This window comes from Streptomyces sp. NPDC058691 (assembly GCF_042714775.1).
Taxonomy (GTDB): domain Bacteria; phylum Actinomycetota; class Actinomycetes; order Streptomycetales; family Streptomycetaceae; genus Actinacidiphila.
In genome coordinates, this window is sequence record NZ_JBHXSO010000032.1 from 1 (window position 1) to 57,460 (window position 57,460).

The window sequence follows — 57,460 nt, forward strand, 5'->3', positions numbered from 1 at the left end:
CCGTCAGCGCTCGCCGGTGAGCGTGGAGAAGGTGAACGAGAAGGACGCGGCGGTGGCGTCCAGCCGGTGCCGGGGGAGCACGCCGGGGCCGCAGGACTGACTGCCGATGCCCTGCTGGCCGTGGTCGAGGTTGACCCACAGGGTGTCGCCCGGCACGAGGTCGGTCGTGTGCGCGGCGGCGTCCAGCTGCTCGGTCGTCCAGTGCCGGGCGGTGAACCAGAAGGGCGGTGCGCCCTCGACGGCCACCCCCGTTCCGTCCTCGCGGCGCAGCCGCACCCACCGCACGTCGGCGCGGGCGCCGTTCTCCTGCGGGCGGACGTAGGGCGTCTGCAGCGCCTCGACCGACGCCGTGTGGCGGCCGATGCGGGACGCGGCGCGGGTGTCCGGGTACGCCTCGCCCGGGCCGCCGCCGTACCACTCGGCCGACGTCAGGGTGCCGCACAGGCCGAGGCGGACGCCGAGCCGGGGCAGCGGCAGCGTCCATGTGCCCTCGGGAGTGACGTCGACCCGCAGGCGCAGCCGGTCGCCGTCGGCGGTCCAGCGGTAGACGGTGCGCAGCGCGAACGTCTTGGCGGCCGGGGCGACCCGGGTCCGCACGGTCAGGCCGCCGTCCTCCACCACGACCTCGTCGACGCGGTGCCGCATGCGGTGCAGGCCGGCCTCCCGCCACAACTGCCCGTAGCGCTCGTCGGGCTGCCAGGGGGCGCCCTCGTCGTTGTCGGTCGGGGCCCGCCACACGTCCAGCCGGGGACCGTGGACCGCGTAGCCGTCGATGAGCCGCAGCTCCCCGCCGGCCGCGTCGAAGGTGCCGGGACCGAGCAGCACGACACCGCCCTCGGCGGCCCGCGGGGTGTGCGGCGTGGAACGTCCCGGGGCGGCGGGCGCGGTGGAGGGGACGAGCGCGGGCCACTGGCCCCAGGCCACCTCGTGCCCGGCCGGCGCCCACGGCATATCCCGCTCCAGGACCGCCCGTACCTGCCAGAACGCCTCCCCGGCCAGGTCGGACGCGGCGGGCTCGGGCAGCTTCAGCTCGGTCGACTCGCCGGGCGCCAGCGGCGGCACGGCCAGGCAGTCCTGCGCGGCGGTGACCCCGTCGACCTCGTACGCCCAGGTGAAGCGCAGATGCGAAAGGTCCGCGACGTCATGGGTGTTGGTGACGCGCACGGTGCCGGCGGCGGCGTCGCCCTCGATACGGACCGGCTCGATCACCTTCTTGTACTCGACGAGGCCGGGGGAGGGTGTGCGGTCGGGGAAGAGCAGCCCGTCGCACACGAAGTTGCCGTCGTGCATCTCCTCGCCGAAGTCGCCCCCGTACGCGTACCACCGGCGGCCGTCGGGGGCGCGGCGGGCGATGCCGTGGTCGATCCACTCCCACACGAAGCCGCCCTGCAGGCGCTCGTGGGCCTCGAACAGCCGCTGGTACTCGGCGAGGCCGCCCGGCCCGTTGCCCATGGCGTGCGCGTACTCGCACAGGACGAAGGGCATCGCCCGGCGCCTGGCGTCCAGTTCCGGGTCGCCCCAGGGGAGTTCCTCGCGGTGGCCGATCAGTTCGACCTCGGCGTGGTCGGCGTACATCCGCGAGTACAGGTCGGTGTCGGCGCAGGACAGATCGCCCTCGTAGTGGATCGGCCGGCCGGGGTCGCGCTCGCGGATGCGGCGAGCCATGGCGGACAGGCCGCGGCCGGTGCCGCACTCGTTGCCGAGCGACCAGATCACCACCGAGGGGTGGTTCTTGTCGCGCTCCACCATGCGGTCGGCGCGGTCGAGCAGTGCCGGGGTCCAGCGGTCGTCGTCCACGGGGTTGCCGGCCCAGCCGACCTCGCCGAAGCCGTGGGTCTCCAGGTCGCACTCGTCGACGACCCACAGGCCGAGTTCGTCGCACACCTCCAGGAAGGCGGGGTGCGGCGGGTAGTGGCTGGTACGGACGGCGTTGATGTTGTGACGCTTCATCAGGAGCACGTCCTCGCGCATCGTCGCGAGGTCCAGGGCCCGCCCCTGCGCGGGGTGGAACTCGTGCCGGTTGACGCCCCGGAAGAGCACGCGCCGGCCGTTCACCGTGAGGACGCCGTCCTCGACGGCGACGGTCCGGAAGCCGATCCGGAACGGGACGCGCTCGCCCTCACCGGCCAGTTCGGCCGCGTACAGGCGCGGGACCTCCGCGCTCCACGGTTCTACGGGGAGCGTGACGGACTGGCCGGCGGCGATGTCGACGCCGAGTTCGGGCACGGTGACCCGGCCCCCGGACGGGGCGTCGACGCGCAGCGTGCCCGCGCCGCGGGTGTGGTCGTACGCGGCGTGCACGAAGAAGTCGGGCACGCAGCCGGCCGGCCGGTGGAGCAGCGTGACGTCGCGGAAGACGCCCGGCAGCCACCACATGTCCTGGTCCTCCAGGTAACTGCCGGAGGACCACTGGTGGACGCGGACGGCCAGCACATTGCCGACCGGGCGCAGCAGATGCCCCACCGCGTACTCGGCGGGCAGCCGGCTGCCCTTGAAGACGCCCAGCTCCTCGCCGTTGAGCCAGATCCGCGCGCAGGACTCGATGCCCTCGAAGCGCAGGACGCACTCACCGCCGGCGGGCCAGGTGTCCGGCAGCGCGAAGGCGAGGCGGTGGTCGCCGGTCGGGTTCTCGGTGGGGACGTGCGGCGGGTCGACGGGGAAGGGGTAGCGGGCGTTGGTGTACCAGGGCTCGCCGTGACCGTGCAGCGGCCAGTGGGAGGGCACCGGCAGCACGTCCCAGCGCGAGGCGTCGAAGTCCCGGCGGGTGAAGGCGGTGTCCTCCGCTTCCGCGGCCGGGGAGAGCCGGAAGCGCCACATGCCGTTCAGGCTCAGCCGCGCCGCGTCGGAGGCGGGGGTCCAGGCGCGCGGCGGCAGGGCGCCGCGGCCGGGGGAGAAGTCCTCGTAGTAAGGGAGTTCCGGCGCCCCGGGCGTTCGGACGGACGCCTGCCGGGGCTGGGACATGCTCATACGGCTCCTCGGTCGGCCCGGTGCGCCGGCCGGCGCACCGGACTCGTGGACGGTGAGGGTGCGGGCCACCCGCTGACGAAGGTGATCATGGGGAGGCGGGCGGCGCCAGGAGGCGCTCCGGTGTGCCGGGAGGGGCGACGCCGGACGCCGTACGCTCGCGGCGCGCGGTCCTCGCGGCGTGGCGGGGTGCGCGGTGCGGGCGGGAACCGGTCCGGTGTGCGTCCCGCGGACGCACTTGACGTCCGCGACGGCACGGGGGAATCCCGGAAGCAGTGGTGTGCGGCGGGTGCCGGCGGCCCGCCGTGCGGATGTCCCGGGACGTGCGCCTCATCGCGGCCCCCTGCGCCCCCTCGCGGAACGGCCTTCGCACGGGAAGGCTACGGCGGCGCGCGGCGCTCGCGCAGCCCCTTGCCTCAACCCGCCCGGAAAGCCCGGCGGGCGCCCGCGGACCTCACGCCCGGGTGATCGCGCGGGCCAGCGCGGCCACGTCCACCGCACGGGTCGTGTCCACCCGGTGCACCGTGCCCAGGGCCAGCGGCTCGGCCCTGTCCACCCACAACTGCCACTCCTCCTCGGGGAACCGCGTCCCCTCGGTGTGCACCGGATGCCGCAGCGAAGCCCGTTCGAGGAAGCGGCGCCGCGCGGTCTCCTCGGGCACCGCGCACCACACCTCGTGCACCTCGTCGGCCCCGGCGCGCGCCAGTCCCGCGGCCACCAACGGCCGTGTGTGCGCGAGCCACGGGCTCTCCAGCACCGCGCCCACCGGTGCGTCCGCCAGCAGCGTCCACAGCGTCTCGCCCGCCGCGGCCCCCAGCGACCGGCTCCACTCCCGCGCGGGCCGGTCCGCCGGGCGCAGCGCTCCCAAGTGGTCGGCCAGGGTCTCCTTCACGGAGTCCTTGCTCAGCAGGGGGAGCCCCAGCTCGCGGGCGAGCGCCCGCGCGAGCGTCGTCTTCCCCGCACCGGGCAGCCCGTTGACCAACACCGCCAGCATGCCGCCACCTTAGCCGCGGGCAGCGGCCCCGTCGGTGCGACGGGCGGGCCCCGCACGGTCTTTGTGCCGTGGTGGTCCGCCGCTCGGTCCCTCCGGCGGAGCCGTCCCTCTCCTGATTTGGTGTCACGTCCATTGACACCAAATCGTGTCGGTGGTCCACTGGAACCCGCATGGACGACAAACGGACCTATGAGATGAAGGCTCGTGCGGAGACCACGGCGCAGACGCGCCGCCGGATCATGCAGTCGGCCTTCGAGTTGTCGAACGAGACCAAGTCGCTGGAGATCGTCGTCGCCGACGTCGCGGCCCGCGCGGGCGTCAGCGTGCGGACCGTGCTGCGGCACTTCGGCAGCCGGGACGGGCTCTTCGAGGCCGTCACCGCGTACGTCAGCGACGAGGTCCGTGAGGAACGGGCCGCGCCCGTGGGCGACATCGCGACCGCGGTCGAGGTGCTCTTCGACCACTACGAACTGCGCGGCGAGATGGTGCTGCGGCTGCTCGGCGAGGAACCGGGCGATCCACGGGTGCGCTCGGTGACCGAACAGGGCCGCCGACTGCACCGCGACTGGGTGGAGCGGGTCTTCGCCCCTCAGCTGTCCGGTCGCACCGGCGCGGATCGCGAACTGGTGACCGACCTGCTGGTCGTCGCCACCGATGTCTACACATGGAAGCTGCTGTGCCGCGACCGGGAACTGGACCGGCGCCAGGCGCAACAGCGGGTCAGGTTCATGATCGACGCGGTCCTGGGGGCCGTGGGGGAGGAGCGTTGAGATGGCCCGCATCCTGTTCGTCACGTGGGACGGCGGAGGCAATGTGCCGCCGGCCCTCGGCATCGCCGCCGAGCTCGCCCGGCGCGGCGACTCCGTCCGGTTCCTGGGGCACCCGCAGCAGCGGCGGCAGATCGAGGCCGCGGGGTTCCGCTTCGAGCCCTGCAGCACGGCCCGGCCCTGGTCGGCCACGGCGCGCACGGGCCCCGCGGGGTACCTGCGCATGTTCACCGACCCCGGGCCCGGCCGGGACCTGGCCGCCGCCGTGGCACGCGAGCCGGCCGACCTGGTGGTGATCGACTGCCTGAGTTTTGCCGCGCTGCGGACCGCCCAGGAGATGGGGCTGCGCCACGTGGTGCTGGCGCACACCTTCCACGGGTACCTGACCAGAAGCTGGAGCCGAGGACCACTCGCCCTGGTCGCCGGGCTCAAGGGGTATCACCCGCCGCGGCTCTGGGCGTCGGCCGAGGAGGTGCTGGTGACCTCCCTTCCGGAGCTGGACCCGGGCCGGGAACGCCCGCAGCCGCCCAACGTCCACTACACCGGCCCGGTCCTCCCCGCCGCGGCGCGGCCCGCCTCGCCCGAGGGGCAGCGGATCCTGGTGAGCCTGAGCACCATCCACTACCCCGCGCAGGCCCGTGCCCTCCAGGCGATCCTGGACGCCGTGGCCGACCTGCCCGTACACGCCGTGGTGGCCACCGGCCACGCCGTCGAGCCGGAGACGCTGCGCCCCCCGCGCAACGCCGAACTCCACCGCTACCGGCCGCACGCCGAAGTGATGCCCGGGGTCTCGCTCGTCGTCGGCCACGGCGGCCACGGCACCACCATGCAGGCGCTCGCGCACGACCTGCCGCTGGTGGTCATGCCGATGCACCCCATGCTCGACCAGCCCGTGATCGGCAGGGTGGTCGAGGAGCACGGCGCCGCCCGCGTCGTCCGGCGGAACGCGTCTCCCGAGCGGATCAGGACCGCCATCGGCGAACTGCTCACCTCCGAATCCCATCGGCGGGCCGCCGCCGGGCTCGGCAGCCGGATCCGGGCCGGCAGCGGTGCCGCGGCCGCCGCCGACCGGATCGGAGCGCTTGCCGCGGCTCCGGTCTGACCGTCCGTCACCGCTGCCCGGACCACGGCGTCGCTGCCCGGGCGGCGTCGCCGGCGGTCCGGCTAGGCCGGCGGTGCCACCAACGTCGCCGACTGCCCCGCGTCGCGCAGCGCCGTGGCGACAAAGCCGCCGGCCTTCAGCTCCTCCACCACATCGCGCAGGAACGCCACCGTCTCCGGCCGCCGGGATCTGGTCGTGCCGACCGCCTGCCGGATCTCCATGAAGCGCTCCTCGACCAGCCGTATCCCGGGACGGTCCGCGGCGAAGGCGGTCATCGGCTGCCGGATGCCCGCCGCGACCTCCAACTCCTCGGCGAGGAAGACCTCCACACCCTCGTCCCCGCGCACGATGGTCGCGTGGCGCAGGGTGCGGGTGAGGAACAGGTCGTAGGCCGAGCCGCGCTTCACGCCGACGCGCACGCCCGGGCGGTCCACGTCGGAGGGCGTCGCGATCGCGGAGTCCCGGGGCACGGCGTAGACGCCCTCGATCACCACGTACGGCGCGGTGAAGGCCACGTCCGCCTCGCGGGCGGGCTCGACGGCCAGGAAGCAGAGGTCGGCGCGGCCCGTGGCCATCGCCTCGTACGACTTGCGGGCCGCGTCGAAGCACACGAGCTCCACCGGCACGCCCAGCCGCGCGCCGACCTCCCGCGCGATGTCCACGGTGACGCCGCCCGGCTCCCGCTCGGTGCCGTGCGCCAGCACGGGATTGCCCAGGTTGATCGAGGCCCGCAGCACTCCGGTGGGGGCCAGGTCCTCGACGACGGTGTCGGTTGCGATGGTCATGGGACGGATTCTAGGTACCGCCGCCGACAACGTCCCCGGCGCCTGCACGCCGCTCGGCACACCGCGGCGAGGAGCGGCCCTGCCTGCCCGTACGACCGCCCGCGCGGGCATGGTTCCCGCTCTCCACAGGCCTGGGGCCGCGTTGTCAGTGCCCCCGCCTAATGTTCGGGTCACTTGATCAACCCGGTGCAGGGAGGCACGCGATGGGGTGGGTGACGGTGGGCGACTACGAGGTCTCCCTCGACGAGGACGGGAAGGTCGTGTGCCGCAACGCGGCCGGCCGCCTGCTGAAGTCCGTACCGGGCAAAGTGGCCGACGACCCGACGGTGGTGGGGCTGCGTCAGCTCGCCGAATGGCTGGAGCGGCACGACCGGCAGTGCCTGGCCGACGTGGAGCGGTGGATGGTGCGCTCGCTGCCGGTGCCGATCGACGTCGTCGCGGCGGTGTGGCCCGACCCGGCGTGGCAAGCGGCCCTGCGGGACGTCGTCGTGACCGGCCCCGACGGCGAGGTCGCCGGCTTCCTGCGGGACGCCGGGACGGAGCGCGGGCTCGGCCTGGTGGACCTGGACGGCGACACCGTGCGCATCGCCCCCGAACTCGTCCGCATCCCGCACCCCGTCCTGCTGGACGACCTCGAGGACCTGCGCGAGTTCGCGGTCGAACTGGGCGTGGAGCAGCGGGCGCAGCAGCTCTTCCGCGAGGTCTGGCACCGCCCCTCGGATCTGGACCCCGAGGGCACCGCCGTCGAGGACTACGCGGGCGGCACGTTCAAGGAGCTGCGCTTCCTGCACGGCCGGGCCACCTCGCTCGGCTACCGCGTGCGCGGAGGGCACGCCGTCTGCCCCGTCCTCGAGGACGGCCGGCCCGTCGAGGCCCGCATCTGGATCGGCGACTACGACGGCTGGAGCGAGACCGAGACCGGCCCCCTGTCCTGGACCGACGGCGCGGGACGCGCCCTGAAGCTCGGTCAGGTCGGCGCCGTCGCCTGGTCGGAGGGCATGCGCATGGCGGCCGCCCTGTACGCGGGCCGCGACATCGAGGACGAGGAGCAGGCGGCATGAGCGCCCACGACCGGAACACCGTCACCGCGCTGCTGGACGCCGGCGCGATCCTGCCCCCGGGCACCACCGCCGGCGAGGACGCCGACATCCTCACCGTGCGCGGCTACACGCACCCCGTGCTCGACGGCCGCCGCGTCGTCCGCCTCGTCCCGGGCACCCTCGGCGAGGCGGAGGACCTGGCGCTGGACTTCCTCGGCCTGACCCGCGAGCCGGAGACGCCCGAGGTCGGCCAAGTGCGCCGTGAAACCCTCGGGTTCCCCGCCTGGGCCCTGGTCAACGACCCGGCCAACGGCCACCACGCGCTCGCCCTGGTCAAGGACATCGAACGGCTCGCGCGGACGGCCAAGTCCCGTGCCGGAGCGGCGAAGGACGGCTTCGAGGCGCTGGCCGAACGCCTCGGCCGCGCCGTGCCGCACTTCCTGCCCACCTTCCACGAGCAGGCCGCCCGGGTCTTCCTCCAGCACGAGAACACCACCTACGCCGCGGCCTTCTTCGGCAAGGCCCGCGCCGCCGAGCGCGTCCACGGCCTCGCCGTCGACGAGGACCGCCAGCGGGCCGTGTTCCTGGAGTTCGCCTTCGCGGGCGCCCTCACCGTCAAGGCGCTCAAGGAGCACGTCAAGGACCTCGCCCGGCGCCTCGACCCGGCCGAGGCATGGCGGCAGTTCCGCCAACTCACCGTGGAGCGCTGCGCGGCGGGGATGCCGCCGTACGCCTCGCTGCCGCAGGACGCCCGTGGGCTGATCAAGGCCGCAGGGCTGAACCGGGTCACCGAGGAATGCGCCTTCGTCGCCGACCTGCTGGCCTCGCCCGCCGTCGTGCGCGCGCCCGGCTCCTTCTGGACCGCCTACCGGCCCACCCTCGTCGTCCTCGCAGAGCGGCAACCGTCCGTGCGGGCGCGGCTGCTGGAGTTCATGCCGACCGGACTGGGCCGCGACCCCGAGCACGACGAGTTCTGGCTCGCGCTGCTCGCCGAGACCGGCGCCGACGCCCTGCTGACCGGGGAGGCGGGCGAGAGCGCGGCGGCCGTCGACGCGGCGGACTGGCTGACCCGCTGGGCCACGCACCGCAAGCACGGCTCGCCCAGCTCCGAACGTTCCGCGTCCACACTCGCCCTGGTCTCCCGGATGGCACCCAGGCTGCGCGCCGAAGGACGTCCCGTCGACCTCTTCGCGGCCCGCTGGCGCGCCGGCGCCGAACTCGACCTGCTCGACCTGTGCGTGGCGGAGGGCGTCCCGCTGACCGTTCCCGTGGACGCGGCGAGCGTCCACCTGCCGATCGCCCCGTGGTTGCTCGACCGCGGCACCGGACGGCGCGACCTCGTGGCCACCGGCGCCGACCCGCGCATGCGGCGCCTGCTGCATCATGCGATCGGCCAACTGGGCGACCAGCGCACGCAGACAGCGGCCATGGAGGCCCTGGCCACGCACCCGGTGCTCAGCACCGTTCTGCACGCCTGGCTGGACGAGGCGGCGGAGCAGTTCACCCGTGCCGGCGGCCTGCCCTCCTCCCGCACCGCCCTGAGCCGCATGCGGCCCTTCCGGTCCGTCGTGGCGCGCGTCAACCCCGGCGCCGTCGCCCGCGTCGCCGGCCACGACATCGCGCCGCTGCTCGGCCGTACCCTGCGCGAGGGCATCCTCGACGAACTGGGCTGGCCGGCGCTGGAGGAGGCCATGGAACTCCTTGACGCCGCTGTCGTCACGTCCGCCGGCGAGCACGCGCTCGGGATCACCGAGGCCTGGCCCGCCCTCATCCTCGCCCGCAAGCACAAGGTCGTGGTGGTCGGCCCCGAGAAGGTGCTCCTCGAACACGACCTGCGCATCCCTGTCGTACTCGACCGCTGGCACCAGCCGTACTTCCGCTACACCGACGGTGAACTCCTCGTGATGTGGCGGGAGGGCGACAAACAGCGCGGCTACTGGTCCGCTAGGCCCGCCGACGTCTTCACCCTCGGCGGAGAGACCCTTCCGACGTGGTGGCACGCGCCTGTCGGGCCGCCCTCGATCCCCCTGCCCGGCGGCGGCCGCGCCACCGGCGGCCGCACCCTGCACGCCGGTGACACGGTGGTGCCTCCCGGCCGCCCCGTCCTCGGCGACGGCACCTCCTTCTGGCGCCAGGGAAAGCACGGCCGCGAGCAGGTCTGGATGGAGTACGACCCGGTCAGCGGCACCCACGGCCGCGCCTCCCTGCCCGCCTTCCTGCGCTCCGGCATCCGCGAGGGCGCCAGGCTCCGGCAGGACGACTGCGAGGTCCTGCCGCTTCAACCCGGCCTGGAGGGCACACCCTTCGGTACCGACGGCACGGTCCTGGGCCGCTGGGTCCGCGTCGAGGGCGCGGGCACGGAGGCACGTTGCACCGCCGGCACGCCCGACGGCCGCACCGTCGGGTTCGCCACGGGGGATGGGGAGAGCTGGTCGCGGAAGATGCCGCTCGGCGCGCTGCGGCTTCCCGGTGGCGCCGAGCCCATCGTGGCGCTCACCCATCAGACGGTGTCGTTCCACCCGGCCGGCGACGCGATCGGCACCGACGAACTCGCCACCTTCTCGATGTCAGGGAACGGTGGGGAGTTCGCCGCCGGCACCCGGCTCGTCCCGCCGCTCGCCTTCTGGCACGCCCTGCGCCCGCGCGACGAGAAGGCCTCGGCCGTGCTGCGCGCCCTCACCGACGCGCAGGCCGCCGAGGTGCTGAAGGCCACCGCGAGCGCCCTCGCCGAACGGCGGGCGGAGGAGGACCGCACGAAGGAGTACACCGGTCCTTCCGCGACCGCCGTGGCGCGCGCCTGCGTGGCGCGGGCCCTCCCGGCCGTCACCGAGGAGCGGCTGCTCACGGGCGTGACAGCACTCGTACAGGGCGTCCTCCGCCACCTGGAGGGCGTGATCGGCTTCGTCACGCCGCCGGCGGAGCGGACGCCGCAGTCACGCAGCCGTACCGAGGGCATGTTCGCCGACCACAGTCCCGAGCACGGCGACGACGAGACCCTGCGCGGCGCTGTCGCCGGCATCGCCGACCACGGCTACTCCTCGTGGTCGAGGGAAACGCAGTGGGCCACGCTGCGGCAGATCCGCTCCGTCGGCCACGTACTGTCCGGCCGGCCCGCCGAGGGCAAGCCGCTGCTCCCCGGCCGGGACAGGATCGGCGCGCTCGGCGGCGGATGGCACAGCGATGAGTACACCGTCCCCGGCATGACCCTGGGATGGCCGTCCGTCCTCGGCGCGTTGCGCCCGCTGGCCTTCCGTGCGGCGTCGCCCGCCGTCTCCGGGAATGGGCGCGAGGCGCTGTGTCTGCTCTTCGAGGCGATCGCCGAAGGACCGCTGGCGGCGCCCGGCGGCGGGCTCCGCGAGGTCGTCCTCGGCGAGAAGCACGAGAAGCAGCAGCGGGTGGGGCAGGTCCTGCGCCGCGGTGACCGCACCGTGGTGATCCTGGCCTGCAAGAACGTCGACGGACAGCGCAAGCACGTGCGATGGCTCGCCCTCGACCACGACCCCTCCGGAGCATTCGGCGCCGTCGCCCACTTCAGCCTGGAGGGGGAGACCGACCGTGCCCCGGACCTCCCCGCCGGTCGCCTGGACGAGCTGACCCGGCTCCTGCGGGACAAGGGCGCGGCGCCCTGGCGGGAAGACGGCCCCGGGGCGCTCGTCGCGGCGACTGGCGGCGGCCTCGGCCCCGCGCAGGCGACACTGCTGCTCGCCGGCCTGCCGCAGGACCCGGACACCTCGGCACTGGCGGCCATCGGGCTGAAGCCACGTCAGAAGGAGTTCGGGGCCGGTCTGCTGGCCTCTCTCCGCCCGGACGACCGAGCGGCCCTGGCCGGCGCCCTTCTGCCGGAGGACCCGGCCGGACTGTGGACCACCGGGCCCGACGTCGCGGCGGCCGGTCGCTTCTGGGCGGAACGGCTCGGCGACTTCGTGCGCCTGCCGGAGGAGATCGCGGGTGAACTCGCCGGCGTTCCGGCCTCGGCAGCCGAGGCGGTGCTCAATCCCGCGCGGACCCCGTGGCTCAGCCGCACCACCGTGCAACGGCCCGACAAGGACGGCGATCTCGTCCCCCAGGACCCCATGGCGCTGCCCGGGCGGCACGACATCTCCCAGTCGGTCGCCGCGCTGGCAGGGCTCGCCTACGGACTGCCGTACGGGCATCCGCTGCGCGCCGCCCTCCCAGGCGGCCTGACCGCGCTGCGCCGCCGGCTCGCCGACCGCGGACTGCTCATCGACGTCGACATCGAGTGGACGGAGAAGGGCGGCTCCACCGCCGTTCAGCTTCGCAAGGCGTACGGACTGCCCGCCACCGGCGGCGCCGACCCCCACGGACTGACCCACGCCGGCGAAGCCCTGGTGCTGCGCCCCTGGTACGGCGACACCGAGACCGTGCTCGTCCGCCCGGCCGGGCTGACCGGCCCCGACGACTCCGTCTTCGGGCTCGTCGAGGGACTGGTCGGCCCGCACCGCGGTGGCGGCCTGCGCGGTCTGCGCGCCGTCCTCGGAGACGGACTGGAACGGGCGCTGTCCGCGGGTATCGGCCCGGACGCCCCGGCCGGCCACGCCCAGGACCCCACCCTCACCGTGCCGGACCTCGTCGCCGAAGCCGGCGCCGCCCACGGCCTCGGCGAGGACGCCGCCGCGCTCTACCTGCAACTTCTCGCCCTGCCCGACCCCACGGACCGCAACTGCGCCCGCTGGACGGGCTGGAGGCCCACGCGCATGAAGAAGGCCCGCACCGAACTCGCCGCGAGCGGCCTGGTCGTCGAGGCCCGCCGGCCGCGCGCCGGGCGGACGCTCTTCCTGCCCTGCGGCTGGCGCGACCTCAAGGCGCCCGCCCTCCCGGTGGAGACCTGGAAGGAACGCCTCTACCCCGTCCGCGACCACTTCCGGACCGTCCCGCTGGTCCCGGTGCCCGAACTGTTCACCGCCGCCTGGGACCGTGTCCGCGACGGCGACGCCCCCGCCTTCGAAGAACTCACCACCCGCGCCACCCGGAAGGGCCGCCGCCGATGACCACCACCACACCCCCTGCCGCCCCCACCGCACCCGCGCAGCGGCAGATCACCCCGCCTGAGGACCGGTACGCCAACGAGCTGGCCTTCCTCGCGGCCTACGACACCGGCCCCCGCCCGCCCTCCTGGCGGCTCACCCCGCGTGCCGTCGTCACCTTCGTCATGGGCAGCGGTGGACAGGCGCTGAAGCTGCCGGAGGACGCCGAGGTCCCCGGGGACGTCCCGCGCCGCCTCGTCGTCGAGGGGAAGTTCGTCGGCGACCGTGCCCTGGTGGAGCGGTGCGTCGTGACCCTCGCAGGGGAACGCGGCCTGTTGCTCGTCGGCGAGCCCGGCACCGCGAAGTCGATGCTCTCCGAGCTGCTGTCCGCCGCGGTCTGCGGCACCAGCGGTCTGGTCGTCCAGGGCACCGCCGGTACGACGGAGGACCAGCTCAAGTACGGCTGGAACTATGCCCTGCTGCTCGCCCAGGGCCCCAGCCGGCAGGCACTCGTCCCCTCGCCGGTCCTCACGGCCATGTCGCGCGGCGCCGTCGCCCGCGTCGAGGAGGTCACCCGCTGCCTGCCCGAGGTGCAGGACTCCCTGGTCTCCCTGCTCTCCGAGCGGCGCATCGCCATCCCCGAACTCGCGGGCAGCGACGACGCCTTGGCGCACGCCGCGCCCGGCTTCACCCTGATCGCCACCGCCAACCTCCGCGACAAGGGCGTCTCCGAGATGTCCGCCGCCCTCAAACGACGCTTCAACTTCGAGACCGTCGGTCCCATCGGCGACCTCGATGCCGAGACCGCGCTCGTGCGCAGCCAGTCCCGCGCCGCCGTCGAACGCGCGGGGGCGCCCTACCAGGTCGACGACGCCGTCCTGGAGGCCCTGGTCACCGCCTTCCGTGACCTGCGAGAAGGCCGCTCCGCCGAAGGCTGGGAGGTGGAGCGCCCCTCCACGGTCATGAGCACCGCGGAGGCCGTCTCGGTGGCGGGTGCGCTCGCCCTGGCCGCCGCGTACTTCCCCGGCGACCGTGACGTGCTCGGCCTGCTGCCCGGGCATCTGCTCGGCGTGGTGCGCAAGGACGACCCGGCCGACGCGGCACGGCTGCTCGGTTACTGGGACGGTCCCGTCCGGCGCCGGGCCGAGCAGGGCTCCCCGACCTGGCGCACCCTCTGGGAACTGCGCACCGTGCTGGAGGGCTGACGGCCGTGTCCCGTACCCCCGACGCGGCCCTCGCGGCGCTCACGGACACGGCGGCGCCGTACCTCATCGGCGTGCGCCACCATGCGCCGTCGCTCGCGGCCGCCGTGCCCGCCCTGCTGGACGACGCCAAGCCCGACGTCCTGCTCGTCGAACTCCCCGGCGAGATGCAGGAGTGGCTGCCTTGGCTCGCCCACGAGGAGACCCGGGCGCCCGTCGCCCTGGCCGCCGCCCCCGGCGACGCAGCGGGCGGCGGCCCGGCGTTCTACCCCTTCGCCGACTTCTCGCCCGAACTGGCCGCCGTGCGCTGGGCGGCCCGGCACGGCGTCCCGGCCGTCGCCTGCGACCTGCCGCTCGCGGATCGCATGTGGGCTGTGGGCAGGGAAGCACCGGAAGCGGCGGGGGAGTACGGACCGGGTCTCCACGCGACCTTGCGGGAGCGCGTCACCGGGCGCCCCGGCGACGACCTGTGGGACCGACTCGTCGAGGCCACCGCCCCCGGTTCGCCGCCCGAGGCACTGCGCCGCGCCGCTCTGCTGACGGGATGGGCCCTCCGCGAGGACGCGGCCGCCTCCCGCGGTGTTCCCGCACTCGACCTGCGGCGCGAGGAGTGGATGCGGTCCTGCCTCGCCGACGCCACGGCCGACGGGGCCCGCGCGGCCGTCGTCGTGGGCGCCTTCCACGCACCGGCGCTGCTCCCGGGGGCGACACCTGAGGGCGCGTCCGCGGCGGGCGATGACGCCGCGAGCGCGGTGCGCGAGGACGCCCGCTCCTGGACGACCTCCCTCATCCCGTACACGTATGCGCTGCTGGACGAGCGCTCCGGCTACCCTGCGGGCATCCGTGACCCTGAGTGGCAGCACCTCGTCCTCGAGGCAGCCGGCGACCCGGACATGCTCGAGGCCGGGCTGATCCGCACCGCCGTCCGCGTATGCGCCGAACTGCGGGCGCAGGGCCATCCATCGGGCCCGGCCGACGCCCGGGAGATCAGCCGGCTCGCCGGCGACCTCGCCCGGCTGCGCGGACTGCCGGCCGCCGGGCGGGGCGAACTCATCGAGGCCGTGCAGACCGTGCTCGCGCAGGGCGAGCCGTACGGACGGGGCCGGGCGGTCGCGCGCGCCATGGAACGCGTCCTCATCGGCACCCGGAGCGGACGGCCCGCTCCCGGCGCTCCGCGCAGCGGCCTCGCCCCCACGGTGGAGGCCGAGGTCGCCGCGCTCGGGCTGCCGGGACCTGAGCCGGGGGCGGTGGCCACCGACGCCCGGGACCTGCGCCTCGACCCGCTGCGCTCCGACCTCGACCGGCGGCGCGAACTGCTGCTGCGCCGGCTGGCGGTCTGCGGCGTCCCGTACGCCGAGCCCAGGGACGTCAGCGGTGTCGGCGGCGCCGACGCACTCACCACCCGCTGGCAGGTGCGCTGGACACTTGCGACCGCCGCCATGCTCACGGCCGCCGGCACCCGCGGCGTCACCGCCGCACAGGCGGCCGAGGGCGTGCTCCGCGAGCGCCGCCGTTCGGAGACGGACGAGGGCGGTCCCACCGCGGCCCAGACGCTGCGCGGGCTCGCCGAGGCCGCCGAGTGCGGGCTGCCCGCACTCACCGACGAACGTCTCGTCGAGGCGGCGGACGTCCTACCCGGCACCGGCACCCTGCCCGAACTCCTCGGCGGCCTCGCGCTGCTGGACCGCGTCCGCGCCGGGCACATCGCCGGGCTCGGCCGCGACGAGGACCGCACGACCCGCGCGGAAGCCGTCGCCGGCCTGCTGACGGCAGCCGCCGTGCGCCAGGTGGACGGTCTCACCGGTTCCGACGATCCCGCCGACGCCCAGGCGCTGCTCGAACTCGCCCACCGCGCCGACCGGTTCGGCGGCATCCGGCTCACCGACGCGCTCACCCGCCTCGCCGCCGACGGATCACCCCTGATGCGCGGCGCGGCAGGCGCCGTCCGCGTGCTCCTCGGCCACGAGTCCGCACGCGAACTCGGCGCCCGGGTCGCCTCCTGGGTCGACGCGGCGACGGACCCGCCGTCCCGCGCCACTCTCGGCGCCCGCCTCACCGGCCTGCTCACCGCGGCCGGCCCGCTCCTCGAAGCCGCCGCCCCAGCGCTCGAACCACTGCTCGACCGTGTCGCCGACCTCCCCGACCGCGACTTCCTCGACCGGCTCCCCGCCCTCCGGGGCGGCTTCGACACCCTCAGCCCCGCCGCCCGTGACCGGCTCCTCGCGGCGGTCGAGGAACGCCTCGGCGCCGGTGGCATCGCCGACACCGCCGGTGCGGATCCCCTCGCCCTCGCGGCCTGGACCCGCGCCGACTTCACCGCCCGCACCACCCTGCGCCGGCTCGGCCTGCTCCCTCAGAACGGTGGCCCGGCGCCGGAGGAGGCGCGCGACGCGCTGCCGGGCGAGGGCGATTCCGTACCCGGCACGACGGACGGCCCGCCCGGCCGCACCATCGGTGCCGCGGACCGCTGGCGGCTCGTGCTCGGCCGCCGGACAGAGCAACTGCCACGGAACGCTGCGGCCTTGGCCACCGCCCTGGACGAGCTGTACGGCCGGGGCCGCGGCGAGGGGAGCCGGGGTGACATGTCGGGCGGCAACGGCGGGGGCCGGGAGGCGGCGTATCCCGGGGTGCGCGAGTGGTCGGAGGAACTGGCCGCGCTGTTCGGGCCGGGCATCCGCGAGGAGGTCCTCGCCGCGGCGGCCGCGTCGGGTCGCAAGGACGCCCTCGGCGAACTCGACCCGGACAGCGTGCGGCCCTCGGTAGAGCTGCTGCGCACGGTGCTCGCGCACGCCGGAGGCCTGCCCGAGGCACGGCTGGCGGCCCTCCGGCCCCTCGTACGCCGCCTCGTCGAAGCCCTGACGCGACAGCTCGCCACCCGCCTGCGCCCCGCGCTGCACGGCACCGCCCTGCCTCGCCCCAGTCGGCGGCCGGGCGGTGGGCTCGACCTTCCGCGCACTCTGCGGGCGAACCTCGCCACCGCTCACCGTGCCCCGGACGGCACCGTCCAGGTGGTCCCCGAGCGCCCGGTGTTCCGCACCCGGGCCCAACGTGCCGCCGACTGGCGGCTGATCCTCGTCACGGACGTGTCCGGGTCCATGGAGGCGTCCACGATCTGGGCGGCGCTCACGGCGTCCGTGCTGGCCGGGGTGCGGACCCTGTCGACGCACTTCCTGGCGTTCTCCACCGAGGTCATCGACCTCACCGACCACGTCACGGACCCGCTGTCGCTGCTCCTGGAGGTCAGCGTCGGCGGCGGCACCCACATAGCGGCCGGACTCCGGCACGCGCGCGCGCTGGTGACCGTTCCGTCACGCACCCTCGTCGTGGTCGTCAGCGACTTCGAGGAGGGCTATCCGGTCGGCGGACTCCTCGCCGAGGTCCGGGCGCTCGTCGGCGCCGGCTGCCACGTCCTGGGCTGCGCGAGCCTCGACGACTCGGGACGCCCCCGTTACTCCACCGGTGTGGCCGGGCAACTCGTCGCCGCGGGCATGCCCGTGGCCGCCCTCAGCCCCCTCGAACTCGCCCGCTGGGTGGGGGAGAAGATCACATGAACCCGAACCTGCCCCCGGTCGCCCCCGCCGTGACCGCCGAACTCGTCGCGGCGCTCTCGCCCCGGCTGCGCAAGCGTCTCGACGCGGGCGTCGCCAAGCTGGCGGACCGTCCGGTCGTCCGGGACGGCGACACCGTGCGTCTCGCGGTCGACGACGACACCGATCTCGAACTGCACGCCCCTGACGGCACGGTGACCAGCGCCGAGGCGATCCGCTGCGGATGCCTGCTCGCCCCGGACTGTCTGCACCGCGCCTGCGCCGCCTCGGCCGCGCCGGTCGCGGAACCCGGCGCCGGTGACACGGCGCCGGAGCCCACCGCTCCGGCGGGGGAAGCTGCGCCGCAGGTGGAACCGGACGCCGCCACCCCGGAGCAGCGCGTCGCCGCCGACGCCGTGCGCCACGCGGCCGCCGCGGTCCTGGAGGCCGGTATCGACGGCGCCGGCGCCGTGCCTCAGGCGGAGTTGCTGCGGGCGGCGCACACGGCCCGGATCGGCGGACTTCCCCGGATCGCCGCCTCCGCCGTCTCCGTCGTCACCCGGCTGCGTGCGGCCCGCTCCGGCGACCCGGCCCACCGCCTGGCCGACCTCGTCGAGGCACTGCGCGAACTGCTCGGCCCCGCACACCGGGTGCCGTACGCCACGGGCCCCGAGCTGGCTGCCGTACGCGGCACCGCACGGCAGCCCTACACCCCGGACGGCTCGCTGCGGCTGTACGGCCTGTTCTCCGAACCCGTGCTCACCGCGAGCGGCCACGCGGGCGCCGTCACATGGACCGCCGACGCCGACGGCCGCCTGTACACCGTCTCGGACGTCCTCCCGGGCGGCCCCGGAAGGGCCACCGGGGCCGCCGACCGCAGCGTCCGCATCGGCGACACGGCCCTGACCCACCGCGAGTTGTCCCGCGCGGGCCTTGCCGTGTCCGGCGCCACCGTCTCGCCCACCGGCCGGCTCGGCGCGGGCGCCGGGGTACGGGCGGTCCGGGCCTCCGGCGCGGCCTGGACCGGCGAACCGCTGGACCGCCTGTGGGCCGTGCCCGCCGCGGACCAGGCCGCCCGCGCCCTGGCCACGGGCGACGGTCTGCTCTTCCTCGACGTCACCCTCACCGGCACCGTGCGCGAGACCGGCGGGGACTGTCTGCTCGCCGAATGCGAGGGCCTGACGCTCCGTCTGACCGCCGCCCACGACCACCCGGCCCTTCCGTACCGGGACAACCTGCGGCTCCTCGCCGCCGCCCCCGGCCTCCGCCTGCGCGTCGTCGCCCGGCTCGATCCGGCGCCGCACCCCCGCGCCCGGCTGCTCGCCCTGAGCCACCCCTCGGATCCGGCCACCCGTCTCGACGCCGGACTCGACCGCCTCCAACGGGCCGACCTGCCCTGGTCCACCCCGCCGACGACGGCTGCCGCACCCGCCTCCGAGGACGCGCCCCTGCACCTGCTGCAACGCCGCGTCCAGCAGGCGGTCTCCGGCGGCCGCCGCGTCGTTGCCCTCTCGTCCACCGTCCCCGCCGACGCCCGACGTCTGCACCGCGCCGGACTCGCCACCGCCGCCGACCTCCTCACCGACCTCCACTCCCGCGCGGCCACCCGCGACCGCGACGTCTTCGGCCGCCTCCTCCCCACCGACCCCGCCCACTTCGCCCACGCCTGGCTCGCCGCCGCCACCTACACCGCCGAAGTCGACCACGCCCTCTGCGCCGCCGCCTGGGGCACCGACCTCCCGGAGCAGGTGGTCGGCCCCGCTCTGGCCTGACGCCGGGCAACTGCCTTGCCGTGACCGTGGAGGCCGAGGAAGCTGGGCCGATGCCGGGGCAGCGGAAGAGGAAACGTCGGCAGCGCGACGAGGGGCAGCGGGATGCCGCTCGGTTCGCGCCGGGCACGGGCCGCTGGGAAGTGCTCTTCGAGACCCAGGACGCGTCGGACTGGCTCGCGCACATTCGCCGTCTCCGAGTGTCCGACACGCGGATCGACTGGACGGCGGTGCGGATGGATACGTTCTGCGGCCGCCTGGTGCACCCGACCACCTACCGGCTGAGCCTCTTTGTGCCGGCCCCTGACGAAGATCCGTGCCAGGGGACCTCCGACAGCCGACCTTTGTGATCATCTGTCAGACCACAGACCACAGACCACAGACCACAGACCACAGACCACAGACCACAGACCACAGACCACAGACCACGCCGCGAGGACCGGTCGGGGTCAGGTGCACGCGGCAACGCGGGAAGTGGCTCTGTCCGGCGGCAGTTCGCCTCGTGCCCGGTACGGACCCGCGGGTTCCGGCCGTCTTCGCTGTCACTGGTGAGCGCGACGAGGGCGACCACCGACGGCGGATCGGAGGGTTCCACGTCTTGCGCCGGGCGGGTTCGCGCGGCGCCGTTTGGCACGATCCGTTCGCCCGCGCGTGTGGTTCACGTGCGCATCAAGGGTTCGGTGTTGACAGGTATTCAGGTGAGGCGTTTCACTCATGCCCGCTGGCAACGTTGTCAGGGGCCGGACAACGTTGTCGTGCGGCGAGTGCGACGCACTCTCGGTCATCCGTGAAGACGACCCGGTTGTGGAGGCACGTGATGGCAAGACCCTGGCGCGACCTGCTGACCCGCAGGCACCAATCCCCTCATCTGCCGCGAGCACGGCGCCTGCGCGTTCCCCTGGCGGCGGTCGCCGTCCTGAGCCTCGCGGCCGGACCGCTCCAGGCGGCCGCGGCCGCGGCGCCGGCCGCCGACGCGCCCTGGGTGGACGACCCGGCGTCGCTGGTCAATCCGATCATCGGAACATCGGGCGCCGTGGACACCTTCCCCGGTCCTGACGCGCCCTTCGGCATGCTGCAGTGGGGGCCCGACACCTCCCCGAACCGCCCCTCCGGAGGCGGTTACGAGTACAACGACAAGAAGATCTCGGGCTACAGCCTCACCCACATCTCCGGCCCCGGCTGCCCCGCCGCCGGCGACGTGCCCGTGCTCCCCGTCACCGGGGCCCTCACCGGCGACCTGAGCGCCGGCTCGACCGGCTTCAGCCACGCCAACGAGCACACCGAGGCGGGCTATTACCGGCTGACCGACGACGCGGGCATCACCACGGAACTCACCAGCACCACCCGCGCCGGGCTCGCCACCTTCACCTTCCCCGGCAGCGCCGACTCGCACCTGCTGCTCAAGCTCAGCGGCGGCGCCACCCAGATCGACAACACCCGCGCCCAGGTGGTCAACGACCACGAGGTCTCGGGCGCGGTGACCAGCGGCCACTTCTGCGGCGCCGACAACACCTACACGCTGCACTTCCGCATGACCTTCGACCGCCCCTTCACCAGCAGCGGCACATGGGTCGGCGGAACGGTCAACCCCCAGGCGAAGTCCCTGCGCCTCGGTGCCCCGGAGCAGCCGCTCGCGCCCCCCGCGACGCGCGGCCCGCAGAAGGAGCGGCACTTCACCGTGCCGGGCCGCCCCGGCCCCCGCGCCGGCCACGGCCCCGGCGGCGGCTCCGCGAAGGGGAAGGGCTCCGAGACGGGCGCCACCCCGAGTTCCGGCACCCGCGCCAAGCCCCCGGTCACCGGCGCCAACGGCATGTACCTGACTTTCGACACCACCACGCAGAAGGCCGTGAAGGCCAAGGTCGCCATCTCGTACACCAGTGACGCCAACGCCGCCAAGAACCTGACCTCCGAGATCCCGGGCTGGAACTTCGCCGGCGTCCGGCAGGCCAACCACGATGCCTGGAACAAGATCCTGGGCCGTGTGCGGATCGGCGGCGGGAGCCACGACCAGCAGGTGCAGTTCTACACCGCGCTGTACCACTCCCTCCTGCACCCCAACGTCTTCTCGGACGTCAACGGCGAGTACGCCGGCATGGACGGCGAGATCCACACCGTCCGCAAGGGCCACACCCAGTACGCCAACTACTCCGGCTGGGACACCTACCGCTCCCAGACGCAGCTGATGGCCGTCGTCGCGCCCGACGTCACCAGCGATGTCGTCACCTCCATGGTGAACGGCTTCGACCAGACCGGCCTGTTCCCCAAGTGGGCCCAGAACAACGGCGAGAGCTACGTCATGGTCGGTGACCCGGCCGCCGGAATCGTCGCGGGCGCCTACGCCTTCGGGGCGCGCGACTTCGACGCCCAGGGCGCGCTGGACTCCCTCGTCCACCAGGCCACCCACCCCAACAACGACCGACCGGGCCAGGCCGTCCGCGACGCGAAGGGCTATCTGCCCATCGACGGCACCGACTGGGGCTGCTGCAACTTCTACGGCCCGGTGTCGACGCAACTGGAGTACGACAGCGCCGACTACGCCATCGCCGCGCTCGCCAGGTCCCTCGGCGAGAACGGTGTCCACGAGACCTTCGCCACCCGCGCCCAGGACTGGCAGAACGTCTTCAACGTGCGCACCGGCTACGTCCAGGCCCGCACCTCCTCCGGCGCCTTCGCCACCGGCTTCTCGCCGGGCACCTCCAACGGCTTCGTCGAGGGCACCTCGGCGCAGTACACCCCGATGATCCCGTTCAACCTCAAGGCGCTGATCGCGGCCCGCGGCGGCGCCGACGCCTACGACGCCTACCTCGACAGCCTCCTGTCGGACATCGCCCACCCGGGCGGCACCAACGCCGACCTCAGCAATGAGCCGAGCGTGGAGATCCCGTGGGAGTACGCCTACCTCGGCCGTCCCTGGAAGACGCAGGCCGCCGTCCGCGAGGCCCAGCAGAAGCTGTACTTCAACGCGCCGGTCGGGCAGTTCGGCAACGACGACCTGGGCGCCATGAGCTCCTGGTACGTCTGGTCGGAGCTCGGCATGTACCCGCAGACGCCGGGCACCGACACCCTGGTGCTGGGCAGCCCGGTCTTCCCCAAGGCCCAGATCCGCCTCGGCGGCGGCAGGACGATCAAGATCAACGCTCCGCAGGCCGCCACGGACGCGCCCTATGTGCAGTCGCTGCGCGTCGACGGCACGGCGCACGACGCCGCCTGGCTGCCGTTCGCCGACCTGAGCCGGGGCGCCACGCTGGACTTCACCCTGGGCACGAGCCCCAACACCGCGTGGGCGTCGGCGCCTTCTGCGGCTCCGCCGTCGGACGCCACCGGTCAGCGCACCGTCCTGGCGGGCGCCGGTCCGTCCGGCGCCGGGCTGGTGCTCACCCCCGGCGGCAGCGGCACCGGCACGCTCGACCTGGCCAACATCGGCGCCAAGGACGAGGTCGTGCGCTGGACCGCGCAGGTGCCGTCCGGGGTCTCCCTGGACGCCACGTCGGGCTCGCTCCCCCTGGGCGCGGGGGCGAAGGAGTCCCACCCGGTGACGGTGACCGGCGGCGGCGCGGAAGGCACGTACGACATCGTCTTCTCACTCAGCACCGCCTCCGGCAGCGACCTCGGCACCACGGTGCTGCATGTCGCCGTCGCCGCGCCTGGCGCCCTGTGGCCGTACTACACCAATGAGGGCGTCCACCCCGACGGCAGCGAGTACAACGGCGGCTTCGACGGCGGCGGCTGGGCGTACTCGAAGGAGGCGCTGGCCGCGGCCGGCATCGAGGGCGGCAGCACGGTGACCGCCGACGGCATCACCTACACCTGGCCCGGCACCACGGCCGGGCAGCCTGACAACATCGAGGCCTCCGGGCAGACCGTCCCGCTGACCGCGCCCGCCGGGACGACGTCCGTCGGTCTGCTGGGCTCGGCGACCAACGCCTCGTCCGCCGGGGCGACCGGCACCTTCACCGTCACCTACGCCGACGGCAGCACGGCGCAGATCCGCTCCGGGTTCTCCGACTGGACGCTGGGCGGCGGAGGGGGCAAGCCCATCCCGGGCAACACCACGGCCGTCACGACGGCCTACCGCAACACCGGGAGCGGCAAGCAGGACAAGGTGGCCACCTTCGTGTTCGCCGTGAAGCTGCCCGTGGACGCCGCCAAGCGCGTCACGAGCATCACCCTGCCGGCGACCGCCGACGGCACGGCCCACGTGTTCGCCTTCGGGTACGGGAGCTGACGCCGCGGCCGGGTGGCGGCGCCTCGCGGGGCACCGCCACCCGGCCGCACATTCGCACGTCCGGACAGCTCAGGACACGACGTCCTTGCCCCGGAAGCCGCGGTAGGCCAGGGCGAAGAAGACCACGGCGAACGACACCGACACCGACACACCCTTGATCATCCCGGCCCACTCCAGCCGGGGCTGCAGCGCGTCGAACCAGGCGTACTGCCAGTGCGTCGGCAGGATGCTGCGCAGCGAGCCCAGGGCCGTGATGGCGTCCAGGATGTTCGACAGGATCGCGACCCCGACCGCCCCGCCGACCGCCCCCAGCGGGGCGTCGGTGACCGTCGACAGCCAGAAGGCGAAGCCCGCGACCGCCAGTTGGCAGGCGAAGACGTACAGTGCCGCGATGGCCAGCCGCCCGGCCGCGGTGCCCGGCGGCAGCGAGCCGGCCGAGGTCAGCTCCATGTCGTGCCAGCCGTAGGCGAGGGTGCCGACCCCCAGCGAGACCGCCGGCAGGGCGAGCACCGCGACCGCGCTGAAGACCAGTGAGACCAGCAGCTTGCTGGTGAGCAGCCGGGCCCGGGGCACCGGCGCCGCCAGCAGGTAGCGCAGCGAGGACCAGCTCGCCTCGGAGGCGATCGTGTCGCCGAAGAAGAGCGCGACGGGGATCGTCACCAGGAAGCCGGAGGAGACGAAGAGCACCGCCAGCGCGAAGTTGACCCCGGAGGCCGTGGCGACGTCGATCATCGTCGGCACCGAGTCCCGGCCGCTGGGCGTGCCGCCGATGGCGAACGCCGCCCACACCACGACGGGCAGGCCCAGCACCACGGCGAGCGCGACGAGCGTGCGCCGGCGCAGGAGCTGCCGCACCGCCTCGACGCGGAAGGGCAGGGTGCGGCCCGGGCGGTAACCCGGCGCGACCTCCACGGCCTCCGTGGCTTGTGTGGCCTCTGCGATGTCCAAGGGCCCGGTCATGCGGACTCTCCGATCAGGGTCAGGAACGCGTCCTCCAGGCGCCGGTGCGGGCCGACCCGCTCCACCGGCACGTCCAGCCGCAGCAGTTCGGTCAGCAACTCCGGCACGGTCATCGTGCCGGGCCGCACCAGCAGCCCGTCCTCCACGGACTCCGCGCCCGCGATCCCGGGCAGCGCGGCGAGCTTCTCGGCGACGGCCTCGCGCGCGTCGCCCGGCATCCCGGGCGCGGCGACGAGCAGCGCCTCGCCGCCGCCGGAGATCTCGCCGACCGGGCCGGCCGCGATCAGCCGCCCCTTGTCCATCACGACGAGGTGCGTGCAGCTCTGCTCGACCTCGGACAGCAGGTGGCTGGAGACGATGACTGTGCGTCCGGCGGCCGCGTAGCGCCGTACGACGTCGCGCATCTCGCGGATCTGCGGCGGGTCCAGTCCGTTGGTCGGCTCGTCGAGGATCAGCAGATCGGGCAGGCCGAGCATGGCCTGCGCGATGGCGAGCCGCTGCCGCATGCCCTGCGAGTACGTCCGCACGGCGCGCTCTAGGGCCTCGCCGAGACCGGCGATCTCCAGTGCCTCCTCCACGTGGGCGTCCGCCGCCGGACGGCCCGTGGCGCGCCAGTACAGCTCCAGGTTGGCCCGCCCGGTCAGGTGCGGCAGGAAGCCGGCGCCCTCCACGAACGCGCCGACCCGCGACAGCACGGGCGCGCCGGGCCGGATCGCCTGGCCGAAGACCCGGATGCCGCCCGCGTCGGGCCGGATCAGGCCCATCATCATCCGCATCGTCGTGGTCTTGCCCGCGCCGTTGGGGCCGAGCAGCCCGAGCACCTGGCCGCGCTCCACGCGGAACGACAGCTCGCGCACCGCGTAGCGGTCGGCCGCGCCCTTGTACCGCTTGGACAGCCCGGAGATCTCCAACGGCACGTCGGCGAGGGCGGGTTCGGGCGCCAGCCGTACGGTGCCCGCCCGCCGCCGCCCGGTCAGCAGAAGGGCCGCGGCCAGCGCGAGCGCCGCGAGGGGCAGCACCCACACCCAGGCGGGCAGGCCGCCCTGGTCGGTGGTCAGCGCCGGGTCGACCGGCACGGTCAGCGCCGCGCCCGCGGGCAGCGACACCTGGTACGTGGCGGGCTGGACCGGGGAGGAGTAGCCGAGGTCGGTGCTGGACAGCACCAGCCGCAGCCGGTGCCCGGCGGCGAACTCGTGGTCCACGGCGGGCAGCGTGACCGGCACGGTGCCCTTGCCGTCCGCGCGCAGCGGTGCGACGAGCTGGTGGGGCAGCGATTCGGAGCCGCCCGGCCCCACGTCGTACAGCTTCGCGAAGAGCACCGCGCCGTCCGGGGCGTCGGTGCGTACGTCCACCCGGACGCTCGCGGCGCCCGTCAGCCGCAGCGGCGAGCCCAGCGGCGCGGAGTCGAACGCGGCGCGCTGACCGGGGAAGTCCAGCGACAGGGACAGCCCCTGGCCGAGGTCGGAGAGCTGCGACAGCGCGCCGACGCCGGGCACCGCCGAGATGGCGGGCGGGTTGCCGCCGGCCGGGTTGGCCACCGCCTGGGCCCCGCCGGTCAGCGCGATCCGGCGGGTCTGCGTGCCGCCGAGCCCGGGGTAGGCGGGCGCGTCGGCGCCGCGCTTGATCGCCCGTCCGTCGGTGGTGTCGACGCCGCCGGCCCGGGTGACGCGGAACGCGGGGCCGGTGCCGACGCCCTTGTCCTTCTTCAGGTAGTGGTCGAACCAGGCCGTGATCCGGCCCTGGACCCGGTCGGTCTCCTGGTCGCCGCCGTCATGACCGCCGGAGAACCAGTCGACGGCGACCGGCGCGCCGCTCGCCTTGACCGCGCGCGCGATGGCGTCGCCCTGGTCGAGCGGGAAGAGCGAGTCGTTCTGGCCCTGGACGACCAGGGTGGGCACCTTGATGCTCGCGGCGACCGACGAGGGGCTGGAGCGGTCCAGCAGCTGCCGGGTGGCGGCGTCCTCCCGTCCCGAGACCGCCGAGCGGTCATACATCGCGCACAGTTGGGCGGTGAAGCCGCACTTCGCCCCGTCCGCGCCGGTGGAGAAGAAGATCCCGGCCCACAGCTTCTTGAACACGCCGCCCGGGAACAGGGCGTCGGAGAGGTTCCACCACGTGATGGCGGGCGCGATCGCGTCGACCCGCCGGTCGTGGCCCGCGGCGAGCAGCGAGACGGCGCCGCCGTACGAGGCACCGGTGACACCGACCCGCGGGTCGTCGGGACCGTCGCGCAGGACCTCGGGCCGCTTGCCCAGCCAGTCGATCAGCCGTGAGACGTCGGCGACCTCGGCGTCGGGGGAGTTGAGCCCGATCCGGCCGCCGGACCGGCCGAAGCCGCGCGCCGACCAGGTCAGCACCGCGTAGCCGTGCCGGGCCAGATCCTCGGCCTGCGGCCGGACGTCTGCCTTGCTGCCGCCGAAGCCGTGCGCGAGCAGCACGGCGGGCCGCGGCGTGCCGCTGCCCCCGGAGGTGAAGTACGACGCGTCGATGCGCACCGTCCGCGCGCTGCCGGGGGATTCCGGGAGGGAGAACACCCGGTCCTCGCGGTGGACGGCCGGCGGGCCGTCGGCCGCGGCCAGCGTCACCGCCCCGCCGCCGGCCAGCAGGGCGAGCGCGGCCACCCCGGCGGCGAGACGCCGTCGGGAACGCAAGGGCCTGGGCAGGGCCAATCGCATGCGGTGATCCTCGGGTGGGAAGGGCACGTGCGCCGGCGGAGTTCCGGCAGCTTCCACTATGCATTCCGGTGATCACTCGCGACGTCCGTCTCAGGCACCGGATCGCCGTACTGCACCGGGAGTACGGTGGCGACCGTGCCCCTGGACCGCCTCGCCACCGCGCCCCTGCCCCGCCTCGGACTCGGCCTCGCCGCCGTCGGCCGGCCCGGCTACATCAATCTGCACCGGGAGGCCGATCTGCCCGCCGACCGCACCGTCGGCACGATGCGCGACCGGGCCCACGAGGTGCTCGACGCCGCGTACGCCGCCGGGATGCGCTACTTCGACGCGGCCCGCTCCTACGGCCGCGCCGAGGAGTTCCTCGCCGGCTGGCTCGCCGCCCGGCCCGAGGTCCGCGACGTCGTGGTCGGCAGCAAGTGGGGCTACACCTACACCGCGGACTGGCGCGCCGACGCGAAGGTGCACGAGGTCAAGGACCACTCAGCGGCCACCTACGACCGGCAGATCGGCGAGACCCGGGCGCTGCTCGGCGACCGGCTGGGCCTCTACCAGATCCACTCCGTCACCCCCGACAGCCCGGCCCTCACCGACCGCGCCCTGCACACACGGCTCGCCGCCCTCGCCGCCGGGGGCGTCGCCGTCGGCTTCTCGACCAGCGGCGCACAGCAGGCCGAGGCCATCCGCACGGCCATGGGGATCACGGCCGACGGGCGGCGGCTCTTCACCGCCGTCCAGGCGACGTACAACCTCCTCGAACCCTCCGCGGGGCCGGCCCTCGCCGAGGCCCATGCCGCGGGTCTCACCGTCATCGTCAAGGAGGGCATGGCCAACGGCCGTCTCGCCCGGGCCGCGCCCGGCTCGGTCCTGGCCGAGGTCGCCGCCGGGACCGGCGCCACCGCCGACGCCGTCGCCCTCGCCGCGATCCTGCACCGCCCCTGGGCCGGCGTCGTCCTGTCCGGCGCCGCCACCGCCGCCCAGGTGGAGGCCAACGCCGCTGCCGCCGTCCTCCACCTGAGCGCGGAACGCCTCGCCCGCCTCACCGCCCTCGCCGAACCGGCCCCCGTCTACTGGCGGGAGCGCGCCGCGCTGCCCTGGACCTGATCCCGCGCCGGGGGTGTTTCAGCGCGCCCCGGCCGTCGCGGCGCCCGCCCGTGCGGGCGCGAGGAACGACTCGACGCTGCGGCGCAGCCCGGTCGCGTCCAGTCCGTGCGCGCGCACGTGGTCCTGCCAGGTGCCGTAGCGGCGCAACTCCTCCCGGGCGGTGCCGAGGGCCAGGACGCGGTGCGGCAGATCCATGAGCGCGTCGTTCACGAACGGCGCCGAGGTGCCCGCCAGGTACGGCTCCACCAGGACGACGTCCGCGCGGTCCGCGGCCCCGGCCGCCGCGCGCAGGCCTGCCGCGTCGAAGGGCCGCACCGTCGAGGCGTACAGCACCGTGACGTCGAGTCCGGCCACCGCCTCCAACGTCGCGTCGAGCAGCGGCCCCACCGCCACCACGACCCCGGCACGACCCTCGCGGACCGTGCGGAAGCGGCCGGGGGAGACCGGCAGACCGGCGCGGTTGGACTGCTCGCTGAGCCGGACGTAGACCCGGCGGTCCCCGTCGGCGGCCGCGTGCCGGACCAGTGCCCCGGCCTCGTCGGGATGGCCGGGCACGTGGACGGTCCACCCCGGGAGGGTGTCCAGCAGCGCGACGTCGCCGGGCGACTGGTGGGTCCGGCCGCCGGCCGCGATGTCGTAGGACCCGCCGGAGCTGACCAGCACCGCGCCCACTCCCTGGTGTCCCAGATCCAGCTTGACCTGCTCGAACGGCCGCTCCACCAGGAAGCTGCCGAAGGTGTGCACGACAGGCCGCAGTCCGGTCATGGCGAGCCCGCCCGCCGCCCCGACGAGCAACTGCTCGCGGATGCCGACGTCGATCACGCGGTCGGGATGGGCCCGGGCCGCGTCCTCGAAGCGGTCGCCGGAGATGACCGCCAGCACCACGGCCAGCCGCGGGTCCTCGTCGAGCAGGGCGGTGGTGACGGCGGTGAAACGCTCACGCATCGTGTCCATCGTGGAAAGACTCCTCGGTCCGTGTCGTCTTCGGTGGCGTGGAAGGACGGTCAGTACTTGGACTCGACGCGGGCGACGACCGCGCGCGGCATGCCCGGGTGCGGCGCGGTGAACGCCTCGTACAGCGCCTTGTGGTCGCGGCCGTCCACGGTCGCGGCCGACCAGCCGTCGGCGGCGAAGAGCGAGGCGAGGCCGCCGCGCCGGCCGTACGTGGCGGAGGAGTTGTCGACCACCACGACGTGCAGGGACTCCAGGCCGATCGCGCCGGCGAAGGCGATCGCCTCGTGGTTGCTGCCCTCGTCCATCTCGGCGTCGCCGACCAGGGCCCACACGCCGGAGTCGGTCAGGCCCTGGGCCCGCAGCCCCAGGGCGCTGCCCACGGCGAGGGCCAGTCCGTGTCCCAGCGAGCCGGAGCCGATCTCCACACCGGGCACCAGCATCCGGTCCGGGTGGTGGCCGAGCCGTGAGTCGTAGGAGCCGAAGGAGGGCAGCCACTCTTCCGGAACGAAGCCCTTGGCCGCGAGCACGGCGTAGTACGCCATCGGGCCGTGGCCCTTGGAGAGCAGGAAGCGGTCGCGGTCCTCGTCGTCCGCGGTGTCCCGGGTGACGCGCAGCACGCGGTCGTAGAGCACCCACAGCACGTCGAGGGTGGAGGTGGCCGCCGGGCCGTGCTTCTCGTCGCCCGTCATCAGCGACATCAGGCGTGGCAGGTCCCGGTAGTCGTACGCGGGGGCTGTGCTTGTCGGGGTCATGAATGGAGCGTGCAACTTCAAGCCGACTTGAAGTCAAGCGTAGGCTCGGAGGACATGAGCCCCCACGTTCCGCAGTCCCCGGCCCCGGCCCGCCCCGCGCATCAGGACCGCCTCGCCATCGGCGAGCTCGCCGCCCGCAGCGGGCTGGCCGCCTCCTGTCTGCGTTATTACGAGGAGATCGGCCTCATCCGCTCGGAGCGCACGGCCGGCGGCCAGCGCCGCTACCCGCGGTCCACCCTGCGCCGGGTCGCCTTCATCCGCGCCGCCCAGCGCGTCGGTCTCTCCTTGGAGGAGGCGCGCACGGCCCTGGACCGGCTGCCCGAGGACCGCGCTCCGAACGCCACCGAGTGGAACACCGTCGCCCGCACCTGGACAAGCCGCATCGACGAGCAGATCGCCGAACTGGAGCGCCTCAAGCGTCGGCTCACCAGCTGCATCGGCTGCGGCTGCCTGTCCCTGCGCAAATGCGGCCTGTACAACGCCGGCGACACCGCCGCCTCCGGCGGCGCGGGCGCCCGCTACCTGCTCGGGGACGAACCGGCGGCGCCTACAGCCCGTCGACCTTGAACGGATCGTGCTCGGCCAGGAGCTTGTCCAGCCGTGCCTGGTCGACACGGCTGGTGACCTGGCCCTCGTCCTGCCGGTCCCGCACCACCTTGGCCAGGGTGAACGCCGAGGTCACCACGTAGAGCAGTCCCACCGCCAGAAAGGCCCGCACCCACGGGCCCACGGGCAGGTAGGCGATGCCCACCACCATCGCCGTCAGGGCGATGGCGAACGAAAGCGCGGCCTGCGCGGAGTAGGCCGCCGTCGTCTGCTGCCGGATCGGATTCGCCATGGCAGCAGTGTCGGGATGGTGTGGCGCGCGCCACATGAGTACGGCTACTCAGCTTCGCCTGGGGTCCCCAGGGGTCCCCACCCGGGCCGGGGGCCGCACGGCGGCCCGGGGCGATACCTGCGAGCGAGCACCGGTCGACGTGCGGTATTGTTCTCCTGCGCGGTCAGCCCGGAAAATCCCGGGGGATCCGGCACCGGGACGTGGCGCAGCTTGGTAGCGCACTTGACTGGGGGTCAAGGGGTCGCAGGTTCAAATCCTGTCGTCCCGACGGTGCTCGAAGCCCGCTGAGTTGGAGAATATCTCCAGATCAGCGGGCTTCTTCGCGTTCGCAGGTCCGTTTACTCGACTGGCAGCAGGTGCCGCTTCGCGCCCTGCTCTGGGACCACTTTGGGACCAGGAGCCTCCTCGTGGGGGCAACGGAGGCGGGCCGAAGCCCACCCTCACCTCATGGCCGTCGCGCGCCTGTGCCGCTCGAAAATGCGATTCAGTCCTGTGAACTGCGTCGATGCGGGGCGGTCAGGCAGCGTGGCGGTATTCGTTTGTCAGGCCGTAGAGGACGGGTTGTCGCTGGATGCGATGGGCTTGGATGTCGGTGATGGTAGCCGGGGCGGGCGAGTTCGCCTTGTAGTCAGCGGTGGCCCCAGCTGCTGTTTTCGCGGACCAAGGGCAGGATGGGCTGCTTGACGGCCGGTGCGGTGGATGGGCGGCCGGGGCGACGGTGCTGGGCGAAGGTCCATGTGCGCTTGACGAGTCGCCGATGCCGGCGCAGCAGTCGGGTCGGGGTGACGGCGAAGGCCTCTCGCCATCGCCCGCGAGGGACCAACCGCGACAGCACGACCCGCCGGATCCGCTCGCCACGGTGACGGAGGTGGGGTTGCCGTTCACGGTCGCGGTGAACGTACCGGCGGCGTAGGTGTGGGTGGTCTGCCCGCTCCCGGTGGCGTCCAGGGCGACGGTGACCGTGGGGCTGCCGTCCCCGAAGTCCACCACCGCTGTCCCGTTCGGAGTGCCCCCGGAAATGCTGAACGTCACCGGTTGCCCGCACGTCGGCGACGTGGGTGAGGTCGTCACCGTCAATGGCGAAATCTCCGTCACGTTCGCCGAATTGGCGTTGGTGACGTAGACGTTGCTGTTCTGCGCCGCCGCCACCGAGAACGGGAACGCACCGGCGGGGACGGTGGCCAGGACCGCGTTCGTGGCACTGTCGATCACCGTCACGTTGTTCGAATTTGAGTTGCCGACGTAGACCTTGCCGGTTGGCGCCACCGCTATCCCGAACGGGCCCCCGCCGGCGGGGACGGTGGCGAGGACGGTGTTGGTGGCACTGTCGATCACCGTCACGTTGTTCGAAACGGTGTTGGTGACGTAGACGTTGCCGTTCGGCGCCACCGCGAATACCCCCGGGACCGTGCCGGCGGGGACGGTGTCCACGACGGTGTTCGTGGCACTGTCGATCACCGTCACGTTGTTCGTGGTCTGATTGGCGATGTAGACGTTGCCGTTCGGCGCCACCGCCGCCGCGCCCGGGAACCCGCCGGAGGGGAGGGTGGTCAGGACGGTGTTCGTGGCGCTGTTGATCACCGTCACGGTGTTCGCGTTTCGGTTGGCGACGTAGACGTTGCCGTTGGGCGCCACCGCCACCGCGTCCGGGACCGCGCCGACGGGGATCGGGGAGCCGACGACCGTGTTCGTGGTGCTGTCGATCACCGTCACGTTGTTCGACGTCGAGTTGGCGACGTAGACGTTGCCGTTGGGCGCCACCGCCAACGCGAACGGGCCCCCGCCGACGGGGATCGGGGAGCCGACGACCTCCGTGTTCGTGGCGCTGTCGATCACTGTTACGTTGCTCGAGCCTTGGTTGGTGACGTAGACGTTGCCGTTCGCCGCCACCGCAATCATGGCCGGGTTCGAGCCGGCGGGGACGGTGGCCAGGACGGTGTTCGTGGTGCTGCTGATCACCGTCACGTTGCTCGAATTGGCGTTGCCGACGTAGACGTTGCCGTTCGGCGCCACCGCCACCGCCAGCGGGGTCGTGCCCGCCGGGATTGTCACCGTGGAGAACGCCGCGCTCAACACCTCAGATCCGCCGCCGGGGTTCAAGCGATTGTGGAGCAGGTCTCTGTGTGTTGCTGCGGAGGCGTGAGGAGCAGCGGCGGGCAGGAGGGCGAGGGAAAACACTGCCAGGATGACGCTCAACCGGATGAGCCACTGGTGCCCTGCGCTACGGCGTACATCTGCGAAGACGCCGCCGGATATGAGCTCAGGGGGAAAGAGGGACATTGTTCCTCCAGGCCGGTCGGCTCTCGGGAGCCGTCATGATGAATTGCGACGGCTGGGCAAGAATGAGCGCCCAGCCGTCCGTCAAAGCACATCCTTTGGCCCGCCACGGTGACCCGCCAACCGGACTGCGCTGAACGAGACCGCTTACCGGAACTTTTCTCATGAGCGCAGGAATGCTCCTGCTACGCCTCGCGCACGGTCTTCGTGGACGGCTCATGCGCGCAGACAGTGTCATGAAAGGGCCAGGAGCAGCCCGCCCCATACCCACCGGCGTTCGGCTGGGGAGTCGATCTCAGCTGTGGTCGCATTCGCATGCGCAAACCAGCGAGACCACCCTGTCCACCTGCCAAGCTGACCAGCCGTGCGAACGTAACCGCTCCGACATCTTGGCCGCAGCGCCACGCACCGCCGCGGCGAATTCCCTCTCGTGACTGGAGAAGCGGCGCAAGGGCGCACTAAGGCTGAGCGCCGATACAACATCTTCCTGGGGTCCTCTGATCCCCGTGGCCACACACCCCACATCTGGCACAGCCTCGCCGTAGTCGAATGCGACTCCGCTGCGACGAATCGTTTCCGGCTCGTGCAGCAGTTCATCGGGGTTGACGAGCGAGGAATAGCACCCCGATATATGGCGACGCGGTGGAGTAGGCAGAACCTGCGGACACGGATTCACTACCACGTCCGCGGTAGCGTGCTGGGGTCCACGTTGCGGCTGACATTGGGCTGTCTGTCGGGCCCCGGTTGTGCGGCTGGGACCACACGCTATGCACGCGAGAACACAACGCCGACTCGCCAGAGCGGCGCTGCGTTTGTCATGTGTTGACTGACCTGCGAAAACGTCAAGCCCCATGATCTTGGGGTCAAGGGGTCGCAGGTTCAAATCCTGTCGTCCCGAGGGTGTTTTCGCAGGTCAGAGGCCATTTCCGCTCAGCGGAAGCGGCTTTTGTCAATTCTGCCCGACGTGTCTGCCGCCCGATGATCGCGCGGGTGCGGCGCAGCGGCCCCGGGCCCTCGGCCGGTCCCCTTCTTCGCCCGGAGTGCGGTGCCGGGCCGGCCGCCCCTCGTGGAACATGTGCCCCACGCCACTCCTATAAGGTGATGATCTACTGTCAACTTGCTGCTGTGGAGAGTCTGTTATGGCAATGCTGGGAAACGCGCACGCAGTCGATGTGACGGCCGCTCAGGAAGAGTTCGCGCGGCTGCTGGGGGAGGACGAGCAGCTGCACGCCGCCTTCGAGCTGGTACGCGACAGCATCCTCTTCACCGACCGCCGGCTGATCTTCGTGGACAAGGAGGGGGTGACCGGCAAGAAGGTGGAGTACCTCTCCGTTCTGTACAAGAGCATCACGCGCTTCTCGGTCGAGACCGCCGGCCCCTTCGACCTGGACGCCGACCTCAAGATCTGGATCTCCGGCAGCGACGAGCCGATCGAGAAGAGCTTCACCCGGGGTGTCAACGTCTACGAGATGCAGGGCATCCTCGCGAAGTTCGCGGCGCGTTAGCCGTCCCTGTCCTCGCTCGCGATCCGTCGCGGGGTACAAGCGGTACACGACGGCCAGGAAGGTGCCGGCAGATGAGTGATGTGGTCGGGGAGATCCTCGAGGAGATCGTCGAGGGAGTGGTGGAGGAGCTCGCAGAGGAGATCGGCGGCGACGCTCTGGAGGATGTCGTGGAGAAGCTCATCGACTGATCCGCCACCGGCCGCCGCCTTGCGGCGCAGCAGGTGAGAGGCCGTTCCCCCGTGACGGGGGAACGGCCTCTCGCATGCCCGGGGCGCCGGTGTCAGTGGGGGTGTCTACCGTAGGGGCATGCTCGACTCCCAAGACGTCCGCCGTATCGCCCTCTCGCTGCCGGAGACGGCTGAGAAGGAGGCCTGGAGCATGCCCACGTTCCGGGTGGCGGGGAAGATGTTCGTGACGGTTCCCGACGACGAGACGTCCTTCGCCGTGCGCTGCCCGATGCACGAGCGAGAGGAGCTGATCGCGGCGGAGCCGGAGAAGTTCTGGGTGCCGCCGCACGAGGCCGGCTCGCACTGGGTGCGGGTGCGTCTGGCCGCGCTGGAGGACCTGGAGGAGCTGCGGGACATCCTCGTGGACTCCTGGCGGCAGGCGGCCCCGCCCGCGCTCGCGGAGTCGCAGGATCCCTCCCGGACCTGAGCCCCGCCAGGGTCCCTTCCATGACCGACCGCCAGCCCGACCGGAGCCCTGCCGCGTGACCACCGCACCACTGAGGACCGACGTCACCTTCACCGGCCCGATCGAGCGGGCCGCCGCCGCGGCGGCCCTGGCCGAGGCGCGCGGCGCCGACGGGTTCTGGGTGAACGAGCTGAAGCACGACGCCTTCCTGCAACTGGCCCTCGCGGCCGGCGGCACCCGGCGGATCGGGCTGGCCACGGGGGTCGCCATCGCCTTCGCCCGCAGCCCGATGACGGTGGCGACGGCCGCCTGGGACGTCCAGCGGCTGTCCGGCGGCCGGGCGATCGTGGGGCTCGGCTCACAGGTCAAGCCGCACATCACCCGTCGATACAGCATGCCCTGGTCGCAACCGGCCGCCCGCATGCGGGAGTTCACCGAGGCGCTCCGAGCCGTCTGGCACAGCTGGCAGACCGGCGCGCGGCCGGCCTTCCGCGGCGACTTCTACACCCACACCCTCATGACCCCGATGTTCGACCCGGGACCGCTGCCGTCCGGGCCGCCCCCGGTGTGGCTGGCCGCCGTCGGCCCGCGGATGACCGCCGTCGCGGGGGAGGTGGCCGACGGGCTGATCTGCCATCCCCTCACCTCTGCGGCGTACCTGCGCCAGGTGAGCCTCCCGGCCGTCCAGGCCGCCCGGGAGTCGGCCGGCCGTCCAGGCCGCCCGGGAGTCGGCCGGCCGGACCGCGCTGCCCTTCGACGTCGCCGGGACCGCGCTGGTCGCCACCGGCCGCACGGAGGAGGAGTACGCCGCCGCCCTCACTGCCACCCGCGAGCGGATCGCGTTCTACGCCTCGACCCCCGCCTACCGCCCCGTCCTCGAACTGCACGGCTGGGGCGGGCTCCAGGAGGAGTTGCACCGGATGTCCCTGCGCGGCCGCTGGCAGGAGATGGGCCGCCTGGTGGACGACGACGTCCTGGACGCCTTCGCCCTGCACGGCGAACCGCGCGCGGTGGGCCGGGCCGTGCGCGAGCGCTTCGGCGGCCTGTGCACCCGCGTCAGTGTCTCCTTGTCCCACGACGCGGACGACACCCTCGCCCTCGACGTGCTCGCGGCCGTCCGGGAGTGAGCGCCGGCCCCTGCCGGGTCGGCCTCCGTGCGCTGACCTGCGGTGCCCCTATACCTCTCCGTCCCGAATCGCGCAAGCTTACGAAAGCTCCATCGCCCGCGAGGACCTGGAAGGGGATCATTGGCGACATGAGATCGCGCCCGTATGTGCTGTTGTCGGTCGCCTCCTCGTTGGACGGCTGCCTGGACGACACGAGCACGACCCGCCTCCTGCTCTCCAACGACGAGGACTTCGACCGCATCGATCAGGTCAGGTCCGGGGTGGACGCCATCCTGGTGGGAGCCAACACCATCCGTTCGGACGATCCGCGGCTGATCGTGTGCCCGGAGCGGCAGCACGAGCGGCTGCGCGCGGGCCGTCCGGCGACACCGGTCAAGGTCACGCTGACCGAGAGCGGCAAACTGGACCCGGAGGCGCGGTTCTTCACGACCGGCGAGTGCGCCAAACTCGTCTACACGACCACCGGCGCGGCGCCCGCGCTGGGCGAGCGGCTGGACGGGCTGGCCACGGTGGTCGGCGCGGGCGACCCGCTGGACGTGCGCCAAGTGCTGGACGACCTCGCGGAGCGCGGGATCGAACGCCTGATGGTCGAGGGCGGGGGCGTGGTGCACACGCTCTTCCTGTCGGCCGGGCTCGTCGACGAGCTCCAGCTCGTGTACGCGCCGTTCTTCGTGGGCCAGGCCGACGCGCCGCGCCTGGTCCAGCCGGCCGACTTCCCGCAGGGGCCCGGCCACCGCATGCGGCTCGCCGAGGCCCGGCAGATCGGGGACGTCGTCCTGCTGCGCTATCACCCCCGCCAGGACGACTGACCGGAGGCTGCCGGCGCCACCGGCGCCGGCAGGGACTCGTGGCCGCCGCCGGGCACCCCGGCAGGCCGGGCCCGCCACAGCCACACGATGTCGCGGCCGAAGGACCAGGTGAGCGCGGCCAGCGCCAGTGCCGTCACCCCGGCCGCGGCCGGGGCCGGGAGGATCCCCGAGCAGGCCGCCACGAGCGCGATCCCCTGGCAGGCCGCCACGGTCTTGCGGGCGAAGCTCGGCGGGAGCGGCGCGTTCAGCCAGGGCAGCACCCACGACGCCGCGACGAACGCGTACCGCATGGCGCCGATCGCCAGCACCCACGACCCCTGCTCCATGGCCAGCTGCACGCTCAGCACCATGATGAGGAAGGCGTCGACCTCCATGTCGAAACGGGCGCCCAGCCGCGAACAGGTCCCGGTACGGCGCGCGACCTTGCCGTCCACCGCGTCGAGGACCAGCGCCACCGACGCCACGCAGGTGAAGACCGCGCCATGCGCCGCGCCCGCCACCGCCAGGGCCGTGACACCGCCGACCAGCACCGCACGGCCCAGGGTCACCCGGTCGGCTGGACCGAGCGCACTGGCCCCCGAACGGCGCAGCGCGCCCGTGAGCAACGCCCATATGGCGGCACCGTAGGCGGTACCCGCGATCCAGCCCACCGCGTGCAGGCCCACCGAGGCCCACAGCACGACGAGCAACCCGAACTGGGCCAGCGCGGCGACGGCTTGCTCCCGCTGCGCCGAGCCCTTGTCGAGCCGGGTTCCCACGGTCATCACGGTCATCTTTGTTCCCCCGGTTACGGGTTTCTCGGGAGCGCCGCGTACGGTACGGCCTCATCTGTCGTGGAGGGATACGGAGAAAACCCATGGAGCGTTCGGCACGGGCCTTCTGGCTTCGCAAACCCGGCGAGGGCGAGATCCGCGACGTGGCCCTGCCCGAGCCGGGCCCGGACGACGTCGTGGTGCGCGCGCTGTACTCCGGGATCAGCCGCGGCACCGAGACCCTGGTCTTCCGCGGGGGCGTGCCGGAGAGCCAGCACACGGTCATGCGGGCGCCGTTCCAGGAGGGCGACTTCCCGGGCCCGGTGAAGTACGGCTACCTCAGCGTCGGCGTGGTCGAGCAAGGGCCGCCCGAGCTGCTGGACCGCACCGTCTTCTGCCTGTATCCGCACCAGACCCGCTACGTCGTCCCGGCCTCGGCGGTCACCCCCGTGCCCGGCGACGTGCCCGCCGCGCGGGCCGTCCTCGCCGGCACGGTCGAGACCGCCGTGAACGCGCTGTGGGATGCCGCGCCTCTGGTCGGCGACCGGATCGCGGTCATCGGCGCCGGGATGGTCGGGTGCAGCGTCGCCGCGGTGGCCGCCGGCCTCCCGGGGGCGCGGGTGCAGCTCGTCGACGTCGACCCGGCGCGCGCGGCGGTCGCCGCGGCCCTCGGCGTCGGATTCGCCCTGCCCGGCGAGGCCGAGGGCGGCTGCGACCTGGTGGTCCATGCCAGCGCCACCGAGGCCGGGCTCGCCCGCGGCCTGGAACTGCTGGAGCCGGAGGGCACCTTGCTGGAGATGAGCTGGTACGGCGACCGGCGGGTCTCACTGCCGCTCGGCGAGGCCTTCCACTCCCGCCGCCTGGTCGTCCGCAGCAGCCAGGTCGGCACGGTGTCGCCCAACCGGCGCACCCGGCGGAGCTACGCCGACCGGATGGCGGTGGCCCTGCGCCTGCTGGCCGATCCGGCCTTCGACGCGCTGATCACCGGAGAGAGCGCCTTCGACGAGCTGCCCGAGGTGATGAACCGTGTCGCCGACGGTGAACCATCCGTGCTCTGCCACCGTATTGCCTACCGACCGGCATAGCTCAGCCCTGGAAGGTTCCACCGTGTTCAGTATCACCGTTCGCGACCACATCATGATCGCCCACAGCTTCCGCGGCGAGGTCTTCGGACCCGCGCAGCGACTGCACGGCGCGACGTTCCTGGTGGACGCGACCTTCCGCCGCCCCGAACTCGACGACGACAACATCGTCGTCGACATCGGCCTGGCCACCCAGGAGCTCGGCAAGGTCGTCGCCGGCCTCAACTATCGCAACCTTGACGACGAGCCCGAGTTCGCGGGCGTCAACACCTCGACGGAGTTCCTGGCCCGGTACATCGCCGACCGGCTCGCCGACCGGGTGGCCGAGGGCGCCCTCGGCGAGGGCGCGCGCGGACTCACCGGAATCGCCGTCTCCCTGCACGAGTCGCATGTCGCCTGGGCGAGCTACGAGCGGACCCTGTGAGCGCCGCGGGCGCCCTCGCGCCGGACGTGCGCACCGTCCACGTCGTCCTGCCCGGCGACGTGGACGACACGGCCGTGCCGAGCGGCGGCAACATCTACGACCGCCGGCTCAACCAGTCGCTGGCGGCCGGCGGCCGCACCGTCCGCGAGATTGCGGCGCCGGGCGACTGGCCGCGGCCCGACGACGCCGCGCGCGAGCGACTGGCCCGGTCGCTCGCGGATCTGCCCGACGGCGCCTGCGTCCTGCTCGACGGCCTCGTGGCCTGCGGAGTCCCCGACATCGTCCTCCCGCAGTCGGGCCGGCTGCGGGTGGCCGTCCTGGTCCACCTGCCGCTCGCCGACGAGACGGGACTGCCCGCCGAGGTGGCCGCCGAACTCGACTCCCGGGAACGGGAGACCCTGCACGGCGTGGGCGCGGTGGTCGCCACCAGCCCCTGGGCCGGGCGGCGGCTCGTCGAGCACCACGAACTGCCCGCCAGCCGCGTCCACGTCGTGCCCCCGGGCACCGACGCGGCGCCGCTGGCACCGGGCACCGACGGGGCGTCACACCTGCTGTGCGTCGCGTCGGTGACCCCCCGCAAGGGACAGGACGTGCTCATCGAGGCCCTGGCGGACCTCGCCGACCTGCCCTGGAGCTGCGACCTGGTCGGGCCTCTCGAACGCGACGGCGCCTACACCGAGCTGATGCGCGAACTCCTTGCGGCGACCGGACTCACCGACCGGGTGCGGCTCACCGGCCCGCTCACCGGCAAGGACCTGGCCGGGGCGTACGCCGCGGCGGATCTCCTCGTCCTGCCGTCCCGCGCCGAGACGTTCGGGATGGTCGTGACCGAGGCGCTGATGCGCGGCATCCCCGTGCTCGCCTCGGACGTCGGCGGAGTGCCGGACGCCCTCGGGCAGGCCCCCGACGGCAGTCTTCCGGGCGTCCTTGTACCCCCCGGCGACAGCGCGGCGCTGGCCGCCGGACTGCGCCGGTGGTTCGCCGAGGACGCGCTGCGGCGCCGGCTGCGGACGTCGGCGCGGGACCGGCGCGACACCCTGAGGGGCTGGGAGGAGACATCGCGGCGCATGGACGCGGTGCTCCGGAAGATGGTGCGGGAGGGGTCATGACGAACAGTTCCGGGACATCGGCCGGGGAAGCGGAGGCGCCCGCCTTCTCCCCGCAGTGGCTGGCGCTGCGCGAGGGCGCCGACGCCGCCGCCCGTTCCATCGAACTGATCGCGCCGCTGCTGGAGCGGCTGGCCGCGGTGCCGCCGCCGGGCGGCACGCTCGTCGTGCGCGACCTCGGCTGTGGCACCGGATCGCTGGGCCGCTGGCTGTCCGACCGGCTGCCAGGACCCCAGCACTGGATCCTCCACGACCGCGACCCGAGGCTGCTCGCCCTGGCCCGGGCGAGCCTGGACGGCCGGATCACCGCGGGGGGCGCGGTCACCGCCGCGACCCGCGAGGGCGACCTGACCCGGCTGCGCGCCGCCGACCTCGCCGGGACCTCGCTGGTCACCGCTTCGGCACTGCTCGATCTGCTCACCGCCGACGAGGTGGACAGCCTCGCCGCCGCGTTCGCCGACGCCGGCTGCCCCGCGCTGCTGACGCTGTCCGTCGTCGGCCGCGTGACGCTCGACCCCGCCGACCCCCTCGACCACGAGATCGCCGCGGCCTTCGACGAGCACCAGCGGCGCGAGAGCGAAGGCCGGACCCTGCTCGGGCCCGACGCCGTCGCCGTCGCCACCGAGGCCTTCGAACGGCGCGGCGCCACCGTTCTGAGCCGCCCGAGCCCGTGGCGGCTCGGCCCGGACGACGCGGCCCTGACCGCGGAATGGCTGACCGGCTGGGTCGGCGCGGCGGTCGAACAGCGCCCCGAGCTCACGGCCCGCGCCGACGGCTACCTCCGCCGGCGGCTCGACACCTGCGCGGCCGGCGCGCTGCGTGCCGAGATCGGCCACACCGACCTGCTCGTGCTTCCCGCGGCGGCGGGCGGTGACATGCGATGACGCTCCTGAAGCGCGCATGGCCATGGCTCCGGCTCCTCATAGGCGCCGGCATCCTGGCGGCCCTGGTGTCCCGGCTCGGCACCGGCGCGTTCCTCGACGGGCTGCACATGGTCAGCGGCGTGTCCGTGCTCGCGGCCCTCGGCATCGGCCTGCTCACCACCGTCCTCAGCGCCTGGCGCTGGTGCATCGTGGCCCGCCGCCTCGGCCTGCGGCTGCGGCTGGGCCGGGCCGTCGCCGACTACTACCGGGCGCTGCTGCTCAACGCGGTGCTCCCGGCGGGCGTCCTCGGCGACGTCCACCGCGCGGTCCAGCACGGACGCACCGAGGGCGACGTCGGGCGCGGCGTGCGGGCGGTCGTCCTGGAACGGACCGGGGGACAGGTCGTCGTCCTCGCGCTCGGCGCGGCGGTGCTGATCAGCCGGCCCGCGTTGCTGGCCGACGTGACACGAGAGCTCCTGCCCGGCGGTGCCGGAGCCCTGACGCTCACCGCGGCGGTCCTCGGCGCGGCCGCGGTCGCCGGACTGCTCACGGTGTGGGCGCTGCGCCGCCGGCGCCGCACCGGCAAGGCCGCCGGCGCCCTCGCGGGCAGCCTGGCCGACCTGCGCCGCGGCCTGCTGGCCCGGGGCACCTGGCCGGGCGTCGTCCTGCTCTCCGCGGCGGCCCTGGTCGGCCACGTCGCCCTCTTCGTCGTCGCCGCCCGCGCCGCCGGGTCGGCCGCGCCGGTCGCCCAGCTCGTCCCGCCGCTCACCCTGGCCCTCCTCGTGATGGGCCTGCCGATCAACATCGGCGGCTGGGGCCCCCGCGAGGCCGTCTCCACGCTCGCCTTCGGCGCCGCCGGCCTCGGCGCCGCGCAGGGCCTTTCCACCGCTGTCGTCTACGGCGTCCTCACCCTCGTGGCCAGCCTCCCCGGCGTCGCCGTCCTCGTCCTGTCCCGGCCCCCGCGCCCCGCGACCGCTCCACCCCGCCGTCCCCTCGCCGCCCGCATCCGCGGCATCCGGCACGATCGCCACCCACGTCGCCCCGTCGCGATCGCCGTCGCGCCCAAGAGCTGATCCACCACGGCGACAAGCCGTCTGCCCGCGTCCTGCGCCCGCCCGGCCCGCCGAGCCCGGCCCGGTTCACCCCGGGACCTGTGCCGCGGGCGACGCAGTACCCCTGTCCCGCACGGGTTGGTCCCCGGCCGGCGATCGCCCGGCTTGGCGGGAAGTCCCGCCCGACTCACGGCAGCCCTGTTCGGGGGGCGCACGCTCGCCTTCGGCGCCGCGCAGGGCCTGTCCACCGCATTCGTCTACGGCGTGCTCACCCTCGTGGCCGGCCTCCCCGGCGTCGCCGTCCTCGTCCTGTCCCGGCCCTCGCGCGCCGCGGCCGCTCCACCCCGCCGCCCGCATCCGCGGCATCCGTCGCGATCGCCGTCGCGTCGGAGAGCTGATCCGCCACGGCGACAAGCCGCCTCCCCGCGGCCGGCGATCGCCCGGCCCGCCGAGCCCGGCCCGGTTCACCCCGGGACCTGTGCCGCGGGCGACGCAGTACCCCTGTCCCGCAGGGGTCGGTCCCCGGCCGGCGATCGCCCGGCTAGGCGGGAAGTCCCGCCCGGCTCACGGCAGCCCTGTTCGGGGGCGCGCGCTCGCCGATCCGGCGGAGGTTCGTGTCCCCTGCCGGCGTGGCACTCCTCCGCGAGGCAAGTCGTTGGGCGTCCCGGTGTCCCGGGTTGCCCGGACGATTCGGCAACTCCCAGCGGAGCCGGCGAGCGCTGCGGGGTGGGCACCACCAGTTGCAGAGGGTCTGGCCCGCACCGGCGGAAGCCGGCCGTCAGGGGGACGGGGGCAGGGGCTGTTCCGTCCAGATGGTCTTGCCGCGCGGCGTGTGGCGGGTGCCCCACCGCTCCGTGAGCTGGGCGACGAGGAGCAGGCCGCGGCCGCCCTCGTCGTAGACGCGGGCGCGGCGCAGGTGGGGAGCGGTGCTGCTGGCGTCAGAGACCTCGCAGATGAGGCTCGTGTCGTGGATCAGCCGCAGCCGGATGGGCGCGCGGGCGTAGCGGATGGCGTTGGTGACGAGCTCGCTGACGACGAGTTCGGTGACGAACGCCATCTCCTCCAGCCCCCATTGCGCGAGCCGGTCCGTGGTGAGTTTGCGCGCCCGGGCCACCATGGCCGGGTCGGGCGGCAGGTCCCAGGTCGTCACGCGTGACGCGTCGAGGCCCTTGGTGCGGGCGAGCAGCAGCGCGACGTCGTCGGCGGGGGCCTCGGGCAGGAGGGTGCGCATCAGGTGGTCGCACATGTCCTCCAGGGAGGCCGACGGGTCCTCCGCGAGCGCCGCGGCCAGCCGCGCCGCGCCCGCTGCGAGGTCGCCCTCGGGGACCCGGTCGTGCTTGCCGGCGCCGATGAGCCCGTCGGTGAACAGGGCGATCGTGCTGCCGTCGGGCAGGTCCAGCTCGGTGGACTCGAACGGGAGGCCGCCGAGGCCCAGCGGCGGCCCGGCGGGGACCGCGGGCACCTCGACCGTGCCGTCCGGCCGCATGACCACGGGCGCGGGGTGCCCGGCGCGGGCGATGGCGCAGTGCCGGGCGACCGGGTCGTACACCGCGTACACGCACGTCGCGCTGATGTCCCCGGAGCCCGTGTGTCCGGGGTCCTGGTCCTCATCGGGGCCGTCCGGATGCTCCTCGCGGTTGAGCCGCAGGACGAGGTCGTCCAGATGGGTGAGGAGTTCGTCCGGCGGCATGTCGACGTCGGCGAGGGTGCGCACGGCCGTCCGCAGCCGGCCCATGGTGGCGGACGCCTGGATGCCGTGCCCGACCACGTCGCCCACCACGAGCGCCACCCGCGTCCCGGACAACGGGATCACGTCGAACCAGTCGCCGCCGACGCCCACCCGCGCGTCGGCCGGCAGGTAGCGCGAGGCGACCGAGACGGCGGCCTGCCGGGGGGTGTGCTGCGGCAGCATGCTGCGCTGCAAGGTGAGGGCGGTGTTGCGCTCACGGGTGTAGCGCAGTGCGTTGTCGATGGACAGCGCCGCCCGGGCGGTGATCTCCTCCGCCAGGATCAGGTCGTCGGGGTCGAACGGGTCGGGCGTGCGGTGCCGGATGAACTGCGCGAGCCCCAGCGTCGTGCCCCGGGCGCGCAGCGGGACCACGATGACCGAGTGGATGCCCAACGCCTCGGCGGAGCGCCGGTGCGGCGGGTCCACGCGCAGCCAGTCCTGGACGTCGTGGTCCTCGATCCAGTGGCGCGACGCCTCGCCGGTGATCAGCGCCCGCGCCAAGGGCGACTCCTTGGGATAGCGGTCCGGCTCCCCGGGACGCACGGAGGTCTCCGGCGCGCCGTCCAGGACGGAACTCTGGGCCGCGCGGCGCAGGGCCACCGGGCCGGCCGCCCGCGGGCCGGCGTACTCCGTCGCCTCGTCGAGGACGGCGTCCAGCAGGTCGACGCTCGCGAAGTCGGCGAACTGCCCGAGGACGAACTCGGTCAGCTCCTCGGCTGTGCGCACGACGTCCAGCGTGGTCCCGATCCGCATGCCCGCCGTGTTGACCAGGCTCAGCCGCTTCCTCGCCTTGTACTGGGACGTCGTGTCGAGCGCGGCCACGGACACGCCGCGCACGTTCCCGTCCGGGTCCTTGAGCGGATAGAGGTGGACGGACCAGGCGTGGGCGCGGGTCTCGCCGGGGGCCTGGGTGAACGTCTCGGCGGTCACCCGTTCGCCGGTCTCCATGACCTGGTCCATCAGTTCCTCGAGCTTCTCCGACCGGCGTCCGGGGGAGAACTCGATCACCCGCAGTCCGATGACCTCCTGCTCCGGTACCCCCATCACGCGGCGTCCCTCCGCGCTGCTGCCCATCAGCCGCTTCTCGTGGTCGTACACTCCGAAGACCGCGGGCATCTGGTCGAGGGCCCACTCCGCGAGCGGGATCCCGGGCTCCTCCGCGATGACCGCCCACTCGCTGCCCATCGGGGCGGCGTCGACGTCCAGCCCCACGACGTGGCCTCGGCGGTGCCGCAGCAGCAGACTGCCGCGCCACTCCTCCTGGCGCTTCAGGCTGCGCAGCGCGGAGGAGGGGAGTTCCCCCGCGAGCAGTGTCTGCGCCGCCCGTCCCACCACCTCGTCCCGCCGGTACCCCAGCAGCCGCCCGGCGCCCGGCGTCCACCCGGTGACGACGCCGTTGGTGTCCACGGCGGCCATGGCGAATCCGGCCACGGCCTGCCCGTCGTCGTCCATCGGTTCTCGTATCGGCATCGCCGACGTCCTCGCCTGGTCGGTTCCGAGGCCCGGACCCCGCGCCATCTTTTCCCAGCATCCCACCCAGGGCAAAACGTCTCAAACAGACGCCGGGACCGGCATGCCGTCAGGGTGAGGCGGGTGTCGCCGCCTCGGCGGCGCCCGGCCGGGCGGGCCGCTCCGCGTCGGGTCGTTCCACTCCCAGGGCGTCCTGGTCGGAGACGAAGAGCGCGGCGACGGCGGCGATCAGCGCGAGCCCGGCGCACAGTACGAAGCCCGCGTGATACGCGGTCAGATTGGCGGTCGGCGTGCCGTCGGCGGTCAGCGCGGTCGTGCCGACGGCCGCGAGCAGCGTGGCGATCACGGCCGTGCCGAAGGCGCCGCCGAGCTGCCGCTGCATGTTGAAGACGGTGGCGGCCCGCCCGGTCGAGGGGGCCGGGACGGTCGCGAACGCGGCGTTCTGTGCGGACATCATGACGTGCCCGATGCAGTAGCCCAGGACGAACAGCACGCCCCGCAGCGTCCACTCCGACGTTGCCGCGGAGAAGCCCGCCATGACGGCCACGCAGACGCCCATGCCGGCCGAGCCGCCCACCATGAGCCAGCGTGGCCCGATCCGCCGGTACAAACGCGGCGCCACCTGCGCCGCCGCCATCACTCCCAGGGCCTCGGGGAAGGTCGCCATGCCGCTGCGCAGGGCGTCGAAGCCCAGGGCCTCCTGCAGGAACAGCGGGTACAGCCAGACCGTGCCGAGGAACACCGCGCTCAGCGGGAACATCACGATCGTGTTGGCCCGGAACAGCCGGTCCCGGAAGAGCTCCAAATCCAGCATCGGCATCGCGATGCGCCGTTCCACCGCCACCATGGCCAGCAGCGCGGCGATGCCGAACACCAGCGGCACGAGGACGCCGGCCGTCCCCCAGCCCTGGTCGGGGCCCTGGGTGAAGGCGTAGAGCGTCAGCGACAGGCCGCCGCCCGCCAGCAGGAACCCGGTGAGGTCGAAGCGCCCCGGGCTCTCCACCCGGTAGTCCGGCAGGAACAGCAGGCCGAAGGCGACGGCCGCGGCGCCGATGGGGAGGTTGACCAGGAACACCCAGTGCCAGGACACCGCGTCGGACAGCCAGCCGCCCAGCACCGGGCCCACCGCGGGGGCGACCGCGGTGGGCACCATGAGCGCCCGCTGCGCCTTGATCCGCTTGGACGGCGGATAGGCCCGGAACAGCATCGTCTGGCCGACCGGCGTGAGCAGACCGCCGCCCGCGCCCTGCAGGATCCGGTACGCGGTGAGCTGGTCCATGGTGGTCGCCGTGGCGCACAGCGCGGACGCGCCCGTGAAGACGACCAGCGCCGCCAGGAAGGTCCGCCGGGTGCCGTAGCGGTCGCCGAGCCAGCCGGCGACGGGGATGAACACCGCGAGGCTGACGAGGTAGCCGATGTTGATCGCGCCGAGGCCGGAGGCCGGGACGCCGAAGTCGTGGCCGATCGCGGGGACCGCCACATTGACGATCGTCGTGTCCATGATCGCCATGAAGAGCGCGGAGACGAACACGACGGCTACCGCGGTCGTCGGCGGAATCCTGCGGGCCACGGGGGATCTCCTCGCTCTCGCCGCCGCCCCCGCGCGGTCGCCCGCGCCCGGACGGCGCCTGCCGGCCGGGCCGCCCTCACGGAACGTGCCCGACCGGTCACAGCCTCCAGTCAAACCCGCGCCGCCGCCGTCCGCACGCCGGGCGCACCCGGATGCGGGTCGCCGGCCCTGACGCACTGGTACAAAAGAACGGACGACCCGAGCCCCGCCCGAGGAGGCCGACTTGGAAGCGAAGCACGACGGCCCGCCCGGCGGCGCGGCCCGGTGGGTGGAACTGGCCGAGGTCGACAACATCCGCGACCTCGGCGGGCTGCCCGTCCACGGCGGCGGCAGGACCCGGCGCGGCGTGGCGTTCCGGGCGAGCACCCTCCAGGACGCCTCGGCGGACGACGTCGAACTGCTGTTGGGGCGTTACCGGTTGCGGACGGTCGTCGACCTGCGCGGCCCGGACGAGGCGGCCCGCGAGGGCCACGGCCTGCTGGCGGACACCGCCGTGCGCCGGGTCAGCCTCCCGGTGCGGCGCGTGCAGGCGGTCGTGACGGACGCCGTCCCCGTGGTGCGCTCGGAAGCGGTCGACGACACGGCCGGCTTCTACGAGGGCCTGCTCGACGGCAGCGGCGAGTCCCTCGTCCATGCCGCGAGGATCGTCGCGGACACCGATCAGCACGCCGTGGTCTTCCACTGCGCCGTCGGCAAGGACCGCACCGGCGTCCTGGCCGCCCTGCTCCTCGACGCGGTCGGTGTGCCGGCCGACGCCATCGCCGCCGACTACGCCCTCACCGCCCAGCGGGTCGCCCGCATCCGCGAACGCCTCGCCCGGTTCCCCTCCTACCGGGACCTGCCCGCCGTCGAGCACCACTACATGGCCTCGAAGCCCCAGGTCATGCACCACTTCCTCGACACCCTCCGCACGCGCCACGGCGGCGCCGGCCGATGGCTGCGGGAGCGCGGCCTCACCGGCGCCGAACTCGGCCGCCTCAAGGGCGCGCTCGTGGCCGGGCCCGAGGGCTGAGGCCGCCCGCGCGGACGGCCGTCAGCCGATGACCGTCAGTCGAGGGCCTTCAGAGCCGCCTCCTCCTTCTCCGGCGGCAGCCCCACCGCCGGACGGTCCGGGCGCTGCGGCGCCACCCCGCCCAGGGAACGCAGCCACGACCAGGTGTCGGCGACCGTCTCGCCGACCGGGCGGCAGCGCAGTCCGGCGGCGAGGGCACGGGAGACGTCGCCGGTGTGCAGGGTGTCGTACAGCTCGCCCGGCGGAAGCCAGACCGGGAGTTCGGTCCACGGCTCGATGCCGGCGGCGAGCACCGCGGAGGGCTCGGCCCAGCGCAGATCGGCCTCGCCGCCCGTCACCGCGACGCAGGTGTCGAGCAGTTCGCCCGTCGTGGTGTGCCCGGACGGGCTGACGAGGTTGTACGCGCCGCCCAGCCCCGCCGCGGCGGCGTCCAGCGTGAAGGCGGCGAGGTCGCGCGCGTCGATGTACTGAAGCGGCAGATCGCGCGGGCCCGGAGCCAGCACGGGGCCGCCGCGGGCGATGCGGGTGAGCCACCACGGCAGGCGGCCGATGTTCTCGTACGGGCCCAGGATCAGCCCCGCCCGGAGGAGCAGCGCGCGGTCGCCGAAGGCCTCGTCGGCGGCCAGTTCGCCGCCCCGCTTGGCCCGCGCGTAGTCGACGTCCGCGCCGTCGCCGGGGGACGCGTCGACCACCGGGCCGTCCTCGTCGAGCCCGGCGGCCGCGGGGTAGGTGTACACCGAGCGGCTGGACACGTAGGCGTAGCGCCCGGCCCGGTCCGCCAGCAGGCGGGCGGTGTCGCGCACCGCCGACGGCGCACCGGACCACGTGTCGACCACCACGTCCCACTCACCTCGCGCGAGGGCCGCGAGGCCGCCCTCGGCGCCCCGGTCGCCGTGCAGCGCGGTGACCCCCGGGGGCGGCGAGTGCCGCCCCCGGTGGAACACCGTGACCCTCTCGCCGCGTGTCAGCGCCTCCTCCGCCACTGCCCGCCCCACGAACTCCGTACCGCCCAGGATCAGCACATTCATGCCGCCACTGTGCCGCGCCGCGGGCCGGTGCGGGGGCGGTCACGCTGTGAGCGCAACCGCGGGGCTCACGCGGGGCGGTCCGTGCGGAGGAGTTCCGCCGTGAGGACCGCGAGGCGGCGCCGGAACTCCGCGTCGTACGCCTCGGCCGAGGCCCGCGCCTCCCGCTCGCCGTCGAAGTACCGCCCGGTGACGTCGGCCAGTTCGGGAGCCTCGACCAGGCGCCGGGTGGCGGCCACGCCCTGCTCCAGGGAGTCGACGACGTCCATACCGGACGCACGGGACATGGCCGTCGGCATGTAGGACGCGGGGTGGAGGCTGTTGACGGTGACGCCGCTGCCCGACAGTTCCTCGGCGAGGTCCAGTCCGTGGCCGATCAGGGCCAGCTTGGAGCGGCAGTAGGCGGCGACCTCGGTGTAGTCGCGGGTGAGTTGGGGGTCGCCGAAGTCGATCGGCTGCTGTCCGACCGAGGCCACGTTGACGACCCGGGCGGGTGCCGAACGGCGCAGCAGCGGGAGCAGTTCGCGGGTCAGGAGGACGGGCGCCAGGTAGTTCACGGCCAGGCGCAGTTCGTGCCCGTCCGGAGTGGTCAGCCGGCGGGTGCCCGTGGCGTGGAACCCCACTCCGGCGTTGTTGACGAGCACGTCGAGCCGGTCGTGCGCGGCGGCGACGTCGGCGGCGAGCCGCCGGACCTCGGCGAGCGAGGAGAGGTCGGCCCGGTAGGTCCGCGCGCCGGTGGCCGCGGCGACGTCGGACAGACGGTTCGGGTCGCGTCCGTGGAGCAGGAGGGTGTGCCGGCCGTCGGCGGCCAGGTCCTCCGCGAGGGCCCGGCCGAGGCCGTCGGAGGCGCCGGTGATGAGGATCGTTGCCATGGTGTGCGCCTTTCGGGGCGGGCGGCATCGCGGGTGCCGCCGGGGCTGGGTGGGGAGGGATGCAGGGGTCAGGCGGTGGTGCGGGCGGCCTCGGGCATCCGGTCCGGGGCGGAGCCCGGGCGGCCCGCGGTCATGCCGCAGCGCGCGCACACCGCGACCAGCGCCAGCGCGCCGCCCGCGAGGGCGAAGCCCAGGGTGAAGCGGCCCTCCGCGACGGGGTGGTCCGGGGAAGCGCCGGTGACCAGCGTCGCGAGCAGGGCGCCGGCGACCGAGCTGCCGACCGAACGGGCCACGGAGTTGACGCCGTTGGCCACTCCCGTACGCTCCGCCGCAACGGCCTGGAGCAGTACCGCCGGCAGCGCGGCGAAGCCGAAGGCGATGGCGATCCCGACGAGCACTCCGGACCCCACGACCGGGGCGCTGTCGCCGTGCGCGGTCGTCAGCAGTGCGAAGCCGGCGGTTCCGGCCACCGCACCGGCGACGAGGGTGTGTTGTGGACCGGTCCGGCGCACCAGGACGCCGCCGAGCCGGGCGGCGGCCAGGGAGGCCAGCGAGGACGGCAGAAGGTAGGCGACGGAGGCCCGCAGGACCGAGGCCCCGAAGCCGTAGCCGGCCGTGGACGGCGTCTGTACCAGTGCGGAGACCAGGATGAACTGGGAGAACATCGCGAACCCGAGCAGCAGTCCCACCACGTTGGCGAAGAGCACCGGCCGGTGGACGAGCATTGCCATGTCCACCAACGGGTCCGGGGCCGCCCGTTCCACCCGGACCCAGACCGCGGCCGCCACCGCGCACGCGGCGAGGCAGCCGAGCGTCCGGCCCGAGGCCCAGCCCCACTCGGAGCCGCGCGACAGCGGGAGCAGCAGCAGGACCAGGGTCACGGCCAGGCCCACGGCGCCGCGCCAGTCCACGCGTCCGCCGGTGACCAGCCGGGACCGTGGGACGACCGCTGCGACGGCGACCAGGCTCAGCGCGGACATCGCGGCCGCCATCCAGAAGACCCGGTGGTAGTCGGGCGCCGGCCCCTGGGTCAGCAGTCCCGCCCCCACCAGGGCCAGGCCGGTGCCGAACGCGAGCGTGCCGCTGACCGATCCCATGGCGCCGGGGAGGCGTTCGGGAGGCAGTTCCTCCCGCAACACCGCCTGGGCGAGCGGGAAGACGGCGGTGGCGGCGCCCTGCAGGGCCCGTCCGGCGATCAGCAGCGGCAGGGTGTCGGCGAGGGCGGCCAGGACCGAACCGGCCAGGGCGAGGGCGAGCGCGACGAGCAGCACCGGCCGCCTGCCGTACTGGTCGCCCGCCCGGCCCAGCAGCGGGGTGCACACGGCGGCCGACAGCAGTGTGGCGGTGGTGAGCCAGCCGACATCGGCGGCGGGGGCGTGAAGGCCCCGCTGGATCGTGCCGAGCACCGGCACCACCAGGGTCTGCATCATCGAGACGACCATGGCGCCCAGGCCGAGGGCCGGTACGAGAGCCGGGGCCGGGCCGCCCCGGCCACCGTCCAGGGGCCGGCCGGGGAGCGGGAGAGGCACATGGGCGGATGCCGGGGGCGGGGTCATGAGGAGGTCGCTTCCAGAGGGGGGCGGCGGATCAGTGAAGGGTCTTCAGCAGCGCGGCGGCCAGCGCCGTCGAGGAAGCGGGGTTCTGCCCGGTGTGCAGGGTGCGGTCGACGACGACGTGCGGCCCCCAGGGCTCGCCCGCCGAGTAGTCGCCGCCGAGGGCGACCAGCCGCTCCTCCAGCAGCCAGGGCAGCCGGTCGGCCAGCCCGGTCTGCCGTTCCTCCGCCGCGCTGAAGCCGGTCATCCGGTGGCCGGCCAGCGGCGAACGGCCCTCCGCGTCCTGCGTGGCGAGCAGCGCGGCCACCCCGTGGCAGACCGCGGCGAGCGGCGTCCCCTGCGCCAGCACCGCGTGCAGCAGCCGGGCGGAGTCGGCGTCGTCGGCCAGGTCCTCCAGGGGGCCGTGACCGCCGACGTAGAAGACGGCGGCGTAACGCGTGGGGTCGACGTCGGCCAGGGCGAGCGGGTGGCGCAGTTCGGCTATCGCGTCGAGGGCGGCGGCGGTCGTGGCGGCCGCCTGGCCCCCGTTGAACTCCGGCCGCAGGCTCACGGGGTCGACGGTCGGGACGACGCCGCCCGGGGTGGCGACGGCCACACGGTGGCCGGCCCCGGTGAAGGCCCGGTACGGGGCAGCGAACTCCTCGGCCCAGTAGCCCGTGGGGTGTTCGGTGCCGTCCGTGAGGGTGAGGTGGTCGGTGCCGGTCACCACGAGAAGGATCTCTGACATGTCGGTATCGCTCCTGGTCGGCCCCTGGGTGCTCCCGGGGGCGGGGGTCGCGGCCGCCGGTGGTCCGGCGGCGGAACGCTGTCGACCCTAGGCAGCCCATTCATTGGATATCCAATAGGATGACCGTCATGGATCATCAGAATTCCGATGGGAATGGTGGGGGCGAGCAGCCGATTCCGGAACCCGGCGGGCCCTTGGACCTCGGGCTGCTCCGGACCTTCCTCGCCGTGCACCGGGCGGGCTCCCTCACCACCGCCGCCCGGATGCTGGGGATCTCCCAGCCCACGGTGACGGCGCAGGTACGGGCCCTGGAACAGCAGCTCGGCCGCCAGCTCTTCGAGCGGCTCCCCCGGGGAGTCGCCGCCACCGGCGTGGCCGACGAGCTCGCCGGACAGGTTGCAGGACCGCTGGACGCCCTGGCCGAGGTCACGCAAAGGGGCCGCGCCGGACTCGAAGCCCCGCCGGAGCCGGTGCACTTGGGCGGCCCCGCCGAGATGGTGGCCGCCCGCGTGCTGCCCGCGCTGGCACCACTGGTGGCCCGGGGCCTGCTGCTCCGCGTGACCACGGGCCTCGCCGACGACCTGCTCGACGGTCTGCACGCGGGGCGGTTCGACCTCGTGCTGTCGCCCGTACGGCCGCGCGGCCGCACCCTGGCCGCGGTCCCGCTGATGGACGAGGAGTTCGTCCTGGTGGCGGCGCCGGACTGGGCCGAGCGGATCGGCCCGCTCCGCTGCGAGGACCCGGGCCCGCTCCATGACGTCCCGGTGGTGGCGTACGCCGAGGACCTGCCCATCCTGCGCCGGTACTGGCGGCATGTCTTCCGCACCCGCCTCTCCGCCCGGCCCGCCGTCGTGGTGGCGGACCTGCGCGGAGTCCTGGCAGCCGTCGTCGCCGGTGCGGGGATCAGCGTCGTGCCCCGCTACCTCTGCGAGGCGGAGTTGGCCTCCGGGGCGCTCGTCGCCCTGCTCGCCCCGGACGACCCGCCCATCAACACCGGATACCTGGCCGAGCGTGCGGGTGCTCCCACCCGTCCCGCGGTCACCGCGGTGCGCGAGCGGCTGTTGCTGGCGGCACGGTCCTGGTGACCGCCGCCGGCCGGCGGATCACCGGTCGCGCGGTGCGGGTACTGCGCGGCACCGTCGTGGCCGCCCTGCCGGGCTCGGGCGACAGCCGCATCAGCTTCCTCGACCCGGCCGACTTCGCCCACGAACCGCCGATGGACGAGCTGACGCGGCGCTTCCCCGGCCCTCGACGCGAGGGCGTCACCGCCCTCGTCGCCACCCACGATCCCCAACTCCGCGCCCTCGCCGAACCCCGCGACGGCACTCTTGTGGTCTCAACCCACCTGGTGTCCGCGGCGCGGTGTCAGCCGTTGCCGATCGTCGGGGTCATGTCCTGGGTGCCGACCACGGAGAGCAGCCGGAGCGCTTCGTGGGAGGGGCTGCCGCGTTCGGCGGTGAAGCAGACGAGCAGTTGGTCGCGCAGGGGTACCGCGAGGGTGTCGCAGCTGAGCTGCAGCGTGCCCACCAGGGGGTGCTGCATGGTCTTGCTGTGGTGGGAGCCGTTTTCGACGTGGTGGCCGTCCCACAGCTCGGCGAACTCGGCGCTCTGCTTGCGCAGGGTGCCGACCATGGTGCGGATCTGCGGATCGGTGGGGTAGCGCCCGGCGGCGGCGCGCAGGTGGCCGACCGCCAGCCGGCCGAACTCCTCGGCGCCGGTCATGCCGTAGTGCCGGGCGGCCGGATCGGGGTGGAGGAAGTGGCGGGTGATGAGGTTGCGCCGGGCCGGGGGTGCGGCGGAGAAGTCCTCGAACAGCGCGGTGGCGAGCGGGTTCCAGGCTATGACGTCATAGCGGGCGTTGACGACGAATGCTGCTATGTCGGTCATGTGCTCCAGCAGGTTCAGCACCGTGTCCGGCACGTCGGAACGCGGCCCGGTCGGTGACTCCGGTGCGACGCCGGCGAGTTCGAAGAGATGGGTGCGTTCGTCCGTGCCGAGGCGCAGCGCACGGGACAGTTCGCTCAGGACCCGCCTGGAGGGGCTCGATCCGCGTGCCTGCTCGAGACGCGCGTAGTACTCGACGGAGATGTGCGCGAGCCGGGCGACCTCCTCGCGGCGCAGCCCGGGGGTGCGCCGCGAAGTACCGGCCGGCAGGCCGACGTCCTGGGGCTGCAGCCGCTCCCGCATGGTTCGCAGGTATTCGGCCAGGTCATTGCGGTCCATGCAGACCAGTATCGTCGTCGCCGCGCGCGCAGCCAGGTACGGATTGGGCGTGGACCGTCCGCCCGCCGGTCCCGCGGTACGTCCCGTGCCGCCGGCGTACCGGCGGCACTGGGCGTACTGGCCTGGCCTTCGGGTCACGGATGGATCTGCGAGCCCTGGCCGAGGTCGAGGCGGATCGATTCCAGGATGACGAGGGTGCTGCTGGCCGTGAACACGTCCGCGGCGGCCAGCACGCCGGTGTACTTGGCGATGACCGGTGCGGCGGCGCGTTCGGTCACGGCGTCGAGGTAGGTCTTGACCGCGGCCCAGGTGTTCGCCCCGTACTTCACGAAGTACGGCGTGGGGTCGACGGTGGCGAGGGAGGTGCGGACGTTCGCGGCGATGTCGTCGACGTACCGCTGGTGCAGCACGACGTCGTCGCGGGTGCCGAGCCGGCCCAGGTGCCCGGCGATGTAGTGCTTCCACGGGTAGGTCAGCGCGGTGGCCGGGGCGGCCATGAAGCCGGGCACGTCCGCGGTGAGGTTGAGGTTGTAGATGGGCACCCAGCCGGGCAGCGCGACGTCGACGAGCATCAGCGTGTCGTGGTCGGGCAGGTGGATGTAGATGTTGTCCGGGCTGTGGTTGGTGCCGTGCCAGGCCAGCCGGACGTGCTCCCCGCCGACACGGAGCGTGTGGTGGTTCTCGAAGGTGATGTCGGGCGCCGGCCGGGTCGGGTCGTTGTCGCGCAGCAGCAGCCGCTTGGTCTCGACGTGGCCGATGCGCGTGACCTTGCGGCCGAAGAGCGAGGAGGCGCCCAGGTGGTCGGCGTGGTGGTGCGAGTACACCAGGTGCGTCACCTTGTGGGACAGGCCGTTCTCGGCGGTGACCTGGTCGATGGCCCGCTGGAGGTTGTGACCGATGGTCGGGGGGGCGTCGAAGAGCACGACGCCGTCGCGGGTGGTGAGGAACGCCGCCTGGTACGTGCCGTCGGTGACCCAGTACAGGTTCCGCTCCACCTGCCCGACGTAGTAGCCCTGCTCGTTGAGGGCGGGGCCGAGGGAGCCTGCGGGGACGGGCGCGTAGTCGGGCAGCGCGGGGTCGGCGGCCGCGGGCTCGGCGGCGAGGGTGCCTGCGGCGAGCGTCGCCATCGACGGCACGGCCGCGACGGCGGCGGTGTGGGCGAGGAACGACCGCCGGCTCGTGGACCGGTCGGATGTGGGCATGGTTGTCTCCGTTGAAGGTGCGGGGTGGAGGGGGAGGGGCCAGCGGTGCGATGGCACCGCTGCCGTCGCTCCCGGTGGTCTCAGACGGCGAGGGCGTCCTTGTGGGCGCTCAGCCAGTCGCGGAAGGTCTGCAGACCGGGGTGCAGGTCCCGGACGCGGTCGAGGTCGCGGGCGCCGGTGAACGCGTCGGCGGCCTCGGCGTAGTACTGGAACATGTTGCCGATCTCCGCGGCGGCGGGAATCCCCAGCGCGCGGAACTGGTCGTGGGTGAGCGGGCGGTAGACCACCGGCTCGCCGTACAGCTCGGCGAACGCCGAGGCCAGCTGCTCGCCGGTCAGGTGCTCACCGGCGATGGAGACCGTCGCGCCGATGAACTCCTCGCCGCGGGCGAAGATCGCCAGGGCGACCCTGCCGATGTCCTCGGCGGCGATCCCGGCCAGCGGGCTGTCGCCCATCGGCAGGGTCAGCACCAGGCTGCCGGCCTCGTCGCGGCTGGGGGCGAAGCCCTGCAGGAACGCCTCCCAGTAGAAGGTCGTTCGCAGGAACGTCGTCGGGACGCCGAGCTCGGTGAAGAAGCGGTCCGCCTCGGCCTTGGCGTCGAAGTGCGGCACGGTGTACGACTCCTCGAGCACCGGCACCCGCGCGTCGGTGACCGGGAGCTGGAGGCGGGTGTCCTCCAGCGTCGACCACACGACGTGCCGCACTCCGGCCTCCTTCGCGGCCCGCGCCGCGTTGTGGGCCTGGGCCAGCTCCGTCGTGGCGGACATGCCCTCCCAGTAGTTCGTGACCACGTACGCGCCGTGCGCGCCGGCGAACGCCTTGCGCAGGCCGTCCTCGTCGCCGAGGTCGGCCACGACCACCTCGGCGCCGCGGTCGGCCAGCGCACGGGCCTTGTCCGAATCCGCGCTACGGGTGATCGCGCGGAGCGCGAACCGGCCTTCCGGGTCGGTCAGGATGGCGTTCGCCAGTCCGCCGCCCTGCGCGCCCGTGGCGCCGACCACCGCGATGATCTTCTTCTCAGACACTTTCGATCACTCCACATGCTGTCCGTGCGACAAGGCCCGTTGCCCTGTCACCACTCGATGGTGCGAGAGCGTCGCGGGAGCAACCAGGCACGGATTGGGCGACGTTCGGCGCCGGTGGGCGCGGAATCAAACGGCGGTGCCCCGTGTCACCGAGGCGGTGCGACGTCCTGGCGGCGCCGCGCTCAGGGGCGGTGTCTCGGCCGCATGAGCTTCTCGCCGAATCGCGCCATGGCCGCCCGGGGCATGGCTCGGGGAACCATGGCGACGAGCTTCCACGGATATCCGACGACCACGTGCGGACGGTTCTTGTCCAGGGCCCGCAGGCTGTCGCGGACGACGCCTTCCGGCGGTCGTTTGGGCCCCACGCGTGCTTCGTCGTCGTTCCCGAGGACCTGGAAGTACTCGGTGTCGGTGGCGGACGGGCAGCAGGCCACCACGCGGATGCCGCGGGTGCGGTACTCGGCCCACAGCGATTCGCTGAATGCCTGCACGAACGCCTTCGAGGCGGCATAGACCGCCTGGAAAGGCACCGCCTGAAACGCGGCGAGAGACGAGACGTTGATGACGGCACCGCCGTCTTTCGCGAGCATTCCGGGGAGGAATCGGTGGGTGAGATCGACGACCGCGGCGGCGTTCACCATCACCATGGAGTGGTCGCGGTCGGGGTCGATCGTGTCGAACGGGCCGTAGGTGGCGAATCCCGCGTTGTTGACGAGAACGTCGATGTGCAGGCCGAGTTTCTCGGTGGCGGCCTGAACGGCGGCCGGAGCCGTGGGCAGGCT

Annotated in this window: 44 protein-coding genes, 1 tRNA gene and 1 pseudogene (1 of these 46 cut by a window edge); 25 read left to right on the forward strand and 21 right to left on the reverse strand. The window is 73.8% G+C overall.

Annotation, left to right across the window (positions count from 1 at the left end):
- Nucleotides 1-3 precede the first annotated feature (3 nt).
- Both ACFWVC_RS22630 and ACFWVC_RS22635 read right to left on the reverse strand, forming a co-directional pair.
- Nucleotides 4-2,967, reverse strand: coding sequence for a glycoside hydrolase family 2 TIM barrel-domain containing protein (locus ACFWVC_RS22630; RefSeq protein ID WP_384288813.1), 2,964 nt, complete (start codon nt 2,965-2,967; stop codon nt 4-6).
- A 451-nt stretch (nt 2,968-3,418) separates the two neighbouring features.
- Entirely contained in the window at nt 3,419-3,958 is a 540-nt protein-coding gene (locus tag ACFWVC_RS22635) for an AAA family ATPase (RefSeq protein WP_384288815.1), read from the reverse strand.
- A gap of 170 nt (nt 3,959-4,128) precedes the next feature.
- On the opposite strand from ACFWVC_RS22635, the gene ACFWVC_RS22640 reads away from it, so the two are divergent.
- Nucleotides 4,129-4,728, forward strand: coding sequence for a TetR/AcrR family transcriptional regulator (locus tag ACFWVC_RS22640; protein WP_384288818.1), 600 nt, complete (start codon nt 4,129-4,131; stop codon nt 4,726-4,728).
- A 1-nt stretch (nt 4,729) separates the two neighbouring features.
- Entirely contained in the window at nt 4,730-5,827 is a 1,098-nt protein-coding gene (locus tag ACFWVC_RS22645; RefSeq protein ID WP_384288821.1) for a glycosyltransferase, read from the forward strand.
- Nucleotides 5,828-5,889: 62 nt separating this feature from the next.
- Here the strand turns inward: ACFWVC_RS22645 and ACFWVC_RS22650 are convergent, their stop codons facing one another.
- On the reverse strand, nt 5,890-6,612 hold the full coding sequence (locus tag ACFWVC_RS22650; protein WP_384288826.1) for a transporter substrate-binding domain-containing protein: 723 nt from the start codon (nt 6,610-6,612) through the stop codon (nt 5,890-5,892).
- Between the two features lie 203 nt (nt 6,613-6,815).
- On the opposite strand from ACFWVC_RS22650, the gene ACFWVC_RS22655 reads away from it, so the two are divergent.
- The 7 genes from ACFWVC_RS22655 (at nt 6,816) to ACFWVC_RS22685 (ending at nt 23,360) form a co-directional block, all read left to right on the forward strand.
- Nucleotides 6,816-7,673, forward strand: a complete 858-nt coding sequence (locus tag ACFWVC_RS22655; protein ID WP_384288830.1) for a DUF4132 domain-containing protein — start codon at nt 6,816-6,818, stop codon at nt 7,671-7,673.
- Entirely contained in the window at nt 7,670-12,661 is a 4,992-nt protein-coding gene (locus tag ACFWVC_RS22660; protein WP_384288835.1) for a hypothetical protein, read from the forward strand. The genes ACFWVC_RS22655 and ACFWVC_RS22660 overlap by 4 nt, the downstream gene beginning before the upstream one ends.
- A complete protein-coding gene (locus ACFWVC_RS22665) occupies nt 12,658-13,842 on the forward strand; it encodes an AAA family ATPase (RefSeq protein ID WP_384288838.1) in 1,185 nt (394 codons plus the stop codon). Before ACFWVC_RS22660 ends, ACFWVC_RS22665 begins: the two co-directional genes overlap by 4 nt.
- 5 nt (nt 13,843-13,847) lie before the next feature.
- Nucleotides 13,848-17,390 carry a DUF5682 family protein gene (locus ACFWVC_RS22670; protein ID WP_384288841.1) on the forward strand — a complete coding sequence of 1,181 codons (3,543 nt, stop codon included), beginning with the start codon at nt 13,848-13,850 and terminating at the stop codon, nt 17,388-17,390.
- Nucleotides 17,387-19,138: a hypothetical protein gene (locus ACFWVC_RS22675; protein WP_384288843.1), complete on the forward strand. Its 1,752-nt coding sequence runs from the start codon at nt 17,387-17,389 to the stop codon at nt 19,136-19,138. Before ACFWVC_RS22670 ends, ACFWVC_RS22675 begins: the two co-directional genes overlap by 4 nt.
- A 20-nt stretch (nt 19,139-19,158) precedes the next feature.
- On the forward strand, nt 19,159-19,485 hold the full coding sequence (locus ACFWVC_RS22680) for a hypothetical protein (RefSeq protein ID WP_384288845.1): 327 nt from the start codon (nt 19,159-19,161) through the stop codon (nt 19,483-19,485).
- A gap of 467 nt (nt 19,486-19,952) precedes the next feature.
- Nucleotides 19,953-23,360 (forward strand): GH92 family glycosyl hydrolase, encoded by a 3,408-nt coding sequence (locus tag ACFWVC_RS22685; RefSeq protein WP_384288847.1) that lies wholly within the window; start codon nt 19,953-19,955, stop codon nt 23,358-23,360.
- A gap of 69 nt (nt 23,361-23,429) precedes the next feature.
- On the opposite strand, the gene ACFWVC_RS22690 is transcribed toward ACFWVC_RS22685, so the two are convergent.
- Together ACFWVC_RS22690 and ACFWVC_RS22695 are read right to left on the reverse strand one after the other, a co-directional pair.
- Entirely contained in the window at nt 23,430-24,320 is an 891-nt protein-coding gene (locus ACFWVC_RS22690) for an ABC transporter permease (RefSeq protein WP_384288850.1), read from the reverse strand.
- Nucleotides 24,317-26,995: a CocE/NonD family hydrolase gene (locus ACFWVC_RS22695; RefSeq protein WP_384288853.1), complete on the reverse strand. Its 2,679-nt coding sequence runs from the start codon at nt 26,993-26,995 to the stop codon at nt 24,317-24,319. The genes ACFWVC_RS22690 and ACFWVC_RS22695 overlap by 4 nt, the downstream gene beginning before the upstream one ends.
- 135 nt (nt 26,996-27,130) lie before the next feature.
- On the opposite strand from ACFWVC_RS22695, the gene ACFWVC_RS22700 reads away from it, so the two are divergent.
- Nucleotides 27,131-28,096, forward strand: coding sequence for an aldo/keto reductase (locus ACFWVC_RS22700; RefSeq protein ID WP_384288855.1), 966 nt, complete (start codon nt 27,131-27,133; stop codon nt 28,094-28,096).
- Between the two features lie 18 nt (nt 28,097-28,114).
- Here the strand turns inward: ACFWVC_RS22700 and ACFWVC_RS22705 are convergent, their stop codons facing one another.
- A complete protein-coding gene (locus tag ACFWVC_RS22705) occupies nt 28,115-29,050 on the reverse strand; it encodes a transketolase family protein (RefSeq protein WP_384288858.1) in 936 nt (311 codons plus the stop codon).
- Between the two features lie 50 nt (nt 29,051-29,100).
- On the reverse strand, nt 29,101-29,802 hold the full coding sequence (locus tag ACFWVC_RS22710; protein ID WP_384288861.1) for a transketolase: 702 nt from the start codon (nt 29,800-29,802) through the stop codon (nt 29,101-29,103).
- Between the two features lie 54 nt (nt 29,803-29,856).
- Here ACFWVC_RS22710 and soxR point away from each other — a divergent pair, with 54 nt between their 5' ends.
- On the forward strand, nt 29,857-30,369 hold the full coding sequence (soxR, locus tag ACFWVC_RS22715; protein ID WP_384288864.1) for a redox-sensitive transcriptional activator SoxR: 513 nt from the start codon (nt 29,857-29,859) through the stop codon (nt 30,367-30,369).
- Here the strand turns inward: soxR and ACFWVC_RS22720 are convergent.
- Entirely contained in the window at nt 30,350-30,640 is a 291-nt protein-coding gene (locus tag ACFWVC_RS22720) for a YiaA/YiaB family inner membrane protein (protein WP_384288866.1), read from the reverse strand. The two genes, soxR and ACFWVC_RS22720, sit on opposite strands and share 20 nt — an antisense overlap.
- Before the next feature lie 194 nt (nt 30,641-30,834).
- On the opposite strand from ACFWVC_RS22720, the gene ACFWVC_RS22725 reads away from it, so the two are divergent.
- Nucleotides 30,835-30,908: transfer RNA gene (locus ACFWVC_RS22725), tRNA-Pro, on the forward strand.
- A 248-nt stretch (nt 30,909-31,156) separates the two neighbouring features.
- Here ACFWVC_RS22725 and ACFWVC_RS22730 read toward each other — a convergent pair.
- Both ACFWVC_RS22730 and ACFWVC_RS22735 read right to left on the reverse strand, forming a co-directional pair.
- Nucleotides 31,157-32,836 (reverse strand): hypothetical protein, encoded by a 1,680-nt coding sequence (locus ACFWVC_RS22730; protein WP_384288868.1) that lies wholly within the window; start codon nt 32,834-32,836, stop codon nt 31,157-31,159.
- A 376-nt stretch (nt 32,837-33,212) separates the two neighbouring features.
- Nucleotides 33,213-33,599: an IclR family transcriptional regulator C-terminal domain-containing protein gene (locus ACFWVC_RS22735; RefSeq protein ID WP_384288871.1), complete on the reverse strand. Its 387-nt coding sequence runs from the start codon at nt 33,597-33,599 to the stop codon at nt 33,213-33,215.
- Between ACFWVC_RS22735 and ACFWVC_RS22740 the strand changes: the two genes are divergently transcribed.
- The 6 genes and pseudogenes from ACFWVC_RS22740 (at nt 33,501) to ACFWVC_RS22765 (ending at nt 36,991) form a co-directional block, all read left to right on the forward strand.
- Entirely contained in the window at nt 33,501-33,743 is a 243-nt protein-coding gene (locus ACFWVC_RS22740; protein WP_384288874.1) for a GIY-YIG nuclease family protein, read from the forward strand. The two genes, ACFWVC_RS22735 and ACFWVC_RS22740, sit on opposite strands and share 99 nt — an antisense overlap.
- Nucleotides 33,744-34,056: 313 nt before the next feature.
- Complete coding sequence (locus ACFWVC_RS22745) at nt 34,057-34,422, forward strand: PH domain-containing protein (protein ID WP_384288876.1); 366 nt, start codon at nt 34,057-34,059, stop codon at nt 34,420-34,422.
- A gap of 306 nt (nt 34,423-34,728) precedes the next feature.
- Nucleotides 34,729-35,076, forward strand: a complete 348-nt coding sequence (locus tag ACFWVC_RS22750; protein ID WP_384288879.1) for an MmcQ/YjbR family DNA-binding protein — start codon at nt 34,729-34,731, stop codon at nt 35,074-35,076.
- A gap of 55 nt (nt 35,077-35,131) precedes the next feature.
- Nucleotides 35,132-35,707, forward strand: a pseudogene (locus ACFWVC_RS22755) (LLM class flavin-dependent oxidoreductase); the annotation flags it as partial.
- Between the two features lie 94 nt (nt 35,708-35,801).
- Nucleotides 35,802-36,182 (forward strand): LLM class flavin-dependent oxidoreductase, encoded by a 381-nt coding sequence (locus ACFWVC_RS22760; protein ID WP_384289065.1) that lies wholly within the window; start codon nt 35,802-35,804, stop codon nt 36,180-36,182.
- A 128-nt stretch (nt 36,183-36,310) separates the two neighbouring features.
- Nucleotides 36,311-36,991 (forward strand): RibD family protein, encoded by a 681-nt coding sequence (locus ACFWVC_RS22765; protein ID WP_384289068.1) that lies wholly within the window; start codon nt 36,311-36,313, stop codon nt 36,989-36,991.
- On the opposite strand, the gene ACFWVC_RS22770 is transcribed toward ACFWVC_RS22765, so the two are convergent.
- Nucleotides 36,970-37,755: a CDP-alcohol phosphatidyltransferase family protein gene (locus ACFWVC_RS22770; RefSeq protein WP_384288882.1), complete on the reverse strand. Its 786-nt coding sequence runs from the start codon at nt 37,753-37,755 to the stop codon at nt 36,970-36,972. The genes ACFWVC_RS22765 and ACFWVC_RS22770 overlap by 22 nt on opposite strands.
- A gap of 92 nt (nt 37,756-37,847) precedes the next feature.
- Here ACFWVC_RS22770 and ACFWVC_RS22775 point away from each other — a divergent pair, with 92 nt between their 5' ends.
- From ACFWVC_RS22775 to ACFWVC_RS22795, 5 genes are read left to right on the forward strand one after another with little or no spacing between them, the layout of a single operon-like run.
- Nucleotides 37,848-38,828, forward strand: a complete 981-nt coding sequence (locus tag ACFWVC_RS22775) for a zinc-binding alcohol dehydrogenase (protein WP_384288885.1) — start codon at nt 37,848-37,850, stop codon at nt 38,826-38,828.
- A gap of 22 nt (nt 38,829-38,850) precedes the next feature.
- On the forward strand, nt 38,851-39,249 hold the full coding sequence (locus ACFWVC_RS22780) for a 6-pyruvoyl tetrahydropterin synthase family protein (RefSeq protein ID WP_384288888.1): 399 nt from the start codon (nt 38,851-38,853) through the stop codon (nt 39,247-39,249).
- Nucleotides 39,246-40,358: a glycosyltransferase family 4 protein gene (locus ACFWVC_RS22785; RefSeq protein WP_384288890.1), complete on the forward strand. Its 1,113-nt coding sequence runs from the start codon at nt 39,246-39,248 to the stop codon at nt 40,356-40,358. The genes ACFWVC_RS22780 and ACFWVC_RS22785 overlap by 4 nt, the downstream gene beginning before the upstream one ends.
- Nucleotides 40,355-41,239 (forward strand): methyltransferase domain-containing protein, encoded by an 885-nt coding sequence (locus tag ACFWVC_RS22790; protein WP_384288893.1) that lies wholly within the window; start codon nt 40,355-40,357, stop codon nt 41,237-41,239. The genes ACFWVC_RS22785 and ACFWVC_RS22790 overlap by 4 nt, the downstream gene beginning before the upstream one ends.
- Nucleotides 41,236-42,291: a lysylphosphatidylglycerol synthase transmembrane domain-containing protein gene (locus tag ACFWVC_RS22795; RefSeq protein ID WP_384288896.1), complete on the forward strand. Its 1,056-nt coding sequence runs from the start codon at nt 41,236-41,238 to the stop codon at nt 42,289-42,291. The genes ACFWVC_RS22790 and ACFWVC_RS22795 overlap by 4 nt, the downstream gene beginning before the upstream one ends.
- A 757-nt stretch (nt 42,292-43,048) precedes the next feature.
- Here the strand turns inward: ACFWVC_RS22795 and ACFWVC_RS22800 are convergent.
- Nucleotides 43,049-45,469, reverse strand: a complete 2,421-nt coding sequence (locus ACFWVC_RS22800; RefSeq protein WP_384288898.1) for a SpoIIE family protein phosphatase — start codon at nt 45,467-45,469, stop codon at nt 43,049-43,051.
- A gap of 109 nt (nt 45,470-45,578) precedes the next feature.
- Complete coding sequence (locus ACFWVC_RS22805; protein WP_384288901.1) at nt 45,579-47,039, reverse strand: MDR family MFS transporter; 1,461 nt, start codon at nt 47,037-47,039, stop codon at nt 45,579-45,581.
- 223 nt (nt 47,040-47,262) lie between these two features.
- Here ACFWVC_RS22805 and ACFWVC_RS22810 point away from each other — a divergent pair, with 223 nt between their 5' ends.
- Entirely contained in the window at nt 47,263-48,051 is a 789-nt protein-coding gene (locus ACFWVC_RS22810; RefSeq protein WP_384288905.1) for a tyrosine-protein phosphatase, read from the forward strand.
- 35 nt (nt 48,052-48,086) lie between these two features.
- On the opposite strand, the gene ACFWVC_RS22815 is transcribed toward ACFWVC_RS22810, so the two are convergent.
- From ACFWVC_RS22815 to ACFWVC_RS22830, 4 genes are all read right to left on the reverse strand, one after another.
- The gene (locus ACFWVC_RS22815; RefSeq protein ID WP_384288908.1) at nt 48,087-49,079 is read right to left on the reverse strand and encodes an NAD-dependent epimerase/dehydratase family protein; all 993 of its coding nucleotides are present in this window, start codon (nt 49,077-49,079) and stop codon (nt 48,087-48,089) included.
- Nucleotides 49,080-49,144: 65 nt separating this feature from the next.
- Nucleotides 49,145-49,948: an SDR family NAD(P)-dependent oxidoreductase gene (locus ACFWVC_RS22820; protein WP_384288911.1), complete on the reverse strand. Its 804-nt coding sequence runs from the start codon at nt 49,946-49,948 to the stop codon at nt 49,145-49,147.
- A 68-nt stretch (nt 49,949-50,016) separates the two neighbouring features.
- Complete coding sequence (locus ACFWVC_RS22825; RefSeq protein ID WP_384288913.1) at nt 50,017-51,504, reverse strand: MFS transporter; 1,488 nt, start codon at nt 51,502-51,504, stop codon at nt 50,017-50,019.
- A gap of 31 nt (nt 51,505-51,535) precedes the next feature.
- Complete coding sequence (locus ACFWVC_RS22830) at nt 51,536-52,228, reverse strand: type 1 glutamine amidotransferase domain-containing protein (protein ID WP_384288916.1); 693 nt, start codon at nt 52,226-52,228, stop codon at nt 51,536-51,538.
- 128 nt (nt 52,229-52,356) lie between these two features.
- Between ACFWVC_RS22830 and ACFWVC_RS22835 the strand changes: the two genes are divergently transcribed.
- Nucleotides 52,357-53,313 carry a LysR family transcriptional regulator gene (locus ACFWVC_RS22835; RefSeq protein ID WP_384288918.1) on the forward strand — a complete coding sequence of 319 codons (957 nt, stop codon included), beginning with the start codon at nt 52,357-52,359 and terminating at the stop codon, nt 53,311-53,313.
- Between the two features lie 280 nt (nt 53,314-53,593).
- On the opposite strand, the gene ACFWVC_RS22840 is transcribed toward ACFWVC_RS22835, so the two are convergent.
- From ACFWVC_RS22840 to ACFWVC_RS22855, 4 genes are all read right to left on the reverse strand, one after another.
- Nucleotides 53,594-54,451 carry a helix-turn-helix transcriptional regulator gene (locus ACFWVC_RS22840; RefSeq protein ID WP_384288923.1) on the reverse strand — a complete coding sequence of 286 codons (858 nt, stop codon included), beginning with the start codon at nt 54,449-54,451 and terminating at the stop codon, nt 53,594-53,596.
- A 134-nt stretch (nt 54,452-54,585) separates the two neighbouring features.
- Entirely contained in the window at nt 54,586-55,653 is a 1,068-nt protein-coding gene (locus tag ACFWVC_RS22845; protein WP_384288926.1) for an MBL fold metallo-hydrolase, read from the reverse strand.
- An 80-nt stretch (nt 55,654-55,733) separates the two neighbouring features.
- Nucleotides 55,734-56,678, reverse strand: coding sequence for an NmrA/HSCARG family protein (locus ACFWVC_RS22850; protein ID WP_384288929.1), 945 nt, complete (start codon nt 56,676-56,678; stop codon nt 55,734-55,736).
- A 182-nt stretch (nt 56,679-56,860) separates the two neighbouring features.
- On the reverse strand, nt 56,861-57,460 hold the 3' portion of the coding sequence (locus ACFWVC_RS22855) for an SDR family NAD(P)-dependent oxidoreductase (protein WP_384288933.1). Its footprint extends 192 nt past the window's final position; the window shows 600 of its 792 coding nt (coding positions 193-792); the start codon falls outside the window, past its right edge; its stop codon occupies nt 56,861-56,863.

Excerpts from the sequence above, each read along its gene's own strand:
- ACFWVC_RS22630 (WP_384288813.1), bottom strand. The coding sequence starts at position 2,967 with ATGAGCATGTCCCAGCCCCGGCAGGCGTCCGTCCGAACGCCCGGGGCG.
- ACFWVC_RS22635 (WP_384288815.1), bottom strand. The coding sequence starts at position 3,958 with ATGCTGGCGGTGTTGGTCAACGGGCTGCCCGGTGCGGGGAAGACGACG.
- ACFWVC_RS22640 (WP_384288818.1), top strand. The coding sequence starts at position 4,129 with ATGGACGACAAACGGACCTATGAGATGAAGGCTCGTGCGGAGACCACG.
- ACFWVC_RS22645 (WP_384288821.1), top strand. The coding sequence starts at position 4,730 with ATGGCCCGCATCCTGTTCGTCACGTGGGACGGCGGAGGCAATGTGCCG.
- ACFWVC_RS22650 (WP_384288826.1), bottom strand. The coding sequence starts at position 6,612 with ATGACCATCGCAACCGACACCGTCGTCGAGGACCTGGCCCCCACCGGA.
- ACFWVC_RS22655 (WP_384288830.1), top strand. The coding sequence starts at position 6,816 with ATGGGGTGGGTGACGGTGGGCGACTACGAGGTCTCCCTCGACGAGGAC.
- ACFWVC_RS22660 (WP_384288835.1), top strand. The coding sequence starts at position 7,670 with ATGAGCGCCCACGACCGGAACACCGTCACCGCGCTGCTGGACGCCGGC.
- ACFWVC_RS22665 (WP_384288838.1), top strand. The coding sequence starts at position 12,658 with ATGACCACCACCACACCCCCTGCCGCCCCCACCGCACCCGCGCAGCGG.
- ACFWVC_RS22675 (WP_384288843.1), top strand. The coding sequence starts at position 17,387 with ATGAACCCGAACCTGCCCCCGGTCGCCCCCGCCGTGACCGCCGAACTC.
- ACFWVC_RS22685 (WP_384288847.1), top strand. The coding sequence starts at position 19,953 with ATGGCAAGACCCTGGCGCGACCTGCTGACCCGCAGGCACCAATCCCCT.
- ACFWVC_RS22690 (WP_384288850.1), bottom strand. The coding sequence starts at position 24,320 with ATGACCGGGCCCTTGGACATCGCAGAGGCCACACAAGCCACGGAGGCC.
- ACFWVC_RS22695 (WP_384288853.1), bottom strand. The coding sequence starts at position 26,995 with ATGCGATTGGCCCTGCCCAGGCCCTTGCGTTCCCGACGGCGTCTCGCC.
- ACFWVC_RS22705 (WP_384288858.1), bottom strand. The coding sequence starts at position 29,050 with ATGGACACGATGCGTGAGCGTTTCACCGCCGTCACCACCGCCCTGCTC.
- ACFWVC_RS22710 (WP_384288861.1), bottom strand. The coding sequence starts at position 29,802 with ATGACCCCGACAAGCACAGCCCCCGCGTACGACTACCGGGACCTGCCA.
- soxR (WP_384288864.1), top strand. The coding sequence starts at position 29,857 with ATGAGCCCCCACGTTCCGCAGTCCCCGGCCCCGGCCCGCCCCGCGCAT.
- ACFWVC_RS22720 (WP_384288866.1), bottom strand. The coding sequence starts at position 30,640 with ATGGCGAATCCGATCCGGCAGCAGACGACGGCGGCCTACTCCGCGCAG.
- ACFWVC_RS22745 (WP_384288876.1), top strand. The coding sequence starts at position 34,057 with ATGGCAATGCTGGGAAACGCGCACGCAGTCGATGTGACGGCCGCTCAG.
- ACFWVC_RS22750 (WP_384288879.1), top strand. The coding sequence starts at position 34,729 with ATGCTCGACTCCCAAGACGTCCGCCGTATCGCCCTCTCGCTGCCGGAG.
- ACFWVC_RS22765 (WP_384289068.1), top strand. The coding sequence starts at position 36,311 with ATGAGATCGCGCCCGTATGTGCTGTTGTCGGTCGCCTCCTCGTTGGAC.
- ACFWVC_RS22770 (WP_384288882.1), bottom strand. The coding sequence starts at position 37,755 with ATGACCGTGGGAACCCGGCTCGACAAGGGCTCGGCGCAGCGGGAGCAA.
- ACFWVC_RS22775 (WP_384288885.1), top strand. The coding sequence starts at position 37,848 with ATGGAGCGTTCGGCACGGGCCTTCTGGCTTCGCAAACCCGGCGAGGGC.
- ACFWVC_RS22790 (WP_384288893.1), top strand. The coding sequence starts at position 40,355 with ATGACGAACAGTTCCGGGACATCGGCCGGGGAAGCGGAGGCGCCCGCC.
- ACFWVC_RS22795 (WP_384288896.1), top strand. The coding sequence starts at position 41,236 with ATGACGCTCCTGAAGCGCGCATGGCCATGGCTCCGGCTCCTCATAGGC.
- ACFWVC_RS22800 (WP_384288898.1), bottom strand. The coding sequence starts at position 45,469 with ATGCCGATACGAGAACCGATGGACGACGACGGGCAGGCCGTGGCCGGA.
- ACFWVC_RS22815 (WP_384288908.1), bottom strand. The coding sequence starts at position 49,079 with ATGAATGTGCTGATCCTGGGCGGTACGGAGTTCGTGGGGCGGGCAGTG.
- ACFWVC_RS22820 (WP_384288911.1), bottom strand. The coding sequence starts at position 49,948 with ATGGCAACGATCCTCATCACCGGCGCCTCCGACGGCCTCGGCCGGGCC.
- ACFWVC_RS22825 (WP_384288913.1), bottom strand. The coding sequence starts at position 51,504 with ATGACCCCGCCCCCGGCATCCGCCCATGTGCCTCTCCCGCTCCCCGGC.
- ACFWVC_RS22830 (WP_384288916.1), bottom strand. The coding sequence starts at position 52,228 with ATGTCAGAGATCCTTCTCGTGGTGACCGGCACCGACCACCTCACCCTC.
- ACFWVC_RS22835 (WP_384288918.1), top strand. The coding sequence starts at position 52,357 with ATGGATCATCAGAATTCCGATGGGAATGGTGGGGGCGAGCAGCCGATT.
- ACFWVC_RS22840 (WP_384288923.1), bottom strand. The coding sequence starts at position 54,451 with ATGGACCGCAATGACCTGGCCGAATACCTGCGAACCATGCGGGAGCGG.
- ACFWVC_RS22845 (WP_384288926.1), bottom strand. The coding sequence starts at position 55,653 with ATGCCCACATCCGACCGGTCCACGAGCCGGCGGTCGTTCCTCGCCCAC.